General features: G+C 69.1%; 56 protein-coding genes (2 of these 56 running past the window's edge). 32 read left to right on the plus strand and 24 right to left on the minus strand.

Going from position 1 to position 57308, the window contains the following annotated elements:
- Nucleotides 1–246: the beginning of a GGDEF domain-containing protein gene (locus tag AOM45_RS01685; RefSeq protein ID WP_030465670.1), read on the minus strand. The gene continues 951 nt to the left of window position 1, outside the view; only the first 246 of its 1197 coding nucleotides appear in the window; its start codon is at nucleotides 244–246; the stop codon falls past the left edge of the window.
- A gap of 124 nt (nucleotides 247–370) precedes the next feature.
- Between AOM45_RS01685 and macS the strand changes: the two genes are divergently transcribed.
- Genes macS through AOM45_RS01730 form a run of 9 tightly spaced genes read left to right on the plus strand, consistent with a single transcriptional unit; the run spans nucleotide 371 to nucleotide 8857 of the window.
- Nucleotides 371–1531: a MacS family sensor histidine kinase gene (gene macS, locus AOM45_RS01690; protein WP_236703045.1), complete on the plus strand. Its 1161-nt coding sequence runs from the start codon at nucleotides 371–373 to the stop codon at nucleotides 1529–1531.
- Entirely contained in the window at nucleotides 1528–2190 is a 663-nt protein-coding gene (locus AOM45_RS01695) for a response regulator (RefSeq protein ID WP_030465668.1), read from the plus strand. The genes macS and AOM45_RS01695 overlap by 4 nt, the downstream gene beginning before the upstream one ends.
- A gap of 20 nt (nucleotides 2191–2210) precedes the next feature.
- The gene (locus AOM45_RS01700; protein WP_236703046.1) at nucleotides 2211–2720 is read left to right on the plus strand and encodes a DUF1707 SHOCT-like domain-containing protein; all 510 of its coding nucleotides are present in this window, start codon (nucleotides 2211–2213) and stop codon (nucleotides 2718–2720) included.
- A gap of 36 nt (nucleotides 2721–2756) precedes the next feature.
- Nucleotides 2757–4208, plus strand: a complete 1452-nt coding sequence (locus tag AOM45_RS01705) for an SDR family oxidoreductase (RefSeq protein WP_030465666.1) — start codon at nucleotides 2757–2759, stop codon at nucleotides 4206–4208.
- 36 nt (nucleotides 4209–4244) lie between these two features.
- Nucleotides 4245–5276, plus strand: a complete 1032-nt coding sequence (gene tdh, locus AOM45_RS01710; protein WP_030465665.1) for an L-threonine 3-dehydrogenase — start codon at nucleotides 4245–4247, stop codon at nucleotides 5274–5276.
- Entirely contained in the window at nucleotides 5276–6454 is a 1179-nt protein-coding gene (locus AOM45_RS01715; protein ID WP_030465664.1) for a glycine C-acetyltransferase, read from the plus strand. Before tdh ends, AOM45_RS01715 begins: the two co-directional genes overlap by 1 nt.
- 47 nt (nucleotides 6455–6501) lie before the next feature.
- Nucleotides 6502–6996, plus strand: coding sequence for an RNA polymerase sigma factor (locus AOM45_RS01720; RefSeq protein WP_051782828.1), 495 nt, complete (start codon nucleotides 6502–6504; stop codon nucleotides 6994–6996).
- Nucleotides 6981–7979, plus strand: coding sequence for a hypothetical protein (locus AOM45_RS01725; protein ID WP_059362159.1), 999 nt, complete (start codon nucleotides 6981–6983; stop codon nucleotides 7977–7979). The genes AOM45_RS01720 and AOM45_RS01725 overlap by 16 nt, the downstream gene beginning before the upstream one ends.
- Entirely contained in the window at nucleotides 7976–8857 is an 882-nt protein-coding gene (locus AOM45_RS01730) for a LysR family transcriptional regulator (protein ID WP_030465661.1), read from the plus strand. Before AOM45_RS01725 ends, AOM45_RS01730 begins: the two co-directional genes overlap by 4 nt.
- A gap of 18 nt (nucleotides 8858–8875) precedes the next feature.
- Here the strand turns inward: AOM45_RS01730 and AOM45_RS01735 are convergent, their stop codons facing one another.
- From AOM45_RS01735 to AOM45_RS01745, 3 genes are read right to left on the minus strand one after another with little or no spacing between them, the layout of a single operon-like run.
- The gene (locus AOM45_RS01735; protein WP_030465660.1) at nucleotides 8876–9619 is read right to left on the minus strand and encodes a class I SAM-dependent methyltransferase; all 744 of its coding nucleotides are present in this window, start codon (nucleotides 9617–9619) and stop codon (nucleotides 8876–8878) included.
- A gap of 59 nt (nucleotides 9620–9678) precedes the next feature.
- Nucleotides 9679–11310: a phosphoenolpyruvate--protein phosphotransferase gene (gene ptsP, locus AOM45_RS01740; protein ID WP_030465659.1), complete on the minus strand. Its 1632-nt coding sequence runs from the start codon at nucleotides 11308–11310 to the stop codon at nucleotides 9679–9681.
- 48 nt (nucleotides 11311–11358) lie between these two features.
- Entirely contained in the window at nucleotides 11359–12204 is an 846-nt protein-coding gene (locus tag AOM45_RS01745; protein ID WP_063756971.1) for a Dyp-type peroxidase, read from the minus strand.
- A gap of 47 nt (nucleotides 12205–12251) precedes the next feature.
- On the opposite strand from AOM45_RS01745, the gene AOM45_RS01750 reads away from it, so the two are divergent.
- Together AOM45_RS01750 and AOM45_RS01755 are read left to right on the plus strand one after the other, a co-directional pair.
- Nucleotides 12252–13463: a right-handed parallel beta-helix repeat-containing protein gene (locus AOM45_RS01750; protein WP_030465657.1), complete on the plus strand. Its 1212-nt coding sequence runs from the start codon at nucleotides 12252–12254 to the stop codon at nucleotides 13461–13463.
- Nucleotides 13460–14104, plus strand: a complete 645-nt coding sequence (locus AOM45_RS01755; protein ID WP_030465656.1) for a hypothetical protein — start codon at nucleotides 13460–13462, stop codon at nucleotides 14102–14104. Before AOM45_RS01750 ends, AOM45_RS01755 begins: the two co-directional genes overlap by 4 nt.
- Here the strand turns inward: AOM45_RS01755 and AOM45_RS01760 are convergent.
- The 5 genes from AOM45_RS01760 to AOM45_RS01780 are packed head-to-tail and all read right to left on the minus strand — an operon-like array spanning nucleotide 14082 to nucleotide 19176.
- Nucleotides 14082–14960: a ribokinase gene (locus AOM45_RS01760; RefSeq protein ID WP_030465655.1), complete on the minus strand. Its 879-nt coding sequence runs from the start codon at nucleotides 14958–14960 to the stop codon at nucleotides 14082–14084. The two genes, AOM45_RS01755 and AOM45_RS01760, sit on opposite strands and share 23 nt — an antisense overlap.
- The gene (locus AOM45_RS50480) at nucleotides 14957–15874 is read right to left on the minus strand and encodes a substrate-binding domain-containing protein (RefSeq protein ID WP_030465654.1); all 918 of its coding nucleotides are present in this window, start codon (nucleotides 15872–15874) and stop codon (nucleotides 14957–14959) included. The genes AOM45_RS01760 and AOM45_RS50480 overlap by 4 nt, the downstream gene beginning before the upstream one ends.
- Before the next feature lie 28 nt (nucleotides 15875–15902).
- The gene (locus tag AOM45_RS50485; RefSeq protein WP_030465653.1) at nucleotides 15903–16808 is read right to left on the minus strand and encodes an ABC transporter permease; all 906 of its coding nucleotides are present in this window, start codon (nucleotides 16806–16808) and stop codon (nucleotides 15903–15905) included.
- On the minus strand, nucleotides 16805–18214 hold the full coding sequence (locus AOM45_RS01775) for a sugar ABC transporter ATP-binding protein (protein ID WP_035909143.1): 1410 nt from the start codon (nucleotides 18212–18214) through the stop codon (nucleotides 16805–16807). Before AOM45_RS01775 ends, AOM45_RS50485 begins: the two co-directional genes overlap by 4 nt.
- Entirely contained in the window at nucleotides 18211–19176 is a 966-nt protein-coding gene (locus tag AOM45_RS01780) for a LacI family DNA-binding transcriptional regulator (protein WP_035909252.1), read from the minus strand. The genes AOM45_RS01775 and AOM45_RS01780 overlap by 4 nt, the downstream gene beginning before the upstream one ends.
- Before the next feature lie 103 nt (nucleotides 19177–19279).
- Between AOM45_RS01780 and AOM45_RS01785 the strand changes: the two genes are divergently transcribed.
- Both AOM45_RS01785 and AOM45_RS01790 read left to right on the plus strand, forming a co-directional pair.
- A complete protein-coding gene (locus AOM45_RS01785; RefSeq protein WP_030465650.1) occupies nucleotides 19280–21241 on the plus strand; it encodes a DUF2339 domain-containing protein in 1962 nt (653 codons plus the stop codon).
- Nucleotides 21242–21321: 80 nt separating this feature from the next.
- Nucleotides 21322–22401: a YncE family protein gene (locus AOM45_RS01790; RefSeq protein ID WP_081901856.1), complete on the plus strand. Its 1080-nt coding sequence runs from the start codon at nucleotides 21322–21324 to the stop codon at nucleotides 22399–22401.
- Here the strand turns inward: AOM45_RS01790 and AOM45_RS01795 are convergent.
- Nucleotides 22332–24410: an MMPL family transporter gene (locus AOM45_RS01795; RefSeq protein ID WP_236703047.1), complete on the minus strand. Its 2079-nt coding sequence runs from the start codon at nucleotides 24408–24410 to the stop codon at nucleotides 22332–22334. The two genes, AOM45_RS01790 and AOM45_RS01795, sit on opposite strands and share 70 nt — an antisense overlap.
- Before the next feature lie 157 nt (nucleotides 24411–24567).
- Between AOM45_RS01795 and AOM45_RS01800 the strand changes: the two genes are divergently transcribed.
- Entirely contained in the window at nucleotides 24568–25296 is a 729-nt protein-coding gene (locus AOM45_RS01800) for a TetR/AcrR family transcriptional regulator (protein WP_030465647.1), read from the plus strand.
- Between the two features lie 53 nt (nucleotides 25297–25349).
- Nucleotides 25350–25499, plus strand: coding sequence for a hypothetical protein (locus AOM45_RS01805; RefSeq protein WP_201779874.1), 150 nt, complete (start codon nucleotides 25350–25352; stop codon nucleotides 25497–25499).
- Nucleotides 25500–25520: 21 nt separating this feature from the next.
- Here AOM45_RS01805 and leuS read toward each other — a convergent pair whose 3' ends face one another.
- Nucleotides 25521–28298: a leucine--tRNA ligase gene (gene leuS, locus AOM45_RS01810; protein ID WP_030465646.1), complete on the minus strand. Its 2778-nt coding sequence runs from the start codon at nucleotides 28296–28298 to the stop codon at nucleotides 25521–25523.
- Between the two features lie 135 nt (nucleotides 28299–28433).
- Nucleotides 28434–29036 carry an esterase-like activity of phytase family protein gene (locus tag AOM45_RS01815; RefSeq protein WP_156093593.1) on the minus strand — a complete coding sequence of 201 codons (603 nt, stop codon included), beginning with the start codon at nucleotides 29034–29036 and terminating at the stop codon, nucleotides 28434–28436.
- A 65-nt stretch (nucleotides 29037–29101) separates the two neighbouring features.
- On the opposite strand from AOM45_RS01815, the gene AOM45_RS01820 reads away from it, so the two are divergent.
- Entirely contained in the window at nucleotides 29102–29506 is a 405-nt protein-coding gene (locus AOM45_RS01820; protein ID WP_236703049.1) for an SdpI family protein, read from the plus strand.
- Between the two features lie 18 nt (nucleotides 29507–29524).
- Here AOM45_RS01820 and AOM45_RS01825 read toward each other — a convergent pair whose 3' ends face one another.
- A complete protein-coding gene (locus tag AOM45_RS01825) occupies nucleotides 29525–30097 on the minus strand; it encodes a YqgE/AlgH family protein (protein WP_030465643.1) in 573 nt (190 codons plus the stop codon).
- Between the two features lie 237 nt (nucleotides 30098–30334).
- Between AOM45_RS01825 and AOM45_RS01830 the strand changes: the two genes are divergently transcribed.
- Complete coding sequence (locus tag AOM45_RS01830) at nucleotides 30335–31675, plus strand: MFS transporter (protein ID WP_081901855.1); 1341 nt, start codon at nucleotides 30335–30337, stop codon at nucleotides 31673–31675.
- Here AOM45_RS01830 and AOM45_RS49080 read toward each other — a convergent pair.
- On the minus strand, nucleotides 31604–31858 hold the full coding sequence (locus AOM45_RS49080; protein WP_162185610.1) for a LuxR C-terminal-related transcriptional regulator: 255 nt from the start codon (nucleotides 31856–31858) through the stop codon (nucleotides 31604–31606). The two genes, AOM45_RS01830 and AOM45_RS49080, sit on opposite strands and share 72 nt — an antisense overlap.
- 85 nt (nucleotides 31859–31943) lie before the next feature.
- Nucleotides 31944–33380: a CCA tRNA nucleotidyltransferase gene (locus AOM45_RS01835; protein WP_030465640.1), complete on the minus strand. Its 1437-nt coding sequence runs from the start codon at nucleotides 33378–33380 to the stop codon at nucleotides 31944–31946.
- Nucleotides 33381–33422: 42 nt separating this feature from the next.
- Here AOM45_RS01835 and AOM45_RS01840 point away from each other — a divergent pair, with 42 nt between their 5' ends.
- The 9 genes from AOM45_RS01840 to AOM45_RS01880 all read left to right on the plus strand — a co-directional run bounded on the left by AOM45_RS01840 (nucleotide 33423) and on the right by AOM45_RS01880 (nucleotide 43728).
- The gene (locus AOM45_RS01840) at nucleotides 33423–33938 is read left to right on the plus strand and encodes an NUDIX hydrolase (protein WP_030465639.1); all 516 of its coding nucleotides are present in this window, start codon (nucleotides 33423–33425) and stop codon (nucleotides 33936–33938) included.
- Nucleotides 33939–33940: 2 nt separating this feature from the next.
- Nucleotides 33941–36235 (plus strand): DUF6049 family protein, encoded by a 2295-nt coding sequence (locus AOM45_RS01845; RefSeq protein ID WP_030465638.1) that lies wholly within the window; start codon nucleotides 33941–33943, stop codon nucleotides 36233–36235.
- Complete coding sequence (gene murJ / locus AOM45_RS01850) at nucleotides 36232–37872, plus strand: murein biosynthesis integral membrane protein MurJ (protein ID WP_030465637.1); 1641 nt, start codon at nucleotides 36232–36234, stop codon at nucleotides 37870–37872. The genes AOM45_RS01845 and murJ overlap by 4 nt, the downstream gene beginning before the upstream one ends.
- Before the next feature lie 37 nt (nucleotides 37873–37909).
- Entirely contained in the window at nucleotides 37910–39427 is a 1518-nt protein-coding gene (locus tag AOM45_RS01855; RefSeq protein WP_030465636.1) for a protein kinase family protein, read from the plus strand.
- 172 nt (nucleotides 39428–39599) lie between these two features.
- Nucleotides 39600–40217 (plus strand): RNA polymerase sigma factor SigM, encoded by a 618-nt coding sequence (sigM, locus tag AOM45_RS01860; protein WP_030465635.1) that lies wholly within the window; start codon nucleotides 39600–39602, stop codon nucleotides 40215–40217.
- Nucleotides 40214–40963 (plus strand): RsmA family anti-sigma factor, encoded by a 750-nt coding sequence (locus AOM45_RS01865; protein WP_030465634.1) that lies wholly within the window; start codon nucleotides 40214–40216, stop codon nucleotides 40961–40963. The genes sigM and AOM45_RS01865 overlap by 4 nt, the downstream gene beginning before the upstream one ends.
- Nucleotides 40964–41041: 78 nt before the next feature.
- Complete coding sequence (gene trxB, locus AOM45_RS01870) at nucleotides 41042–42022, plus strand: thioredoxin-disulfide reductase (protein ID WP_030465633.1); 981 nt, start codon at nucleotides 41042–41044, stop codon at nucleotides 42020–42022.
- A gap of 25 nt (nucleotides 42023–42047) precedes the next feature.
- On the plus strand, nucleotides 42048–42377 hold the full coding sequence (gene trxA, locus AOM45_RS01875; protein ID WP_030465632.1) for a thioredoxin: 330 nt from the start codon (nucleotides 42048–42050) through the stop codon (nucleotides 42375–42377).
- Between the two features lie 211 nt (nucleotides 42378–42588).
- Nucleotides 42589–43728, plus strand: coding sequence for an N-acetylmuramoyl-L-alanine amidase (locus AOM45_RS01880; RefSeq protein WP_030465631.1), 1140 nt, complete (start codon nucleotides 42589–42591; stop codon nucleotides 43726–43728).
- Nucleotides 43729–43776: 48 nt separating this feature from the next.
- On the opposite strand, the gene AOM45_RS01885 is transcribed toward AOM45_RS01880, so the two are convergent.
- Nucleotides 43777–44409 carry a GNAT family N-acetyltransferase gene (locus tag AOM45_RS01885; RefSeq protein WP_030465630.1) on the minus strand — a complete coding sequence of 211 codons (633 nt, stop codon included), beginning with the start codon at nucleotides 44407–44409 and terminating at the stop codon, nucleotides 43777–43779.
- A gap of 135 nt (nucleotides 44410–44544) precedes the next feature.
- Between AOM45_RS01885 and AOM45_RS01890 the strand changes: the two genes are divergently transcribed.
- From AOM45_RS01890 to AOM45_RS01900, 3 genes are all read left to right on the plus strand, one after another.
- On the plus strand, nucleotides 44545–45861 hold the full coding sequence (locus AOM45_RS01890; protein ID WP_030465629.1) for an aminotransferase-like domain-containing protein: 1317 nt from the start codon (nucleotides 44545–44547) through the stop codon (nucleotides 45859–45861).
- A gap of 16 nt (nucleotides 45862–45877) precedes the next feature.
- Entirely contained in the window at nucleotides 45878–46822 is a 945-nt protein-coding gene (locus tag AOM45_RS01895) for a D-alanine--D-alanine ligase family protein (RefSeq protein ID WP_030465628.1), read from the plus strand.
- Nucleotides 46823–46901: 79 nt separating this feature from the next.
- Nucleotides 46902–47282, plus strand: a complete 381-nt coding sequence (locus tag AOM45_RS01900; RefSeq protein WP_156093591.1) for a hypothetical protein — start codon at nucleotides 46902–46904, stop codon at nucleotides 47280–47282.
- An 83-nt stretch (nucleotides 47283–47365) separates the two neighbouring features.
- On the opposite strand, the gene AOM45_RS01905 is transcribed toward AOM45_RS01900, so the two are convergent.
- The 8 genes from AOM45_RS01905 to rpmH form a co-directional block, all read right to left on the minus strand.
- On the minus strand, nucleotides 47366–48337 hold the full coding sequence (locus AOM45_RS01905; RefSeq protein WP_030465626.1) for a ParB/RepB/Spo0J family partition protein: 972 nt from the start codon (nucleotides 48335–48337) through the stop codon (nucleotides 47366–47368).
- Entirely contained in the window at nucleotides 48334–49209 is an 876-nt protein-coding gene (locus AOM45_RS01910) for a ParA family protein (protein WP_035909244.1), read from the minus strand. Before AOM45_RS01910 ends, AOM45_RS01905 begins: the two co-directional genes overlap by 4 nt.
- 98 nt (nucleotides 49210–49307) lie before the next feature.
- Nucleotides 49308–49955, minus strand: coding sequence for a 16S rRNA (guanine(527)-N(7))-methyltransferase RsmG (rsmG, locus tag AOM45_RS01915; RefSeq protein WP_030465624.1), 648 nt, complete (start codon nucleotides 49953–49955; stop codon nucleotides 49308–49310).
- Between the two features lie 777 nt (nucleotides 49956–50732).
- Complete coding sequence (locus AOM45_RS01920; protein ID WP_030465623.1) at nucleotides 50733–51284, minus strand: Jag family protein; 552 nt, start codon at nucleotides 51282–51284, stop codon at nucleotides 50733–50735.
- 30 nt (nucleotides 51285–51314) lie between these two features.
- Complete coding sequence (gene yidC, locus AOM45_RS01925) at nucleotides 51315–52334, minus strand: membrane protein insertase YidC (RefSeq protein ID WP_030465622.1); 1020 nt, start codon at nucleotides 52332–52334, stop codon at nucleotides 51315–51317.
- Between the two features lie 4 nt (nucleotides 52335–52338).
- Complete coding sequence (yidD, locus tag AOM45_RS01930) at nucleotides 52339–52596, minus strand: membrane protein insertion efficiency factor YidD (protein ID WP_030465621.1); 258 nt, start codon at nucleotides 52594–52596, stop codon at nucleotides 52339–52341.
- The gene (gene rnpA / locus AOM45_RS01935; RefSeq protein ID WP_030465620.1) at nucleotides 52593–52934 is read right to left on the minus strand and encodes a ribonuclease P protein component; all 342 of its coding nucleotides are present in this window, start codon (nucleotides 52932–52934) and stop codon (nucleotides 52593–52595) included. Before rnpA ends, yidD begins: the two co-directional genes overlap by 4 nt.
- A gap of 26 nt (nucleotides 52935–52960) precedes the next feature.
- The gene (gene rpmH, locus AOM45_RS01940; protein WP_030465619.1) at nucleotides 52961–53104 is read right to left on the minus strand and encodes a 50S ribosomal protein L34; all 144 of its coding nucleotides are present in this window, start codon (nucleotides 53102–53104) and stop codon (nucleotides 52961–52963) included.
- Nucleotides 53105–53453: 349 nt separating this feature from the next.
- Here rpmH and dnaA point away from each other — a divergent pair, with 349 nt between their 5' ends.
- The 3 genes from dnaA to gnd form a co-directional block, all read left to right on the plus strand.
- A complete protein-coding gene (gene dnaA, locus AOM45_RS01945; protein ID WP_030465618.1) occupies nucleotides 53454–55019 on the plus strand; it encodes a chromosomal replication initiator protein DnaA in 1566 nt (521 codons plus the stop codon).
- Between the two features lie 744 nt (nucleotides 55020–55763).
- The gene (dnaN, locus tag AOM45_RS01950; protein WP_030465617.1) at nucleotides 55764–56888 is read left to right on the plus strand and encodes a DNA polymerase III subunit beta; all 1125 of its coding nucleotides are present in this window, start codon (nucleotides 55764–55766) and stop codon (nucleotides 56886–56888) included.
- Between the two features lie 41 nt (nucleotides 56889–56929).
- Nucleotides 56930–57308, plus strand: the 5' end (the start) of a protein-coding gene (gene gnd / locus AOM45_RS01955; RefSeq protein ID WP_081901853.1) for a phosphogluconate dehydrogenase (NAD(+)-dependent, decarboxylating). It continues 536 nt past the right edge of the window; only the first 379 of its 915 coding nucleotides appear in the window; it begins with the start codon at nucleotides 56930–56932; its stop codon lies off the right edge, out of view.

The following is a 57308-nucleotide window of genomic DNA, read 5'->3' on the forward strand; positions in this document are numbered from 1 at the left end:
CAGGTAGGAGAGGTGCGCCGCCCACGGGTTGCGTTCGGTCTCGCCCAGACGATGGCTGTAGATGGAGCTGCCGATGATCACGGCGCCCGCCGTGCCCGCGATGGCGGCGAACCTGCCGATCTCGGAGGGTGACGGCGTGTCGGTCGAGACGATCACGTAGGTGACGGTGGCCAGCGCGGCGAAGTCGATGAACAGCCAGTAGCAGAGCGCGGGCCGCCGCAATGTCCACACCGGCCAGTCGCGCACCTGTATGCCCTCCCCACCTGAACCCGGAGAGCGTCGCACATTCCTCCGTTCGGCAGAAGACGGCCACCTGGGGGTTAGCCAGCACACGTTCACGCGGCAGGATGGTGGCCGAAAGGAGCACAGCGTGCCCAAAGAGCCTGCCGAACGTGTGACGAAGGTGATCGACGACCCGGTCACGCCGCTGTGGCGCGGGACGATTGCTCTACGGATAGTCACATTCCTGTTCGCGGCGGCGAACGTGATCGCGAACCAGTCCGGTTACATCCAGCCGGATCTCGCGTGGACCACGCTCGGGGTGATGGCGCTGTGGTCCGTGTTCACCAGCCGCGCGTACAGCTCGACGTGGGGCAGGCGCTGGCCGATCGTGCTGGTCGACCTCGCGGTGACGTGCGGCCTCATGTCGCTGTCGCCGCTGATCATGTCCGACCACCAGCTGCTGACCCTGAACGTCCCGTTGATCACCACGATCTGGGCGTGCGTGCCCGCGGTCGCACTGGGTGCCCTGGGCGGTCCGGCGGCGGGGTTCGCCGGTGGCCTGACGGTCGGCCTGTCCACCTACCTGTCGAAGGGCGTGCCGAGCCTCGACCTGCTGCGCGACGTGGTGCTGCTGGCGGGCGCCGGCATGGTCGTCGGCATGGCTTCGGCCACCGCACGACGTTCGGCGGTGCTGCTCGCCCAGGCGTTGCGCGCGGAAGCGGCGACGGCCGAACGCGAACGGCTCGCGCGCTCGATCCACGACAGCGTGCTGCAGGTCCTCGCCCGCGTGCGCAAGCGCGGCCTGGAGGTCGGCGGTGAGGCCGCGGAACTCGCCAAGCTCGCGGGAGAACAAGAGGTCGCGCTGCGGAACCTGGTCGCCGCCGCCCCCACGGACTCCACTGTGGACGGCGAGATCGACCTTCGCCCGGGCCTCCAACTCCTCGCCACGCCGCGGATCCAGGTGTCCACGCCCGCCACGCAGGTGATGTTCGCGGCCAACGCGGCCGGCGAGCTCACGTCGCTGGTGCGCGAAGCACTGTCCAACGTGGACAAGCACGCCGGTGAGGACGCACGGGCGTGGGTGCTGCTCGAAGACCTCGGCGAGGAAATCGTGCTGAGCGTCAGGGACGATGGTCCCGGCATCCCGGAAGGCAGGATCGCCTCCGCCGCCGCGGAAGGCAGGATGGGCATCGAGAAGTCGATCAAGGGCCGGGTGGAATCGCTGGGCGGCACGCTGGAGCTCCAGACCGGGCCGGGGGAGGGCACGGAGTGGGAGGTTCGGGTGTTCAGGAAGGGGGCGGCAAGATGACGGTCTCGGTGATGGTCGTGGACGACCACCCGATGTGGCGCGAAGGCGTCGCACGCGACCTGCAGGAACGTGGTTTCGAGATCGTGGCGACCGCGGGGGACGCCGCATCCGCCGTGCGCATCGCCAAGGCCGTGCGGCCGAACGTGGTGCTGATGGATCTCAACCTCGGTGAGCTCTCCGGCGTCGACGCGACCCTGATGATCACCAGCGAGCTGCCGGACACCCGAGTGCTGGTGCTGTCCGCGTCCGGCGAGCACGACGACGTGCTGCAGGCCGTGAAGGCGGGCGCGTCCGGCTATCTGGTGAAGTCCGCGTCCTCCGAGGAGCTCGTCGAGGCCGTGACCCGCACCGCGGCGGGCGACGCCGTGTTCACCGCCGGCCTCGCGGGCCTGGTGCTGGGCGAGTACCGGCGCATGGCCGCCGCACCCGACGACTCGGAGGACAAGCCTCAGCTCACCGATCGGGAGACCGAGGTGCTGCGACTGGTGGCCAAGGGCCTGACCGCACGCCAGATCGCGAACCGCCTGGTGATCTCCCACCGCACGGTCGAGAACCACGTCCAGTCGACTTTGCGGAAACTTCAACTGCACAACCGGGTGGAGCTGGCGCGTTATGCCATCGAGCACGGTCTCGACGCCGAACCGGAGGCAGAGAAATGACAGACCCCAGAGAGTTACGCGTGTCCGACGCGGAACGTGAGCACGTCGTCAGCCTGCTGAACAAGGCGGTGGGCCGTGGCCTGATCACGCTCGACGAGTTCACGACGCGCACGGACACCGCTCTCGCCGCCGTGACCAGGGCAGACCTGAACGGCGTGCTGATCGACCTGCCCGGCATGGTCAACAACGAGCTGGCGCACGCGCGGACAGAACTGAAGAACACGATGGGCACCACGACCCGCAAGGGCCACTGGGTGGTGCCCCGCGAGCTGGTCATCCGCAACACCCTCGGCACCACCAACCTCGACTTCACCCAGGCCGAGGTGCCGCCGCTCGTCAACGTCGACCTCGACGTGTCGCTGGGCACGGTCAAGCTTCTCCTGCCCGCGGGGTCGTCGGTCAACGTCGACGGCGTGGAGCTCACCGCCGGCGAGCTGAAGGACAAGGTCCACAACGCTGTCGGGTCGCCGCACTTCCAGGTCAAGGGCGCGGTCCGCGGCGGAACCGTGGTGATCAAGCGGAAGCGCTGATCTGCGGGCGCCCGCACGGGCGCGCAGGATCGAGGCATGCGGTGTCTCGTGACCGGCGCGACCGGGTACCTCGGCGGACGGCTCGTGCCCAGACTGCTGGCCGAAGGGCACCAGGTGCGCTGCCTGGTGCGCTCGCCGGAGAAGCTGCGCGACGTCCCGTGGGCCGCTGACGTCGAGATCGTGCGCGGTGACGTGCTCGGCGACCTCGACGAGGCGGTGCGGGACGTCGAGGTCGTGCACTACCTCGTGCACTCGTTGCACTCGAAGGACTTCGCGAACGCCGACCGCGAGGCCGCCGAGAACCTGGCTGCGGCCGCCGAACGTTCCGGCGTGCGCAGGATCGTGTACCTGGGCGGGCTGCACCCGTCGACCGGGGAGCTGTCGCCGCACCTGGCGTCCCGCAAGGAGGTCGGCGAGGTCTTCCTGCGGTCGTCGGTGCCCGCCGTGGTGCTCCAGGCCGCCGTGATCATCGGGTCGGGATCGGCGAGCTTCGAGATGCTGCGGTACCTCACCGAACGGCTGCCGGTCATGGTCACGCCGCGCTGGGTGCACAACCGGATCCAGCCGATCGCGGTCAGGGACGTGCTGCGGTACCTCGTGGACGCGACGACGCTGGACGCGAACAGGACGTTCGACATCGGCGGGCCGGACGTGCTGACGTACCTGGAGATGATGCTGCGGTACGCCGAGGTCGCGGGCCTGCCGAAGCGCCGTGTCCTGCCCGTGCCGCTGCTGACGCCGGGCCTGTCGTCGCACTGGGTCAACGTCGTCACGCCCGTGCCGAGGTCGATCGCGCGGCCGTTGATCGAGTCGCTGGTGCACGAGGTGGTGTGCCGGGAGAACGACATCCGGGAGCTGTTGCCCGGCGAGAACGTCGGCTACGACAAGGCCGTCGAGCTCGCGCTGGCCAAGATCCGCGACGCCGACGTGGAGACCCGCTGGTCGGGGGCCTCCACGCCTGGTGCGCCGAGTGAGCCGCTGCCGACCGACCCCGACTGGTCCGGCGGCTCGGTCTACACCGACGAACGCGAGCGCAGGACCACGGCCGACCCGGACCGGCTCTGGCAGGTGATCGAGGGCATCGGCGGCGAACGCGGCTGGTACTCGTTCCCGCTGGCCTGGGCGGTGCGCGGGTGGCTCGACCGGCTCGTGGGCGGGGTCGGGCTGCGCAGGGGCAGGCGTGATCCACACCGGTTGCACGTGGGTGAGGCGCTCGACTTCTGGCGGGTCGAGGAGGTCGAACGGGGCAGGCTGCTGCGGCTGCGCGCGGAGATGAAGGTGCCGGGCAAGGCGTGGCTGGAGCTTCGAGTGGCGGACGGTGGGCAGGGCGGGTCCACTTACCGCCAACGCGCCGTGTTCGTGCCCAAAGGGCTCGCCGGACACGTCTACTGGGCGGCCGTCTGGCCGTTCCACGGCGTCGTGTTCGGCGGCATGGTGCGCAACATCGCCAATGAAGCTGAGCTGCACAAGAACTTCAGAAAGTCCTGATGGACTGCACAAGCAGCAAAGGGTGAGACTTCCCGCATGAAGGCTCTCGTCAAGGTCGCCGCTGGGCCTGGCCTCGAACTGACCGACGTTCCCGACCCCACGCCGGGTCCGACGGACGTGCTGGTCAGGGTGTTGCGCACCGGCATCTGCGGCACCGATCTGCACATCGACTCGTGGGACGACTGGGCGGCGCAGAACATCAAGGCGCCACTCACGCTCGGGCACGAGTTCGTCGGCGAGGTCGCCGAGGTCGGCGCCTCCGTCACGGGCGTGAAGGTCGGCGACCTGGTCAGCGGCGAGGGCCACCTGGTGTGCGGGACGTGCCGCAACTGCAAGGCGGGCCGCCGCCACCTGTGCGCCAACACCCGCGGTCTCGGCGTGCACTCCAACGGCGCGTTCGCGCAGTACGTCGTGTTGCCCGAGCAGAACGCGTGGGTGCACCGCACGCCCGTCGACCTGGACGTGGCCGCGATCTTCGACCCGTTCGGCAACGCCGTGCACACCGCGTTGAGCTTCCCCGTCATCGGCGAGGACGTGATCATCACCGGGGCCGGCCCGATCGGGATCATGGCCGCCGCCGTCGCCAAGCACGCGGGCGCGCGCAACGTCGTGATCACCGACGTCTCCGAGCACCGGCTGGACCTGGCGCGCAAGGTCGGCGTCGACCTCGCGGTGAACGTCGCCGAGAAGACGATCGAGCAGGCGCAGGCCGAACTCGGCATGGCCGAGGGCTTCGACGTCGGCATGGAGATGTCCGGCAAGCCGTCGGCGCTCCAGAGCATGATCGCGAACATGGCGCACGGCGGTCGCATCGCGATGCTGGGGCTGCCCGCGGAGGAGTTCGGAGTCGACTGGAGCAGCGTCGTGCTGAAGATGCTGCACATCAAGGGGATCTACGGCCGCGAGATGTTCGAGACCTGGTACTCGATGACCGTGCTGCTGCAGCGCGGCCTCGACCTCGCGCCGGTGATCACGCACCGGTACGACCACACGCAGCACGCGGAGGCGTTCGCCACCGCGCGTGAAGGCAAGTGCGGCAAGGTCATCCTCGACTGGACGGGAGCCTGATGTACGGCGAGCTGAAGAACGACCTCCTCAAGACGATCGAGGAGATCAGGGAGGCCGGGCTCTACAAGTCCGAACGCGTCATCGCCACCCCGCAGAACGCCGCCGTCCGGGTCGGCTCCGGTGACGAGGTGCTGAACTTCTGCGCCAACAACTACCTCGGCCTCGCCGACCACCCGCGCCTGATCGAGGCCGCGAAGGACGCGCTCGACAAGTGGGGCTTCGGCATGGCCTCGGTGCGGTTCATCTGCGGCACCCAGGAACCGCACAAGGAGCTGGAGCGCAAGCTCTCCGAGTTCCTCGGCACCGACGACACGATCCTCTACAGCTCGTGCTTCGACGCGAACGGCGGCCTGTTCGAGACGCTGCTCGGCGCCGAGGACGCGATCATCTCCGACGAGCTGAACCACGCGTCGATCATCGACGGCGTGCGGCTGTCGAAGGCGAAGCGCTACCGGTACAAGAACCGCGACATGGACGACCTGGAGCGCCAGCTCAAGGACTCCACCGACGCGCGCTACCGGCTGATCGCCACCGACGGCGTGTTCTCGATGGACGGCTACCTCGCGCCGCTCGACGAGATCTGCGACCTGGCCGAGCGCTACAACGCGCTGGTCATGGTCGACGACTCGCACGCCGTCGGCTTCACCGGCCCTACCGGCCGCGGCACGCCGGAGCTCTTCGGCGTGCAGGACCGCGTCGACATCGTGACCGGCACGCTCGGCAAGGCGCTGGGCGGCGCGTCCGGCGGCTACACGTCCGGTCGCGCGGAGATCATCGAACTGCTCCGCCAGCGCTCGCGCCCGTACCTGTTCTCGAACTCGCTCGCGCCGTCGATCACCGCCGCCGCGATCGCGACGCTGGACCTGCTGTCGTCGTCGTCCGAGCTGCTGACCCAGCTGCGGTCGAACACCGAGCTGTTCCGCCGCCGCATGACCGAGGAAGGCTTCGACCTGCTGCCGGGCGAGCACCCGATCATCCCGGTGATGATCGGCGACGCGGCCGAGGCGGCCAGGCTGGCCGACCTGCTGCTGGAGCAGGGCATCTACGTGATCGGCTTCTCGTACCCGGTGGTGCCGCACGGCAAGGCGCGGATCCGCACGCAGATGTCGGCCGCGCACACCACGGAGGACGTGAACCGGGCGGTCGACGCGTTCGTCGCCGCACGCGCCAAGATGTGATGCCAGTCACGCGACTGTAAGAACTCGCGCGGTCCGCGCACTACCTCGTGAAGAGGGAGGGGGCGATCGTGGAGGACTTCTCCGCCGTGTACCGCGAGTGTTACCCGCGGGTGCTCGCCTACGCGGCGGCGCACGCGGGGAGACCGCTCGCGGAGGACATCACCAGCGAGACCTTCACGATCGCCTGGCGCAAGCTCGACCAGATGCCGTCCAACGCCCTGCCGTGGTTGCTCGGCATCGCCCGCAACCTGGTCCGCGCCGCTCGCCGGCAGACGTGGCACGACGAGCTCACCGATGTCGTCGCCGACGACGACTACGCCGTGATCGAGCTGCGGGCGGCCCTCGCGACCTTGTCCGAGGCCGACCAGGAGGTGCTCACGCTCATCGCGTGGCACGGACTGAGCGCGACAGAGGCGGCGCTGGTGCTCGGCTGCACAACGGCGACGTTCTTCGTGCGTCTCCATCGCGCCCGACGGCGGTTGCGCGCCGCTCTCTCGACACCGAACTTCGACCGTGCGAGGGAGTCATGGAAGGCCTCTTGAAGGACCTGACTCAGGCCAAGCCGCCCGCTCCCGAGGTCGACCGCGAGCGGATGGAACGCGACCTGGCGCGCATCATCGCGATGCCACGACCAGCCAAGACCCGGACCTCCGCGCGGCGCTTCGGTCCCGTGCTGGTGGCCGCCGCGGTGATCGCGCTGGCCGTCGTGCTGCTGCCGCGCCCCGCTCCGCCCGTGCAACCGGCCGCGCCTGCTCAGCAGTGGCACGTGCTGACGCAGAAGTGGGAACTGATGATCGTCGGTGAGCCGGCGAACCCGTACACGGTGCTGCTCAGCGCCACGGACGAACGGTGGGCCTCCGCCCAGAGGCAGTTCGACGTCATCCAGAAGAACGGTGCGGTGGAGCCCTTCACCAGGGACGACGAGGCCAAGTGGGAAACGGCGGGCAAACCGTCCACGGCGCCTCAGCTCGGCGGACACGGCTCGGTGCGCATCGGGCCGATGCAGCTCGGCGTGCGCAGGATCGACGCTCCCGAGTCCAACCCGTTCGCCGGTCTGCCCGCGGATTCGGCCGAGCTCAAGAAGACGCTGCAGACCGTCGCGGGGGACAACGGCTCCAAAGACAGCCTCGACTACCGGACCGCGCTGCTCGCCATGGAGATGACGACCGCGAACATCCGCGACGACCAGCGCCGCGCGGCGTTCGAGGTGCTCAAGACCCTCGACGGGGTCCGGCAGCTCGGCGAGGCGAAGCTGCGGGACGGCCGGTCCGGCGTCGGCGTGGCGATCCCCGCGCCGCCGTCGTTCCAGTTCACGTCCTTCGAGACCCAGCTGGTGGTCAACCCGGAGACCGGTCTGCCGATGGTCAGGCGGAACATCCTGACCGCGCCCGAACACGGCCTGCCGGTGAACACGCCGATCTTCGAGGAGGAGTACCTCCTGCTGGAGCGGACCACCATCGACCCGATCTTGCCCGAGGGCGTCACCGTGAACGGCGCAGTGGAATCCCCCATCATTGAGCGGTGATCGACCCACGACGGTTGCGAATCCTGCGCGCGCTGGCCGACCACGGCACGGTGACGGCCGCAGCCGCAGCACTGCACCTCACGCCGTCAGCGGTGTCGCAGCAGCTGGCCGCCCTGGAGTCGGAAGCCGGCCATCCGTTGCTGCTGCGCAAGGGCCGCCGGGTCTCGCTGACCCCGGCCGGCTCGTTGCTGGTCGCGCACGCCCACGTCGTGGCGGCGGAACTGGAACGCGCACAGGCCACTTTGGACGCTCTCGCCGCCGGTTCGTCCGGCCGGGTCGCGGTGGCCGCCTTCGCCTCGGCGATCACGCAGGTGGTGGCACCGGCGCTGGCCGCGTTGAAGGAACGGTCGATCGAACTGTCCGTGCGCGACGCCGAGGGACACGAGAGCGTGCGGCTGCTGCTCGACGGCGAGATCGACGTGGCGATCACAGAGGAACACCGAGCCACCGACCGCTTCACCCGGTTCCCGCTCTACACCGAGCCGTTCGACGTGGTGCTGCCACCGGGACACGCGCTGCCGGACGGCCCCGTCGACCTCGCGGCGCTGGCCGACGAGGACTGGGTGGTGACGCTGCCCGGCAACCCGCTGCGGGACGTCGTGGAGATGGCGTGCGCGCAGGCGGGGTTCACGCCGCGGATCCGGCACACGTCCGACGACTTCCGCGCGATCGAGGCCCTGGTGGCGGCGGGCGGCGGGGTGGCGCTGGCACCGCGCAACGCCGTCGGAGGGGCACGGGCCGGGGCTCCGCAACGGCGGGCGGTGGCGGGGGTGGCACCGTTGCGCCGGGTGGTGGCGGCAGTGCGCACGGGGTCGGAGGACCACCCGTTGATCCGGGCGGTCCTCGACGAGCTGCGACCTGCGGCGGGTAGTTCGTGACCAGTGGCCGATGGCCCCTCAGGGCGCGACGTCGTGCAGGACGAAGGTGGCGAACCCGAGCTCACGCCGCAGGCCGCCGAGCCAGGTGTCACGGTGCTCGCGGGCGGCGGTGAGCGCCTGGTCGCGGTCCTCGACGGTCGGGGCCGACCGCACGGCCCAGTCGACGAGCGAGCCGGTCCAGCTGAACTCGTAGTCGTCCCACTCGGTCAGCGTGCTGACGTGCCCGAAGGACGGCTCGAAGCCGTGCCGCTGGAAGGCCCGCACCAGGCCGGCGAGGTCGGGGACGGAGTCGGCCGGGAGTTCGAGCGCGGCCAGCGCTGCCGCGGACGGGGTCCCTTCCCAGATCATCTCGCCGATCAGCGCCTGACCGCCGGGGCGCAGGTGCTTCCGGACGGCGACCAGCATGTCCTCCAACCCGCCGAAGGCGTGCCGGGCCCCGACGCACAGCACCACGTCGAAGAGCCCGTCGCTCCAGGTGGCGGCGTCGGTCTCGATCCACCGCACCCGGTCCGTCAGCCCGCGCTCGCCGGTGCGCCGGGCAGCCGAGGCCGGCAACAGGTGGTCGATCCCGACGCCTGTCGTCGCGGGGTGGTCCAGCAGCACCTGCTGGAGCCACTCGCCCTCACCGCAGCCGAGGTCGACCACACGAGCGCCGGCGGCGGGGCTCAACCACCCGACCAACTCGCGCAACTTGTCGGGCGCGACCGGCGCCGCGATGGGATGGCGCAGGTGCGCGATGTCGAAGATCTCTGATCGGTCCACCGAGCCAACGCTAGTGCTCCAGCCGTTGCCGTGATCCGCGGTTGACCGCCCCGCTCGAGCTAGTGCGGCGCCCTCGCGGCCAGCTTCGCCGTCGCCGGATCACCCGCCGCCAGCGCACCACGTGCCGCCAGCTGGCAGATGTCCATGCTCGACGTCGCGAGCTTCGCGCCGACGTCGGCGAGCGCGGTGTGGTTCATCGACAGCGACGTCACGCCCATGCCGATCAGCACGCAGGCGAGCAGCGGGTCGGCCGCTGCCTCGCCACAGACGCCGATGGGCTTGCCTGCCGCCGTCGCCGCCTCGCCGACCTGCGCGATCAGGCGCAGCAACGCCGGCTGCCACGGGTCGTTCAACGCCGCCACGCCACCGAGCTGGCGGTCGGCGGCGAAGACGTACTGGGCCAGGTCGTTGGTGCCGATGGAGATGAAGTCGACGACCTGGAGGATCTCCCGTGCCGACAAGGCGGCGGACGGGACCTCGACCATCACGCCGGCCCTGGAAATCCCTGCCTGACGGGCGCGGGCCACGAACCACGAGGCCTCGGCCGCGGTGGCGACCATCGGGGCCATGACCGAGACGTCGGCGCCGGACGACGCAGCGGCGGCGGCGATCGCCTGGAGCTGGCGGTCGAGCACCTCCGGGCGGTCGAAGGCGACGCGCAGGCCGCGGACTCCCAGGGCCGGGTTGGGCTCGGGGTCCGGGTTCAGGAACGCGAGGGGCTTGTCGGCGCCCGCGTCGAGGGTGCGCACCACGACCGGCTTGCCCTTGAACGGCGCCAGCACTGCCTCGTACGCGGCGGTCTGCTCGGCGACGGTCGGTTCCTCGGCGGCGTCGAGGAAGCAGAACTCCGTCCGGAAGAGGCCGACGCCCTCCGCACCCGCGGCGGCAGCGGCTGCCGCGTCGGCGGGAGAACCCACGTTGCCGAGGACCTTCACGCGGTGACCGTCCTTGAGGACGCCGACGCCGTTCCACACCGCCTTCTTGCCGGTGCCGGCCGCGCGGACCTTGCCGTCCGACTCGCGCACCTGACCGGTGTCGCCGTCGACCTCCAGGCCGCGGACGTCCAGAGCCAGCACGCCCCGGCACGCGACGACGGCCGGGATGCCCAGCGACCGCGCGAGGATCGCGGTGTGGGAGGTGGGGCCGCCCTCCTCCGTGACCAGCGCGAGGACCTTCGTCGGGTCGAGGCCGGCGGTGTCGGCGGGCGCGAGGTCACGTGCCACCAGCACGGACGGCGAGGTCAGGTCCGGTACGCCGGGAGCGGGCAGGCCCAGGAGCTCGGCGACCACGCGGTCGCGGACGTCCTGGACGTCGCGGGCGCGTTCGGCCATGTAGCCACCGGCGGCCTGCAGTGCGGCGATGAACTTCTGCGCCGCCTGGTGCACCGCACGGGCGGCGGGCAGCGACTCGTCGACGACGAGCTTCTCGGCGGACTTGATGAGCGACGGGTCGCCGGCCATCGCCGCCGTCGTCTCCAGAACGGCGCGGGCGTCGCCCTCGACGGTCTTCGCGCGCTCCATCAGGCGCTGTGCCACGACCTCGGTCGCGGGACGGATGCGGGAGGCCTCCATCTTGGTTTCCGCGGGTCGCGGACCCAGCGGAGGTTCGGGCAGGGCCTCTGCGACCCTCACCACGGGGCCGGAAGCCCGGCCGCTGCTGACACCGACACCGCTCAGCCGCGCGCTCGACATGGTCTAGACCATACCCTTCCACCGGGAACCGACGACATCACAGTCTGACTAATTCAGCGGCGGAATGCGGAACGCGGCGGAGCTCGTCGTCGTGGCGTAACGCAGAAGTGCGTCTCCATCGACCATGCGATACATCGTGTTCACAAACGTCTTGAGCTCGCGCTGGTACGAGATGAACAGCAGGCCCTCGGCGTAGTTGTAAGAGCGGCGCAGCATCAGACCCGCGCCCACCGTCAACGGATGCGCCCGCCGCACGTGCGCGTCGGCCGGGATGACGTACTCACCGTCGGGGGTCTTCGCCGACAAATCGACCTCCTCACCGCCGGACAACGGCACGGCGTCGTGCTTGCGGCGCCCGAACACCCGTTCCTGATCGGCCACGGGCAACGCCGTGAACGCGGCGACGTCGAGCTTGATCCGGCGCACGACGGCGATGGTCGACCCGTCCGGCAGCCAGACCTCCCGGTCGAACTCCTCGGCGGTCCTGGGCACGACGACGCCGTCCTTGAAACCCAACCCGTTCGTGCGATCCGAGTGGCAGAACCCCTGTTCACGCCATCGCAACCGCCCGTCGGGCCGCAGCCGCGCGGCCGCGTCCCGCACGGCCTCCCGATCGTCCCCGCAGATCTGCAGGAACAGCCGCCCACCCAGCTCCTGCGGCCGGACGGCGTCGCCGGAGAACTCAGGCAACCCGTCGATCCCGTGCCCGAAGGTGACCGTCACCGACGAGCTGACCTGCGCGGACGGCGGGCGAGCCGCGTCCCAGACGGAGATGTCGGCGTGCAGCTGCTGCGGTGTGACGACACCTGGCTGCCGTTCGGGTGAGCCACAGCCGCCGAGCAGCCCGATGGCGGCAGCGCCGTACAGCAGACGGCGGCGTGAGAGCTGGACCACCGGGGCAGTGTGACAGTAGGCCGAACGGAGCAGTACGGTGACCGGCTGTGCGCGCTCCGTACACCCTTGCAGCAGTGCTCCTGGTCGCCGGATGCTCGTCGGCGGCGCAACCGAAGCTCGGTCCCGAGATCAACGTCCCGGCGCAGCTGAACACCATCCAGGCCGCCGTGGACGCGGCGCAGGAGGGCGCGACCATCCTCGTCGCTCCCGGCGTCTACAAGGAGTCGGTGCAGGTCAGGACCAGGGGTCTGACGATCAGGGGAGCCCAGCGCGGCAGCGTGATCATCGACGGGGAGGTCAAGCGCGCCAACGGGATCGTGGTCACCGCGCCGGACGTGTCGGTGCAGAACCTGACCGTCCGCAACCACACGCTCAACGGCGTGCTGGTCACCGGACTGTCCGAGAACGGCGGGATGGGCCGCGGCAGCAACGGCTACACCAAGCTGGACACGCAGAAGTTCCCGCCGTTGCAGGGTTTCCGCGTCTCGTACGTGACGGCCAGCAACAACGCGCTGTACGGCATCTACGCGTTCGACGCCCAGCACGGCGTGATCGAGCAGAGCTACGCGAGCGGCAGCGCCGACTCCGGGTTCTACGTCGGCCAGTGCAAGCCGTGCGACATCGTCGTGCGCGGCAACGTCGCCGAGCGCAACGCCGTCGGCTACGAGGGCACGAACGCGTCCGGCCGGATGTACGTGCTGGGCAACAGGTTCAGCGGCAACCGCGTCGGCATGACCTCGAACTCCGACTACCAGGAGGCGTTCGTCCCGCAGGAGGACGCCACGTTCGTCGGCAACCTCGTCTCCGACAACTCCGAGGCGCTCTCACCCGCGCAGGCCGACGGGGCGTTCGGGCTCGGCGTCGGCATCGCGGGCGGCACGAAGAACCTGGTGTCGCGCAACCTGATCACCGGCAACCCCGGCACCGGCGTCGCGCTCGGGTCGAGCGAGGACCTGCCGCCGCTGGACAACCGGTTCGACGACAACGTGATCGTCCACAACGGCCAGGACGTGCTGTACGCGGCCACGAAACGCGCACCCGGCCGGAACAACTGCTTCGACGACCGCTGCTACGACGGGGTCGGCGAGCCCTTGCGCAAACCCGCGGCACCGCGCGGAATCCCGTTCAACCAGGTCGCGGCGCCGCCGGAGCAGCCGGAGATGCCGAAGGACCCGTTGCCGGACAAGGCACCGAGCGTCGAGAAGTACGGCATGCCGACCGAGGAACTGTTCGAAGACCGCGCGGCGGTGCGGTCGTGAGGAAGACAGTGCTCGTGCTCGCGCTGGCGTTGGTGGCCTGCGGTCCGACGCCGCGCTCGTTGACGGTGGCGGAGGCAGAACGTCTGGCGCTGGTCCGGTTCGCGAACTACACGACCGGCGTCAGGGCGTTCACCGCGTCCGTGCCGTCGCCCGGCGGCAGACTCCTGCTGGACGGCCGGGTCGACTTCGTGAACCACCGCGGCAACGCGGGCATGCGCACCGACGGCCGCGACGACGCGTTCTCCCGGGGCCTGCTGCAGTGGAACCTCGGCAAGGTGGCGTTCGCGATGGCGCCGTCGGCCGACTGGCAGGTGCGCGAGCTGCAGGAACGCGGCTCCGAACTCGACGGCTCGCTGCGGCTGCTGGTGAACCTCGGCGCGGACCGGCCGGAGAACGCCCAGCTGCTGCTGCAGAGCTCGGCGCGCTGGCTGCGTTCGGACAAGGTCGGCGACACGGCCGTCGACGTCTTCGAGGGCCCGAAGCAGCAGAACGCCGCAGAAGCACGAGTGCGCTACTGGCTCGACTCCGACGGCGAGCTCCGCAGACTGGAGGCCAGGCTGGGCAACTCCGAGGAGCTCGCCGTCTTCGACTTCACCGGATCCGGCGGAGCCGTGGAGGTCATCCCGCCGCTGGCGAGCTGACCTCGGCGGCGGTCGGGTAGGACGGCTGCGCGCCCGCCTTCGTGACGGACAGGGCGGCCACCTCCGCGGCGTACTTCGCGGCGTCGACGAGGGTGTCGCCCTCGGCAAGGCGTGCGGACAGCGCGCCCGCGAACGCGTCACCCGCGCCGGTCGTGTCCACCACCTCGGTGACCTCGATCGACGGCACCTCGGTGATGCCTTCCCCGGTCACCACGGCCGCGCCGCGCGCGCCGAGCGTGACGACCGCCGACTTCGGGCCGAGCCGCAGCATACCCTCGAAGCCGGAGGCGAGCTGCGCGGCCTCGTGCTCGTTCACGATCAGCGTGGTGAGCTTCCCGAGCGTCTCGGCGGGGATCTCGGCGACGGGCGACAGGTTGAGCACCGTCCGCACGCCGGCCGCGTGTGCGACGTCGATCGCGTGGATCACGGTCTCCAGCGGCACTTCCAGCGAGCACGTGAGCACCTGCGCGCCGTCGAACGACACGGCGTCCACATCGGACGAAGACACGTCCGCGTTGGCGCCGGGCGAGACGACGATGGAGTTCTCGCCATCAGGAGTCACGGTGATGTACGCGATTCCCGTTGGCCGCTGGGAGGTCTTCACCAGCGAGGTGTCCACACCGGACGACTCCAGCGACTCGCGCAGCAACGAACCGTACCCGTCGCCGCCGAGTGCGCCGATCAACGCGACGGAGGCGCCGACGCGTGCGGCGGCAACGGCGGTGTTCGCGCCCTTGCCGCCGGGCAGCACGACGGTGTCGCCGCCGAGCACGGTCTCACCGCCGGCGGGCCGCCTGCCGACCTCGACCACGAGGTCGGCGTTGGCGGACCCGAGAACAAGCAGAGGCTTCGTCACTTCAGGAACTCTGCCACGTTCTGCTTGGTGATGACCTTGACCTCGACGTCCACGACCTGCTGGACGGGCTCGCCCTTCGCGGCCTTCACCGCCTGCTCGACGGCCTTGGAGCCGAGCAGCTTCGGCTGCTGGGCGACGGTGGCGACGAGCGTGCCGTCCTGGATCGCCTTCAGGCCGTCCGGCGTGCCGTCGAAGCCGACGACCATGACGTCCTTGCCGGCACGGGCACCGAGCGCCTTGATCGCGCCGAGCGCCATCTCGTCGTTCTCGGCGAAGATGCCCTTGATGCCGGGGTGGCCCTGCAACAGGTTCGTGGTCTCGTTGAGGGCCTTGGCGCGGTCGAAGTCCGCGACGGCGGTGGCGACGACCTTGATGTTCCCGCTGTTCAGGCCCTGCTCGAAGCCCTGACCGCGGTCACGCGACGCCGACGCGCCCGAGATGCCCTTGAGGTGCGCGACCTCACCGGAGGTGGAGCGGCCGAGCTCGATGGCCGCGAGGCTGCCGCCCGAGACGTTGTTGGAGGCGACCTCGGCGGCGACCTTGCCCTCGACCGAACGGTCGACCGAGATCAGCGGGATGTTCGCCATCTCGGCGGCCTTGGCGGCGGGCGCGGACTGCTTGGAGTCGACCGGGTTCAGGATGATCGCCTTGACGCCCTGGGTGACGAGCGTCTGCACCTGGTTGACCTGGTTCGTCGCGTCGTTCTGCGCGTCGACCACGGTCAGCTTGGCGCCGAGCTTGTCCGCCATCTCCTGCGCGCCCTGCTGCAGCTCCACGAAGAACGGGTTGTTCAAAGTGGACACCGCGAGGCCGATGGTGATGCCGCTGCCTCCGGACGCCCCTGTACCGCTGCACCCGGTCGCCAGAAGAGCTGCGGCACCGAGCGTCAGCGCGATCCGTCGGGTCACCTTCATTGGTGTCTTCCTTACCTGTTGCGGGATATCAGCGACGGCGAAGTGAGTCGAGCAACGCGGCGAGAGCGATCACCGCGCCGATGACGACCTGCTGCCAGAACGGCGGCACTTGCAGCAGGTTGAGGCCGTTGCGCAGGACGGCGAGCACAAGTGCGCCGACCAACGTCCCGGTGGCGCGGCCAACGCCACCGGACAACGACGCACCGCCGATGACGACCGCGGCGATGGCGTCGAGCTCGTAGCCGACCGCTGCCTGTGGACCGGCGGACCCGAGCCGTCCCGCGAGCACGAGGCCCGCGGCGGCGGCGAACAGGCCGGACAGGGCGTAGATCCACAGCTTCTGCCTGCGGACGTCGATGCCGCTGAGCTTCGCCGCTTCCTCGTTGCCGCCGATCGCGTACATGCGGCGGCCGAGGTTGGTGCGCGTGAGGATCAGGCCGGTGACGCCGAAGAACGCCAGCATCAGCAGCAGCGGCAACGGCAGGCTGGGCGCGAGGTTCGAGCCGAGGAACGTCACCAGGGCGTCGGTCTCGTGCGGCTGGCCCTCGGAGAACACGAGCGTGAGACCGCGGGCGACGCTCAGCATCGCGAGCGTCGCGATGAACGGCGGCAGCTTGCCGTAGCTGATCAACGCGCCGTTCACGAGACCGCACAGCGCGCCGACGACCAGGCCGAGCGGCCCGGCGGTGAGCGCGCCGACCATCGCGGCCAGGGCGGCGATGCTGCCGACGGACAGGTCGATGCCGCCCGCGACGACCACGAACGTCATGCCGAACGCCATGATCGCGATGACCGCGGCCTGAACGCCGACGTTGAGCAGGTTCTGCGCGGTGAGGAACGCCGGCTGCATGACCGCGATCACCACGGCGAGGACGAGCAGCCCCGCCAATGCGCCGTTCTCGCTGGCATAGCGTCGGATGCTGATCGTGCTCATGCTGAGATCTCCTGCACGGCGAGTGCCATCACCTGGTCTTGGGTTGCGCCCTTCGGCAGCTCACCGGCCACACGGCCGTGCGCCATCACGACGACGCGGTCGCTCATCCCGATCACCTCGGGCAGGTCGCTGGACACGAGCAGCACGCCGCGGCCCTGCGCGGTCATGCGGTTGATGAGCTCGTAGATCTCGACCTTGGCGCCGACGTCGACGCCGCGCGTGGGCTCGTCGAGGATCAGCACCTTCGGGTCGGCCAGCAGCCACTTGCCGATGACGACCTTCTGCTGGTTGCCGCCGGAGAGCTCCTTCACCGGTTGCTCGACGCGGCCCTTGATCCGGAGCTTGCCCGCGATGTCGTGCAGGCGCTTCTGGTCGCGGTTGGCCAGCGTCGCCAGCTCGAGGTTCTGGCCGACGGTCGCGGTGAGGACGAGGCCCTGGCCCTTGCGGTCCTCGGGGACGAGCCCGAGCCCCGCCTTGATCGCGGCCTGGACGTCGTTGCGCGGCAGCCTCTTCCCGTCGACCTCGACGGTGCCGTAGTCGTAGTCGTCCACGCCGAACGCCGCTCGTGCGACCTCGGTGCGACCGGCGCCGACCAGGCCGGCGATGCCGACCACCTCGCCCGCGTGGACCTCGATGTTGATGTCGCGGAACACGCCGCGCCTGGTGAAGTTCTCCAGGCGCAGGAGCGGCTGTCCCGGACGCTGCGCTGCGCGCGGGTACTGCTCGTCGATCGGACGGCCGACCATCAGCTCGATCATGTGCTGGGTGGTGGCGCGAGGTCCGAGGACACCGACGCTCCGCCCGTCGCGCAGGACGGTGATGCGGTCGGCGATGCGCTGGATCTCGTCCAGGTGGTGGGTGATGAAGACCAGGCCGACGCCGTTGTCTCGCAGCTGAGCCATGATCTCCAGCAGCCGGTCGGTCTCGGTGTCGGTGAGGACCGCGGTCGGCTCGTCGAGGATCAGCACGCCGGCGTTCTTGTCGAGCGCGCGGGCGATCTCGATCATCTGCTGTTGCGCGATGCCGAGGTCTTTGACCTTGGCGTTCGGGTCGACGCCGAGGCCGACGCGCTCGAGCAGCTCAGGTGCGCGGCGGCGCATCTCGGCGCGGTCGACGAAGCCGAACCTGCGCGGCAACCGGTTGAGGAACAGGTTCTCCGCGACGCTCAGCTCGGGGACGAGCGCGAGCTCCTGGTGGATCACGGCGAGGCTGGCTTTGCCTTCGATGGTGCCCGCGTCGTGGCCGTGGATGCCCGCGAGGACCTTGACCAGCGTGGACTTGCCCGCGCCGTTCTCGCCGAGCAGGACGTGGACCTCGCCCGTGTTGATGTCGAGGTCGACACCGTCCAGCGCCTTGGTCGTGCCGAAGTGCTTGGTGATGCCGCGGGCGGTGATCAGGGTCGTCACAGCTCTGCCTCCCCGCACGAGCCGCGCAGCACGAGCTTCGCGGTGAGACGGACGTCGTCGGGTTGCCGGCCGTCGATCAGCGCGAGCAGGCTGCGGGCGGCGGCACGGCCCATCTCGACGGTCGGTTGCGCGATGACCGTGATCGGCGGGTCGAGCAGCGGGAACCACGGTTGGTCGTCGAACACCGCGAGCGCGATGTCGTGCGGGATCTGCAGGCCGCGGGCCCTGATCTCGCCCAGCGCGCCGAGGCCCATCAGGTTGTCCATCGCGACCAGCGCGGTGGCGCCGTCGTCGATGAGCTTGGCGGCGGCCTGGCTGCCGCTCTCCTGCCGGAAGTCACCGTGCACGACCTGCGCGGCGCCGCCGAGGGCACCGATGAACACGTCGCTGCGTTCTCTCCCGGTGGAGGTGTCCGGCGGACCCGCTATCACTCCGACGCGGGTGTGGCCGGCGCCGACGAGCCGCCGGGCGAGCGCGGTCAATGCCTCGCTGCCGTCGGCGCGGACGACGGGGCATGTGGCGCCCCTGACCGTCCGGTCGAGCAGGACGAGCGGAACGCCACCTGCGCTCACTTCGCGAACCAACTCAGGGTCGTCGGTCGCGGGGCACAGCAGGAGGCCGTCCACCCGGCGGTCGAGCAGGGTGCGCACGTACGTCGCTTCCTGCTCGGCGCTCTCGTCGGCGTTCCCGATCACGACGCAGTAGCCGTGTGACCGGGCTTCGTCCTCGACCGCACGAGCGATCTCGGCGAAGAACGGGTTCAGCAGATCGCTGATGACCAGACCGAGGGTCTGGGTGCTCGTGGTCCTGAGGGATCGCGCCAGGGCGTTGGGCCGGTAACCGAGTTCCTCGATCGCCGCGAGCACCCGCTCACGGGTCTCGGGAGTCGGCGCGGCATGGCCGTTGAGCACGCGCGACACGGTGGCCGTGGAGACGCCGGCGTGCTGCGCGACGTCCTTCATGGTCGTCACGAGGCCGTAGTTAATCGATTACACATGTATGTAGTCAAGCCGGATGAGTAGGTGTACGGATGTCACCGGGCGTGTCCTGCCTCACCCTGATCACATGGACGGACAGGACCGCCTCGGGTACGAGCAGCGCCTCGCGCTGGAGCTCGCGGCCATCGGGCAACGGCTGGTGACGATCAGCTCGGAGATGCGGGAGCACTCGGGCTCGGTGGCGACCGCGGCGGCCGCGGTGGCGGAGGCCGTCGTGCCGCCTCCGGCTCCTCAGGCGCCGGTGTCAGTGCCGGTGCCGGCTCCTCCTGTAGCGGTGCCCACACCACCGCCGAGCCCCTGGGCTCAGCCGCACGCGGGGCCCCCGCGTCCTCCAGGAGAGTACGAAAGCTCCCCGCGTACTTTCGAGCAGCAGTCTTGGCCACAGCCTCCGCCTCAGCAGCCGTGGCCGCAGGGTTACGCGGGAGCCCCGCGTAACCCTCTGGAGCACGAGGGAGCCCTGCGTCCCTTCCCGCAACAGCGCGAGACGTTGTTCGAGAAGCTCGGCAAGGACGGCGCCGGGTCGAAGCTGTTGGCCTGGGTCGGTGGCGCGATCACCGTGCTCGGTTTCGTGCTGCTGCTGATCCTCGCCATCCAGCGCGGCTGGCTCGGCCCGATGCCGCGCGTGATCGGCGGTGCCGTGTTCAGCGGCGCGCTGGTCGGCATCGGCATGTGGCTGCACCGCAACCCGGCCGGCCGCACCGGGGCGTTCGCACTGGCCGCCACCGGTTTCGCCGGTCTCTACCTCGACGTCATCGCCGCCACCAGCCTGTACGGGTACCTGCCTCCCGGCATCGGTCTCGTCGTCGGGCTCGGTGTCGCGGCGGCGGGTGTCGTGCTCGCGCTGCGCTGGGACTCGCAAACGCTCGCGGTCGGCGTCGTCGCAGCGTGCGCCATCTGTTCGCCGATCTTGACCGAAGGCTTCACGGCCCTTCTCGTCGGCTTCCTGCTGGTGCTGAAGATGGCCAGCACGCCGGTCCAGATCCGGCGCGACTGGCCGGGTCTCGCGGTCGCCGGTGGCTTCCCGCCGATCTTCGCCTCGCTGGTCATGACCGCGATGACGATCCCGGCCGAGTTCGACAGGACCGTGGTGGTGCTCGCCGGGGTGACGACCCTCGTCGGCATCGCCGTGGCGTTGCTGACGATCCGCAAGCGCCCGGACGACGTCGTCGCGGTCGCGCTGATCGCCGGCTCGGCACTGCCTGCCATGTTCGCGACGACGTTGCTGGAGAAGACTTCCGCCTCGCTGCTCGCCGGGGCGGTCGCGGCGGTGCTGCTGGCGATCTGGATGGTGCCGGACCTGCCGAAGGCGTTCACCACGGCGGCCGGCGCGACGGGCATGCTCGCGTTGTTCCAGACGACCGTGATCGCGCTCGACGGCAACGTGCGCTCGGCGATCGTGCTGGCGGAGGCGGTGCTGCTCGCGTTCCTCGCGGCGCAGCTCAACAAGCGCAGCGCCCTGGTCGGCTCGATCGCGTTCGGTGTCGTCGGGTTCCTGATGGCGATCGGGTTCGCCGTGCCGCTCACGTGGCTGGTGGAGGAACCCCGGTACGTCACCGTCACCACCGGCGACTACGCCGCCGGTCTGATCACCGCCGTGGTGCTGGGCGTGTTCGCCGCGACCGTGCCGTGGGCCGCGCTGAAGATGCGGGTGCTGCGCGAACCGGCCAGGCACCCGTTCCCGTGGATCCTTTCCGGACTCGTGCTCCTCTACGGTGCGGCGGGTGCGGTGCTGTGCGCGGCGCTGCTCGTGTCGCCGGACGAGAGCGGATTCCTCTTCGGACACTCGGTGGTCACCGTGTCGTGGACGATCGCCGCGTTGTTCTTGCTCGTCAAGGGAATCAACAACAAGGCGTTGCGGATCTCCGGGCTGATCCTCGTCGGCGCGGCGGTCGTGAAGCTGGTGACGTTCGACCTGGCCGCTTTGGACGGTGTCGCCCGTGTGCTGGCGTTCCTCGGCGCCGGCCTGGTCCTGCTGACCGCCGGCACGAGGTACGCAAAGTTGGTCGCCAGCGCGAAGACTCCGGACTAGTACTACGACAAGGCAAAGATTTCGCTCGACCGAGTGACGGAAGTAGATCGAAAGCACCCGGAAGTGGTCCCATCGGGCGTATGGCAAAGCCACGCCTCGTGGCCGCGGTTCTAGCGCTCTCAGCGGCCATCGCGGCGATGGGTGTCGGACAACGGCACGACTTCACGACCACCTCGGCAGCGGCGGCTCCGCGCGCGTACGTGGTGGGCAAGAGCGGGCTCGTCCAGGTCGTCGACACCAGAACCGGCACGGTCCTCGCGCACGCCGACACGGCGGGCCGCGCGACGGGCCTCGCCGTGTCGCCGGACGGGCGGCGGGTCTACGTGGTCAACGGCTGGACGGGTGCGGTGACCGAGGTCGACCCGGACACCGGTGCCGTCGTCGACAGGCTGTTCACGCAGGTCCAGCTCTCGCAGGCGGCGATGCGCCCGGACGGCCGGCGCCTCTACGTCTCGGCGAGCGGCAGCATCGCGGTGATCGACCCGGAGCACTTCCGGGTCGTCGCCGCGGTCAAGGTGCCCGGCCAGCCGCAGGGCCTCGCCGTCCACCCGAACAACCAGGTGCTCTACGTCGCCAACGCCCAGGACGGCACGGTCGGCATCATCGACACGGCGACGGCGTTCCAGACCTCGACGGTGCAGGTCGGCGGTCTGCCGCAGCACCTCGCGATCTCGCCGGACGGCAAACGCCTCTACGTGAGCGGCATGAGCCTCGGCGAGAAGACGCCAGGCACCCTGTCGGTGATCGACACGACCACGAACCAGGTCGTCGGCACGCTGGCCGTCGGCAGGGGAGCGGGCAGCATCGCCGTGACGCCGGACGGCTCGACGGTCTACCTGACGCTGCCGAAGGAGAGCTCGGTCGCCGTCGTCGACACGGCGACCATGACCGTGCGCGAACGTTTGCCGTTCAACACGCCGAGCGTCGCCATCGCGCCGGGCGACCCGAGGGTTTTCCTCGCCACCGGGACGACGACGACCGTGCTGGACAGTTCGAACACCGTGCTCGCCACGTACCGGATGCGTTCGGGCGAGCTGGAAGACGCGAGGCCGCGCCAGTTCGACGCGGCCGTGATCGCCTTCCCGCCCGGTCAGCCGACCGCGACCGGCTTGCGCAGCTCGTCGTCGAAGTCGTCCCAGTCGTCGACCGGCTCGTCGTGAAGCGCGAGCCGCTCCTGGATCCGCTTGAGCGGACCGGGTGACCACCACGCGGCGTTGCCCAGCAGCTTGAGCACGGCCGGCACGAGCAGCATCCGGACGACGGTGGCGTCGAGCGCCAGCGCGAGGATCATGCCGACACCGACGAACCGCATCATCGCGACCTGCGAGAACGCGAACGCACCGGTCACCAGGATCAGCAGCAGCGCGGCCGAGGTGATCACCCGGCCGGTCTTCGCCAGACCGGTCGTGACGGCCTCCTCGGTGGTCGCGCCCTGACCGCGGGCCTCGACCATCCTGCTGAGGAGGAAGACCTCGTAGTCCGTCGACAGGCCGAACACGATGGCCGCCATCAGCACGACGATGCCGGACTCGAGCGGCCCCGGCGTGACGCCGAGCAGGTCGGCTCCGTGGCCCTCCTGGAAGATCCACACCAGCACGCCGAACGTCGCGGACAGCGACAGCGCGCTCATGATCACGGCCTTGATCGGCAGCACGACCGAGCCGAACGCCAGGAACATCAGGATCAGCGTCGCGCCGACCAGCAGCGCGATCATCAGCGGCAGCTTGTCCGCGATGGCGTCGAGCGAGTCCGTGACGATGGCCGTGTTGCCGCCGACGAGGACTTCGGAGTTCGGCGGAGGCGTGAGTGCCCGGACGTCCTTGAGCGCCTGCTTCGACTCCGCGCTCAACGCGTCGTGCTCCAGCCCCGCGGACGCGGACGTGACGCCCTTGCCGGAGCCCGTCGGCTGGACGTCGCCGACGCCCGCGACGTCCTTGACCTTGCCCAGGTACTCCTGGACCGCTGCCTGGTCGCCGCCCTTGACGACGATCTTGAGGCCGGTGTTGGAGAGCGCGGAGAAGTTCTGGTTGATGTTCTCGGTGGCCACGCGCACGGCGTTGCCCTCGGGCAACACCTTCTCGGTGACCTGGCCGAACTGCACGTTCAGGAACGGCGCGCCGAGAGCCGCGAGCACCGCGATCAGGGGGATGGCGAACAGCAGCGGCCGCTTCATGACCTTGCCGCTCAAGGCGCGCCAGCCGCGCTCGCTCGGCTCCTTCTTCCGCCACGGCATCGCGAGCTTGTCGACCCGGTGCCCGAGCACGCCGAGCAACGCGGGCAGCAGCGTGAGCGACACCAGCGCCGCGATCGCGACGGATGACATGCCGCCGTACGCGAGGGACTTCAGGAAGCCGTGCGGGAAGAGCAACAACCCGGCCAGCGCGATGACCAGCAACGTCGCGCTGAACACCACCGTGCGACCGGCGGACGCGACGGTCCGGCCCACCGCCTGTTCGGTGGTGCGTCCCTGGGCGAGCTCCTCGCGGAACCGGCCGACCATGAACAGGCCGTAGTCGATCGCCATGCCCAGACCCAGCAGCGACGCGACGTTGACCGCGAACGAGTTGACCTCGGTGAAGATCGCGATGCCGTGCAGCACACCCAGCGCGCCCATGATCGCGAGCCCGCCGACCACCACGGGCAGGCTGGCGGCGACGAGTCCACCGAAGATGATCACGAGCAGCAGCAGGACCAGCGGCAGCGAGAACATCTCGGCCCGCGTCAGGTCTTCCTGCGACATGTCGTTGATGGCCTTCTGGGTGGGCACGAGCCCACCGACCTGCTGGGTGAAGCCGTCGACGGCGAGCTGCTTCTGGATCTCCTCGAACTGCTTGATCTGCTCGTTCGAGTCACCGCTGCTCAGCGTGATGGCGACGAGCGCCTGCTGCTTGTCGTCCGACGGCACCGGCCCGACGGCCTTGAGCACGTCGTCCTTGGGGAATCCGCTGATGTGATCGGCGATCTTCTTGAGCTCGAGCGGGTTCGCGAAATCGCCGCGATAAATGACGATCACGTCACCGTTCTGCCGCCCGAACGCCTCCTCGGCTACCTTGTCGGCCCGCGCCGCCTCGCTGGAAGGAGCCTCGTAACCACCCTGGCTGAGCTTGTCGAACACGCCCAAGCCCCACACACCGCCGAGCACGGCGAGCAGTACGGTCGCGATCAACACCACCCACCGGCGGCGATATGCGATTGATCCCCACTTCGCGAACATCGACGACGGCCTCCTGGGTTACCGTGCTGTGAATCCCGTGAACTCTTGTAAACACCGTTCACTGAAACCGTACGGGGCGGTGGACGAGGTCTACAACCCGATGGAGTGACATATGACCGAGGCCACTCGCCGAGAACGGCTTCGCGCTGAGACCGAGCGTGAGATTCGGCAGGCGGCCCGCGCCCTTTTGGTGGAACGCGGCCGCGACGCAGTGACCCTGCGTGCGATCGCACGCGAACTGGGCATCACCGCACCGGCGTTGTACCGCTACTACGACTCGCACGAAGCCCTGCTGCGCCAGCTCTGCGACGACATCTGCGCCGACATGGCAACCGAGCTGTACGCCTCCCTCGCCGCGGACACGTCAGGCCAGGTCGGCTGCCAGGTGCGCGCCGTGTGCCGCAGCTTCCGCCGCTGGGCGCTGGCCCACCCGCAGGAGTTCGCGCTGGTCTTCGCCTCACCCCGAGACCCACTGGGAGCAGACCAGTTCGGCTCGGTGTTCCTGTCACTGGCCGGAAGGCTGATCGCCTCGAACCTGGTCGCCAACCACGCGGACGACGAGGTCCCCGAGGTGCTGCACGAGGACCTGGTGAGGTTCCAGCAGGTGCTGATGGACGCGGTGTCGGTGCACGGCGTGACGATCGAGAACGACGTGCTCAACCTGGGGAAGATCTACCACGTGGTGCAGTCGTGGGTGCGGCTGTACGGGCACGTGGCGCTGGAGGTGTTCGGGAGGTTCCCGTTCGCGGTGAGCAACCCGGAGCCGATGTTCGACAGCATGCTGGACCAGATGCTGACGGACATCGGGTTCCAGGAGACGCCGGACTCGAGCGGGGGCTGAGCGCTGTACTGGGCTCGTCGCCGCGCAGGTGATGGACAAGGCAGGGGATCATCGTGCTCGGCCGGGCTGTCCCGTTCGGCATCGGTGCCCTGATCGGGGGCGCCGCCAACGCCACCGTCGCCACGCTGGCCGTCCGAGCCGCGCGGCGCGTGTTCGGCCCGGCGCCCGAGTCGTGGCCGGCGGAAGAGCCGGCGCAGCCGTAGCCACGCCGGCCCTGCGAGCAACTACAGGACCACGTTCACCAGGCGGCCCGGCACCACGATCACCTTGCGCGGCTCGCCACCGGCGACCAGCTCGGCGATCTTCTCCTCGGCCAGCGCCGCGGCCTTGATCTCGTCCTGCGAGGCAGAGGCGGAGACCACGACGCGCGAGCGGACTTTGCCGTTGACCTGGATCGGGTACTCAACGGTGTCCTCGACCAGGTACTGCTCGTCGGCGGCCGGGAACGGGCCGTGCGCCAGCGAGTCGGTGCGGCCCAGCCGGGACCACAGCTCCTCGGCCACGTGCGGGGCCTGCGGGGCCAGCATCAGCACCAGGGGCTCGGCCAGCGCGCGGGGGGTGCCGGACGCGTAGTGCTTGGTGACGTAGTTGTTCAGCTCGATCAGCTTCGCGCCCGCCGTGTTGTAGCGCAGGTTCGCGTAGTCGTCGTGGACGCCGGCGATGGTCTTGTGCAGCAACCGCAGCGCCTCGACCGAAGGCTCCTCGTCCGTGACGCGCAGCGAGCCGTCGGTCTCGTCGACCAGGTTGCGCCACAGACGCTGCAGGAACCGTTGCGCGCCAACGACGTCCTTGGTCGCCCACGGCCGTGACACGTCCATCGGGCCCATGGACATCTCGTAGAACCGGAAGGTGTCGGCGCCGTACCGTTCGCACATCTCGTCCGGCGTGACGACGTTCTTCAGGCTCTTGCCCATCTTCCCGTACTCACGGCGGACTTCTTCGCCGTTGTAGAAGTACCTGCCGTCTTCCTCGACGACCTCGTCCGCCGGCACGTACACACCGCGCGGGTCGACGTAGGCGTACGCCTGGATGTAGCCCTGGTTGAACAGGCGGCGGTACGGCTCGTCGCCGGTCAGGTGGCCCAGGTCGAACAGGACCTTCTGCCAGAAGCGCGAGTACAGCAGGTGCAGCACCGCGTGCTCGACGCCGCCGATGTACAGGTCGACGCCGCCGGGGTCGGTCGGGCCGTGCTCGGCCGTGCGCGGGCCCAGCCAGTACTTCTCGTTCTCCGGGTTGACGAACCGCTCGGTCTCGACCGGGTCGACGTAGCGCAGCTGGTACCAGCACGAACCCGCCCAGTTCGGCATGGTGTTCGTGTCACGGCGGTAGGTCTTGACCCCGTCGCCCAGGTCCAGCTCGATCGTCGTCCACTCCGTCGCGCGCGACAGCGGCGGCGACGGTTCGGTGTTCGCGTCCTCCGGGTCGAACGTGCGGGGGGAGTAGTCGTCGACGTCCGGCAGCTCGATCGGCAGCATCGACTCCGGCAGCGCGATGGCGGTGCCGTTCTCGTCGTAGACGACCGGGAAGGGCTCGCCCCAGTAGCGCTGGCGGCTGAACAGCCAGTCACGCAGCTTGAACTGGACGGTGCCGTGGCCGTGGCCGTTCTCCTCCAGCCACCCGATGATCGTCTTCTTGGCCTCGTCGATCTGCATTCCGTCCAAGAACCCGGAGTTGATCGCGGGACCCTCGCCGGTGAACGCCTCGCCCTCGAAGCCCTCCGACGGCTGGACCGTGCGGATGATCGGCAGGTCGAACTTCTTCGCGAAGTCCCAGTCGCGCTGGTCCTGGCCGGGGACGGCCATGATCGCGCCGGTGCCGTAGCCCATCAGCACGTAGTCGGCGATGTAGACGGGGATCTGCTGACCGTTCACCGGGTTCGTGGCGTACGCCCCGATGAAGACGCCGGTCTTCTCCTTGTTCTCCTGACGGTCCAGTTCGGACTTCAGGGACGCCGCGCGCCGGTACGCGGCGATGTCTGCCACGCGATCGGGCGTCGCAATCTGGTCCACCAGCTCGTGTTCCGGTGCCAGGACCATGTAGGTCGCGCCGAACAACGTGTCCGGACGGGTCGTGAAGACCTCAATGTTCTCGTCTCCCACCGCGAATCGGACACGGGCACCATGCGAGCGCCCGATCCAGTTGCGCTGCATGGCCTTGACCTTGTCCGGCCAGTCCAGCCGGTCCAGGTCGTCGATCAGCCGATCCGAGTACGCGGTGATGCGCATCATCCACTGGCGCAGGTTCTTCCTGAACACCGGGAAGTTGCCACGCTCACTGCGACCGTCTGCGGTGACCTCTTCGTTCGCCAGCACAGTACCCAGTCCGGGACACCAGTTGACGGGCGCCTCCGACAAGTAGGCCAGCCGGAAATCGCCCAAGATCCTTTGCTGGTCGGCAAAAGACAGCTCAGACCACTTGCGACCGTCCGGAACGTCCCGCTCGCCAGACTCGAACTGCGAGATCAACTCGGCGATCGGACGAGCCTTGCCCGCATCGGCGTCGTACCAGGAGTTGAAGATCTGCAAGAAGATCCACTGGGTCCACTTGTAGTACTCGGGGTCGATCGTCGAGATGCGGCGACGCTCGTCGTGGCCCAGCCCCAGCCTGCGGATCTGGCGCAGGTACGTGTTGATGTTGTCTTCGGTGGTCTTGCGCGGGTGCTGACCGGTCTGCACCGCGTACTGCTCGGCGGGCAGGCCGAACGCGTCGAAGCCCATCGTGTGCAGCACGTTGCGGCCGTTCATGCGGTGGTACCGCGCGAAGACGTCCGTGCCGATGAAGCCCAGCGGGTGGCCGACGTGCAGGCCGGCACCGCTCGGGTACGGGAACATGTCCTGCACGAACAGCTTGTCCGCGGGCACGTCACCCTCGAGCGCGCCGACCGGGTTCGGCGCGTGGTAGGTGCCGTGCTCTTCCCAGTACTGCTGCCACCGCCGCTCGATGACGTTCGCCAGCTCGGCGGTGTAGCGGTAGGCGGGAATCTCCGCCGCGTCCGTGCTCATGGTGATGAGTCCCTCTCCATCGATCCTGCCCCTGACATGACGAAACCCCCCAGCCCAGATGGGCATGGAGGGCTGCCGCGCCGACCGTCTTCCGATCAGGTCGTCGCGGCTAACTAAGGAGCAGGCGGGCCGTGCTCATGTCGTCAACGGTATCAGCGCACCGCAAGCGCGATGAACTGGGTGACCTGGGTCGCGTTGAAGTTGTCGTCCGAGACCAGCCACAACGTGCCGTCGGGGCCCCAGGCCATGCCCTCCAGGTTGTCGACCCGGCTTCATCTCGAGGTCGTCAGGTGTGGGCAGGCCGCGCTCGAACGAGCCGTCCGGCCGGCTGAACTGCACCGACGGGTCGATGAGCGTGGTGGACGTGCGCTCGCCCTCCTGGCTCCACAGCAGGTCACCTGTCCACTTGTCGACACGGATGTCTTCCGGATCGACGGTGCCGGGCGGGTACGGGCCGTTGGGTCCCACGAGAGAGTGGACATCGGTGAACTCGATGCCCTCGCGTGAGAGCTTGCCCTCGTAGAACCGGGCCGCCGCGCGGTCGTCGCTGATCAGGATCCACTTCCTCGAGCGGCGGTCGTAGTCGAGGCCCGAGATGCCGCCGACGGTGGTACCGCCCACGACCAGGCCCTTCGGCACGACGTGTTCGGCGAGGAAGCGAACTTCGGGGTTGTGCGCCTGTGCGGGAGTCGCACACAGACCGAGCAGCACGGGGACGAGCAGGAGTCGTCTGAGCATGGCGCTCAGCACACCTGGCCGGGGTGACTGGCAGGTGAACTGAGGATCCGGCTTACCCTCATGGGGTGAACATCGTGCTGTCGGTCGTCCTGGGTCTGCTCGGCGTCGCTCTCGGCGCGGTCGGTCTGCTGGGTCTGCAGGGCAAGCTGCGGCGCAACCGCTTCGTCGGCGTGCGCACGGCGGCGGCTCTGCGCGACGAGGAGACGTTCGCCCTGGCCAACCGCGTCGCCGGGGTGCCGAACGTCGCGGCCGGTGCCGTGGCGATCGTGTCCGGCGCGATGTCGTTCGTGATGGCCGACCTGGCCGTCACCGCTGGGATCATCGGACTGGTCGGCGCGCTCGGCATCGCCTTCGCGGGCGGGATCGCGGGAAGCCGGGCGGCGGCGCTGGTGCCGGAGCCGGTCAAGCCCAAGGGCTGCGGTGGCTGCGCCTGCGGTGGTGGCGGCTGCTCCCCGCTCGCCGGGCTGTAGCCCGACGTTTCACGTGAATCAGTTCTCTCGAACGTCCTTGGGGTAGGTCGACAGCAGCGCCAGCGGCATGCCCTGCCGGCGCAGCACCCGGCCCCACAGGTCGACGTTCGCGCCGACCAGCACGTCGTCGGCCAGTCCTGTCACGACGATCCAGTCGCCGCGGTCGATCTCGTTCGCGAGCTGGCCCTCGCCCCACCCCGCGTAGCCCGCGAACACCCGCAGGCCGCGGACCAGCGGCATCAGGTCGTCCGGCTCGGCGTCCAGGTCGATCAACGCGACCGGGCCCTGCACTCCGACCAGGCCCTCCACCTTGGACGGGTCGGTGCCCGCCTTCAGGGCCGCCAGGCACAGCGCCGTCTTCTGTTCGACCGGACCGCCGATGTAGATGCACTGCGGCTTCGTCACGTGCGAGCCCCACGGCGGCAGCACGTCGAGGACCGCCACCTCGGAGGGGCGGTTCAGGACGACGCCGAGGGTTCCCTCGGGGCGTTGGTCGATGATGTAGACGACGGTGCGCGTGAAGTTCGGGTCGTTCAGGCTCGGGGCGGCAACCAACAGGGAGCCTGGCTCGACCTCGGCATCGGGACGCACGTCACCATGAAATCATCCGTGATCGTCGGAACAACTCAGGGCCGCGCCCCGTTAGACTTAACTGTCGGATGTCTTTGTGTCCCCCGGGCTCAACAGACAACCGCCTTCGCGGAATACCGTACGGCTGGAGCCGCGTAGTGCACCGCGCCGTGAGGCGACCTGGCATCCGATCCAGGGGAGCCGGACCGTGAGGTCCGGCTTTCGTGGTTTTCACGGCAGCACGCATAGAGTGCAACGGTGACAACGGTTGCGGTGGAGAAGCACCACTGGGGATCACGCCGGTTCCTCGGCATCCCCGAGTACCGCAGACTCCTCGCGACCCGCCTCGCCTCGCAGTGGGGCGACGGACTCTTCCAGGCCGGGCTCGCCGGCGCTGTGCTCTTCAACCCCGAACGACAGGCCGATCCGCTGGCCATCGCGGCCGGGTTCGCGGTGCTCCTGCTGCCGTACTCGCTCGTCGGACCGTTCACGGGCGCGCTGCTCGACCGGTGGGACCGCAAGAAGGTCATCGTCGTCGCGAACGTCGCGCGCGCCACGTTCGTCCTGCTCACGGCCGCGGCGGTCGGGTCGGGGCTGAGCGGGCTGCCGCTGTACGTCTCCGCGCTGATCGTCATGGGCATCGGGCGGTTCGTCGGGTCCGGGCTCAGCGCGTCGCTGCCGCACGTCGTTCCCGAGAACCACCTGGTCGAGGCGAACGCGCTGGCCACGACGGCCGGGGCGATCATGGCCGTCGTCGGTGCCGCCTGCGCGATCGGGTTCCGCACGATCCTCGGCGCCGGGGACGGCGGGTCGGGGTGGACCACGAGCATCGCCGTGGTCGGGCTGTTGCTCGGGGCGTTCATCGCCAGCCGGTTCAGGGCGGGCGTGCTCGGGCCGGACGAGGTCGACGAGCCGCACAACGCGTTCAAGGCCGTCGCGCGCGGTCTGCTGGACGGCGGCAAGGCCACCCTGCACACGCCGAGCGTCACGGCCGGGCTCGCGGCACTGCTCGCGCACCGCGCCGGGTTCGCCATCAGCCTGATGATCACGCTGCTGCTGATGCGCTACAGCCTGGAGGACGTCGGCATCCTCAAGGCCGGCATCGGCGGGCTCGGTGAGGTCGCCGTCGCGGGCGGCGCGGGCATTCTGCTCGCGGGTGTCCTGACCGACCGCATCGTCGACAGGTTCGGCACCTCCCGCACGATCTGCGGCGCGTTGATCCTCACCGCCGTCGCGCAGGTCGGGCTCGGGTTGCCCATGACGCTGCCGACCATCCTGATGGCCGGTTTCGTGGTCATCTTCGCCGGTCAGGTCGTCAAGCTCTGCGTGGACACCGCGGTGCAGCACGACGTCGGCGACGAGGTGCGCGGACGCGTCTTCGCGCTCTACGACACCCTCTTCAACGTCACGCAGGTCACCGCGGTGACCATCACCGCGACGGTGGTCCCCCTGCACGGGCGCTCGCCCGGCCTCATCATCACCGCCGCCGTCCTCTACCTGATCGGCGTGGGCGCCTACCTGCTGCTCCTAGCGCGGAAACGGCAGGTGCAGCATTCCGGCCTCGTGCGCGAAGACGACAGCGGCCACCCGATCGGTTAGATCCAGGCGCCGCAGGATCTCCTCCACCTCGTCGGCCACCCGTTGCTGCGCGAAGCCGAGCACGCGCGCGATCTCGTGGTCGGCGTGACCTCGCGCGAGACACCTCAGCACGGCCCGTTGGTCGTCGGTCAGCACGCCCAGGTCGTTTGTGGCAGGACCAGCGGAAAGTCCCCAAGTGAACATCTGCATCACCCCCATGAGCAGTACCCATGGTGCCTCCCCGCGCTGACGCTTCGCTAACGCGGGGATTCCATTCGCTCACGATGAGTCACGGAGCGGGTGGTGTGATGCCCTGCTCGCGCGCCCAGCCGAGCAACGCGGCCTCGGCCTCGTCGCGGTCCAGCGGCCCCTTGTCGAGCCTGAGCTCCTTGAGGAACTTCCACGCGGCACCGACCTGAGGACCAGGCGGAAGGCCGAGCAACTTCATGATCTCGTTGCCGTCGAGGTCCGGCCGTACGCGCGCGAGGTCCTCTTCGGCCGCGATGCGCGCGATGCGCTCCTCAAGAGAGTCGTACGTCCGGCGCAGCAGGTTCGCCTTGCGCTTGTTCCTGGTCGTGCAGTCAGCACGGACGAGCTTGTGCAACCGCGTCAGCAGGTCACCCGCGTCGGTCACGTACCGCCGCACGGCCGAGTCGGTCCACTCGCCGTTGCCGTAGCCGTGGAAGCGCAGGTGGAGGTAGACGAGCTTGGCGACGTCCTCGGTGATCTCCTTCGAGTACCGCAACGCCCGCAAGCGCTTGCGGACCATCTTCGCGCCCACGACCTCGTGGTGGTGGAACGAGACGCCGCCGCCGGGCTCGAACTTCCTGGTCGCCGGTTTGCCGATGTCGTGCAGGAGGGCCGCGATCCGCAGCACCAGATCGGGTGAATGATCAACATCTTCAAGATCAATTGCCTGCTCGAGCACAACCAGCGAGTGGTCGAAGACGTCCTTGTGCTGATGGTGTTCGTCGATTTCCAGCTTCATGGCCGTGAGCTCTGGCAACACGATGTCTGCCAGGCCGGTCTCGACCATGAGCTCGATGCCGCGGCGCGGGTGCGCGCCGCACAGGAGCTTCGAGAGCTCGACCTGCACGCGCTCCGGCGTGATGCGGGTGAGTTCGCCTGCCATCGACCGCATCGCCTCGACCACCCGCGGCGCCGCGGTGAAGCCGAGCTGGGAGACGAACCGCGCGGCGCGCAGCATGCGCAACGGGTCGTCGCCGAACGACTCCTGCGGGGTCGCCGGCGTGTCCAGCACGCCGTCACGGGCGGCCTGAAGGCCTCCGGTCGGGTCCACGAACTCGCGGGCCGCGACGTCGAACGCCATCGCGTTGACCGTGAAGTCGCGGCGGACGAGGTCGCCGTCGATGGTGTCGCCGAACGTCACCTCGGGGTTGCGGGTGACGCCGTCGTAGACGTCCGCGCGGAAGGTCGTGATCTCGATGATCTCGCCCTTCTTGGACGCACCGACCGTGCCGAACGCGATGCCGGTGTCCCACTGCGCGTCGGCCCAGCCGCTCAGCAGCTGCTGGATCTCGGCGGGCCGGGCGTCCGTGGTGAAGTCGAAGTCGTTCGTCGGGCGGCCCAGCACGGCGTCGCGCACACTGCCACCTACGAGGTAGAGGCGCTTGCCCTCGGCGGTGAACCGAGCGGCGAGCTCAGCTACGACTGGTGTGATGGTGGGCTGTTCCACCACCGCATTCTGCTGGAGCGATCGAGACACGAGAAACCAGCGTACTTAAGGTTCGTAAGTACGATCGGCCGTATGCCCCCGTCAGCCGCACGTTCCCCAGCTCCCAAGCCGGGGCGCAGGAAGAGGCGCCGGGGCCGGAGGCTCAAGACCGTCGACGAGACGTCGGCGGGTGGCCTGGTGCTCGACGGTGAGCAACGGGCGGCGGTGATCGGAAGACTTGACCGGCGAGGCCGGTTGCTGTGGTCTTTGCCCAAGGGTCACATCGAGGCCGGCGAGACCGCGGAACAGACCGCGGTGCGCGAGGTCGCCGAGGAGACCGGTATTCATAGCAGGGTGCTGCGCCCGTTGGGGTCGATCGACTACTGGTTCGTCGCTGACGACCGCCGGGTGCACAAGACGGTTCACCACTTCCTCCTCGAAGCGCTGGGGGGAGAGCTTTCCGACGAAGACGTGGAGGTCACCGAGGTGGCGTGGGTGCCACTCGGCGAGCTGGACGAGCGACTCGCGTATGCCGATGAGCGCCGTCTGGTCCGCCGAGCAGCCGAACTGCTCGCCGACCGCTGCCGGAACGGGGCGGAGTCGGCGTGACCATGAGGAAGCTCGTCTGCACAGCCGCTGTCGCCGCGTTCATGCTGACCGCCGCGGCACCCGCACTCGCAGTTGAGCAGGATCAGCCGGACCAGGTCGACGCGCTGCCGTTCATGCCGGCGCCGGCCACCCAGGTGTGGGCGACCAGAACGCTCGCGGCCCAGCCGGGCCAGCAGCAGCAGACGTTCCTGCGGCTCGACATCGCCCAGCTCACCCCCCGGTTCGTGACGACGGACTCCCCGGCCACCGTCAAGATCACCGGCAAGATCGTCAACATCGGCGACCGCAAGGTGTCCGACATCGTGCTGCGACTGGAGCGCGGCGAGCCGCTCGACACCGAGGACGACCTGCGCAAGGCGCTCAAGGAGCCCGCGGCCGCCGAGGCGGTGCAGCCCAGGTTCACCAAGGTCTCCGACGCGCTCGAGCCCGGCCAGCAGACCGACTTCACCCTCGAGGTCCCGCTGCGCGGCGACCAGATGACCTCTCTCGCGGTCGAGAAGCCGGGCATCTACCCGATCCTCGCCAACGTCAACGGCAAGCCGGACTACGGCGGCCAGGCGCGGCTCGCGGCGCTGTCGACGCTGCTGCCCGTGCTCGGCGTGCCCGGCGGCGAGACCAAGGGCAAGGCGGGCGCGCCGGCGAAGCTCACCGTGCTGTGGCCGATCTCGGACCGGCCGAGGCTCGTCAGGTTCGTCGAGGACGGCAAGTCGGAGCTGACCGACGACGAGCTCGCCACGTCGCTCTCGGTCAACGGCAGGCTGTACGGCCTGCTCCAGGCCTACGAGCAGGCGATTCCGTCGATGAGCACGGCCATGTGCCTGGCGATCGACCCCGACCTGCTGCGCACCGTCCAGGCCATGAGCAAGGGCTACGAGGTCCGCGGCGGTGGCGAGGGCAAGGGCCAGGTCGAGGCCAAGCTCTGGCTGGACCGGCTCAACTTCGCCGTCAAGGGTCGTTGTGTCGTCGCGCTGCCGTACGCCGACGCCGACCTCGTGGCGTTGAACAGGGCGAAGCTCGCCAACATGCGCGCGCTCGCGGTGACCGACGGCCCGAAGCTCATCCAGGACGTGCTGTCCGTGCGGCCGCTGCCCGACCTGGTGTGGCCGGAGGACGGCGTGCTGGACCAGCCGACGTTCAACGAGCTGGTCACGCCGCTGCCGGACAAGAAGTACACCGGCGTGAAGTCGGTGCTGCTCGATCCGACCGGCCTCGCCGACGCGCCGGGCACCGCACCTGTCGGCATCGCCGGGGAGCACCCGGTGACCGCCGTGAAGATCGACTCGATGGTCTCCGACGCGCTGCAGGGCAGTGACTCCCGCCCGCGGACGTTGTCGGGTGTGACCGCGCCGTTCGAGAACCAGCCGGTGTCCGTGCAGAACGCACTGGCCGTGCTGGTGTTCCGCGCCGGGTGGCAGGGCGACGGCCGCAACGTGGTGGTCGCGCCGCCGCGCCGGTGGAACGCGCCGCTGCCGGAGATGACCGAGTTCCTGACCGCGGCCCAGAAGCTGCTGGCCGGCGGCTACGCGGCGCAGACCGGGCTCGAGGAGCTGACCTCCGCCACGCCGACGGTGACCAACGCCAAGATCACCTACCCGCCGGAGGCCGGTGCGCGGGAGATCTCGCCGGTCATCGCCGACTCCGTGACCACCCAGAGCGTGGAGCTCAACGGTCTGGTCGCGGCCATGCAGCAGGAGGACAGCGAGCACGCCTCGCCGTCTGACCTGGCCGACCCGCTGTGGCTCGGCCTGCTGCGCGCGATATCCGGCGCGTGGCGGTCGAACGAGCAGGGCGCCCGGTCCGCGGCCGAGATCAGTCAGGGCGAGCTGAACCAGCTCACCGGCATGATCGGCGTGACGCAGCCGAACAGCCCGATCTTGCTCGGCTCCGGCGACAGCCCGATCCCGGTCACGATCACGAACAAGCTCGACGTCCGGGTGACCGTGCGGATCGAGCTGGCCGACACGCCGGGCATCCGCAAGCTCGACCTCGCTGACCAGGTGCTTCCCGCCCGCGGCGAACGCGTCGTGCGGGTGCCGGTCGAGGTGCTGCGCTCGGGCCGCTTCCCCGTGAACGTCCGGCTGACCACTCCCGAGGGCGTCGCTCTCGGTGACGCTGTCAAGCTGGAGGTGTCGTCTTCCGCCTACGGCACCATCACGGTGATCATCACCGTGATCGCCGGGATCGCGCTCGTCCTGCTTTCGGGACGGCGCATCTACAAGCGGGTCCGCGCCCGCAACGGCGAGGGCGGCGACGCACCGACCATCGAGAACGTGACACCGGAGAAGTCGAGCGCGTGAGCGAGACAGCCACGACCACCGAGCCAGAGCAGCAGAAGCAGGCACCGTCAGTCGCGAAGGCCAGCGGCTCGATGGCGATCGCGACGATCGTCAGCCGTGCCACCGGCCTGCTGTCGAAAGTGCTGCTGATCGCCGCGCTCGGTGCGGAGCAGCTCAACACGTCGTACCAGGCGGCGACCACGCTGCCGACGATGATCAACGAGCTCCTCCTCGGCGGCGTGCTGACCAGCGTGGCGATCCCGCTGCTGGTCCGCGCCGAGAAGGAGGACGGCGACGGCGGTGAGTCGTACGCCCAGTGGCTGATCAGCATGGGCACGCTGATCCTCGGCATCGGCACGATCGCCGCGGTGGCCTGTGCGCCGCTGCTGACCGACCTCTTCATCGCGGACTCGCCGAAGGCCAACCCCGCGCTGGTGACCGCGTTCGCGTACCTGGTGCTGCCCGGCATCGTCTTCTACGGCCTGACGGCGCTGCTCAGCGCGGTGCTCAACGCACGGCACGTGTTCGGCCTACCCACCTGGGCGCCGGTGCTGAACAACGTCGTCATGATCCTCGTGCTGGTCGTCTACTGGCTCATGCCGGGCGAGATCACCCTCAACCCGGTGCACATGACCGAGCCGAAGCTGCTGGTGCTCGGCATCGGCACCGCGCTCGGCGTGGCGATCCAGGCGCTCGTGCTGATCCCGGCGCTCATGCGGACCGGCTTCCGGTTCAAGTGGCGGTTCGGCTGGGACTCCCGGCTGTCGGAGTTCGGCGGCCTGGCGTTCTGGGTGCTGCTGTACGTCGGCCTCGGCTTCGGCAGCATGACCGTGCTGACGAACGTGGCGACCCACTCCGAGACGGCGCTGGTGGCGTTCAACTACCAGTGGCTGATCGCCCAGGTGCCGTACGGCGTGCTCGGCGTCTCGCTGCTCACGGCGCTGATGCCGAAGATGAGCCGCTCGGCCGCGAACAACGACAACGACCAGATCGTGCGCGACCTGCTGTTCGGCAACCGGATGTCGTCGGTGCTGCTGATGCCGTTCAGCGTGCTGATGACGGTGTCCGGTGTCGCCATCGGTGTCGCGGCGTTCGGGTTCGGCAAGTCCGGGGTGACGGGCGGCACGGGCATCGGTCTCGCCCTCGCGCTCTCCGCGTTCGGCCTGGTCCCCTACGCGATCACGCTGCTGCAGCTGCGCGTCTTCTACGCGATGAAGGACGCCCGCACGCCGACGTACATCCAGGCGCTGATGGTGGCGGTGCGGATCGGGCTCCTCTACTTCTTCCTCGCGGTGTCCGAGCCCGAGCAGCTCGCCGTCGGCGTGTCGCTCGCGATGTCGCTCAGCTTCGTCTTCGGCGCGGTCGTCGGTCAGGTGTGGCTGCGGATCCGCCTCGGACGGCTGCGCACGGGCTTCACCATCTGGACCGTGTGCCTCACCGTGGTCGCGTCCGCGCTGGCGTTCGCGGTGGCCAAGGGAGCGAACGCGCTGGTCCAGAACTTGATCGGTTTCGGGAACCCGGTTGTAGCCGCCTGGGCCGAGGTCGTTCTGGTGACTTTGATCGGTTTGCCGCTCTCGTTCGGCCTTTTGGCGGCGTTCCGGGTACCCGAGATGAAGCCGGCGATCGACAAGATCAACCGTTTGGTGCGGCGGCGGTGACTCCGGCCTGTGAGCGTCGTCCCGTACCCTCGTCTCCGTGAGTAGCGGAGTTCACGCCGCCCTGGTCCCCGGCGGCGTCATCGGCAACGGCCGGTACCGGCTGCTCGCGAAATCTGGCGCCGACGCCAGGTCCAACGCCGAGTTGTGGCGCGCGAGGGACGGTCAGCTCAACCGCGACGTGGCGCTCACCGTGCTGCTGGGCGACCTGGCAGACAACGAAGGCGCCGCCAGAGCCCGTCGGACGGTCGAACGCGCGATGCACGCGTCGTCGTTCACGCACCCCGGCGTGTCGAGGGTCATCGACGTCCTCACGCCCGGCACCGGCATCCGCCCGGACGAGGGCATCCTCGGCATGGTCGTCGCCGAGTGGACCCAGGGCACCGACCTGATGGACCTCATCGCGGAGGGCCCGCTGCCGGCGGGCGTCGCGACCCGCCTGCTCGAACCGCTGGGCGCCGCCATCGAGGGCGCACACCACGCCGGTCTCGTGCTCGGCGCCGACCACCCGCAACGCATCAGGGTCACCTCGGACGGCCGCCTGCGCCTCGCGTTCCCCGGTCCTCGGCCGGACGCGATCGCGCGCGACGACGTCAAGGGCCTCGGCGCGATCCTGTACCTGCTGCTCACCGGCCGGTGGGCGCTGCCGGGTGGCCCGCAGGGAGTCCCGGTCGCCCCGACTGGCCCGGACGGGTCCGTGGTCGCACCGAACGCGTTGCACCCGTACCTGCCGCACGAGCTGTCGTCGGTCGCCGTGCGTTCGCTGGAGGACACGTCGGTCGGCGGCATCCGGACGTCCGCGGCGATCCTGCAGGTCCTCGACCAGATCGCGGCCGAGGAGGCCGAGACCTCGCTCATCCCGGCCGTGTCGTCGTCACGCGATGACGACGACCAGGTCGTGTGGACGACACAGCGCCCGAGGCAGGACAAGCAGCAGAAGAAGAAGCTGTGGATCAGCGTCGCGGTGCTCGCCGTCGCCACGCTCACCGTGATCGTGTGGCTGAGCGTGCAGATCGTCGGGTTCTTCAGCGATGAACCGAGCAAGGGCGGCGGCCCGACCGTGGTGATCAACCAGCCGGGGTCGAACGGCCAGACCGCGCCTCCGCCGGTGGCCGCCGGACCGGTGCAGCCGGGTCAGATCGGCGTCTACGACGTCACGAACCAGCCCGACAACGCGAACCAGGCGAGCAGGGCGGTCGACAACAACGCGAGCACGTTCTGGCGCACGGACAACTACTTCCAGCAGTTCCCGGCCATGAAGCCGGGCATCGGGCTGATGGCGTCGTTCGCGGAGCCGGTGAAGCTCGCGTCCGTCACGATCACCTCGCCCAGCAAGGGCACGCACGTCGAGATCCGGGTGGCGTCGTCGCAGGACGCGCCGCTGGAGGAGACCAAGGTCATCGGGGTCGCGGACCTGTCGGACGGGCAGACGCAGATCCAGCTCAACGACCACGAGCCGACCGGTCACGTGCTGATCTGGATCACGCAGCTGACGAACTCGGGTGGCGGCAAGAACCAGTCGGAAATCCGCGAGGTCCTGTACACCCGAGCCCAGTGAGTGCACGCGGGGAGTTTCCGTTCGCTCCGACGACACGCGGGGCCCCCGCGTACCGCAGGAGAGTACGAAAGCTCCCCGCGTACTCCGGCGCTGCGGACTCGGTAGAACTACCGCCTCACCCTGGGTAGACCTGTCCGGTTGATCTGTGATCGCCCTCGCTAAAGTGCGTTCCGTGACCGCCGCAGCCAGCTCGGACGCCGACCTCATCTCGGCCCACGCCGCAGGTGACCCCTACGCGTTCTCGGAGCTGGTGAAACGGCACCGCGACCGGATGTGGGCGGTGGCGTTGCGGACGCTGCGGGACCCGGAGGAGGCCGCGGACGCTCTCCAGGAGGCGTTCATCTCGGCCTTCCGGGCGGCGTCGTCGTTCCGCGCCGAGTCACAGGTCACCACCTGGCTTCACCGGATCGTGGTCAACGCGTGCCTCGACCGGATGAGACGACGACAAACAAGGCCGACAGTGCCGTTGCCCGAGGCCGGTCCCGGCGAACCCGTCGCTCCCCGTGACGCGATGAGTGACCGGGAGACCAGCCTGATCGTGCAGCAGGCGTTGATGGAGCTGCCGGAGGAGCAGCGGGCGCCCATCGTGCTGGTCGACGTCGAGGGCTATTCCGTCGCGGAGACGGCGCAGCTCCTGGGCATCGCGGAAGGCACGGTCAAGAGCCGGTGTGCGCGAGGTCGCGCCAAGCTCGCCAAAGTTCTCGGGCACCTCAGGAACCGAATCGCAGATGCGAACGTCCCAGCTGACGGTGTGAATGTGCAAGAGCAACGTCAGTGGGAGGGCCGATGACCGGCATGGAACGCGTGCCGATGGGTCCGCCGTGGTCGGTTGACCTCATCGCGGATCTGCACGCAGGCGTGCTGCCCCCTGAGGTCGCCGCACAGCTGCGTCCGAGGGTCGAGGCCGACCCCGAGGCCGTGGAGATCCTGCAGGCGCTGGACGCCACGCTGGAGGACCTGCACGCGCTGCCGCCGATCCCGATGCCCGATCACGTGGCGGCACGGATCGACGCCGCTCTCGCCGCCGAGGCCCGCCCTGCCGCACCCGTCGTGTCGCTGGACGAGGCCCGCAAGCGCCGCAACCGCCGGCTCGGCCTGGGCGGCGCCGGCGTGCTGGTCGCGGCCGCCGCCGCGTTCGGCGTCGTCCTGGCCGTGTCGCCGGGCACGCAGAAGTCCACGGACAACGCCGCTCAGCCCACACCCACGACGTCCTCCGCTCCCGGCAACGCCGCCCCTCCGCTCGCCGTGAAGGGCGACGACCTGGGCTCCGTGTTCGGCGAGGTCCTCAAGGCTCAGAACTACGGCCCGCTGGAGACGCCCGACCGGTTGGCGGGGTGTCTGAAGGGCGGTGGCATCACCAGCACGTCCAAGCCGCTCGGCATCAGCCCGATCACCCTCAAGGGCAAGGAGGCCGTGATGGCGATCCTCCCCGGTGGGGCCGTGGGGCAGTTCCGCCTGGTCGTGCTGGATCCCGACACCTGCGGGCCGGACAAGCCCGAGGGCGTCCTGGCGGACAACACCATCAAGCCGAGGTAGTCGCTCAAGTCACGGAATTAGCTGCACCTACGATCCGTTGAGCCAGTCAGACGACGAGATCGAGGAGTTGCTGGGGCCGTGAGCGTGCGCAACGTGATCATCATCGGATCGGGGCCTGCGGGCTACACCGCGGCGGTCTACGCCGCCCGCGCGCAGCTCGAGCCCCTGGTCTTCGAGGGCTCGCAGTACGGCGGTGCCCTGATGACGACGACCGAGGTCGAGAACTACCCCGGCTTCCGCGACGGCATCATGGGCCCCGAGCTCATGGAGCAGATGCGCGAGCAGGCGCAGCGCTTCGGTGCCGAGCTGCGGGCCGAGGACGTCGAGTCCGTCGAGCTGACCGGCGAGATCAAGAAGGTCGTCGCGAACGGCGTCGAGTACTCCGCCCGCGCGGTCATCCTCGCGATGGGCGCGGCGGCTCGGTACCTGAACATCCCCGGTGAGCAGGAGCTGCTCGGCCGCGGTGTCTCGGCCTGTGCCACGTGTGACGGCTTCTTCTTCCGCGACCACGACATCGCGGTCGTCGGCGGCGGCGACACGGCCATGGAGGAGGCGACGTTCCTGACGCGCTTCGCCAAGTCGGTCACCGTCATCCACCGCCGTGAGGAGTTCCGCGCCTCCAAGGTCATGCTCGAGCGCGCCCGCGCCAACGAGAAGATCAAGTGGCAGCTGAACACCCAGGTCACCGACGTGCTGGGTGACGGCACCGTGTCCTCGATCAAGGTCAAGGACACCCAGACCGGCGCCGAGTCCGAGCTGCCCGTCACCGGCTTCTTCCTGGCGATCGGCCACGACCCGCGCTCGGCGCTGGTCAAGGGCCAGGTCGACCTCGACGAGGAGGGCTACGTCCTGACCAAGGGCAAGACCTCGTACACGAACCTGGACGGCGTGTTCGCCGCCGGCGACCTCGTCGACCACGAGTACCGCCAGGCCATCACGGCCGCCGGCTCCGGGTGCAGCGCCGCGATCGACGCGGAACGGTGGCTCGCCGAGCACGGCGAGGAGCACGCCGAGATCGCGGCAGAGGCCGTCGGTGGCGGCTACGGCAAGAGCAACTGAAGTTTCTGCGATTTAGGGAGAGAACATGGCAGGCGCCACCGTCACGGTGACCGACAAGTCGTTCGCGGACGACGTTCTGACCAGCGAGAAGCCCGTGCTGGTCGACTTCTGGGCGACCTGGTGCGGCCCGTGCAAGATGGTTGCGCCGGTGCTGGAGGAGATCGCCGCCGAGCACGGCGAGAAGCTCACCATCGCCAAGGTCGACATCGACGCCAACCCGTCGATCGCCCGTGACTACCAGATCATGTCCGTGCCGACGCTGATCCTGTTCCAGGGCGGCCGTCCGGTGAAGCAGATCGTCGGCGCGAAGCCCAAGGCTGCGCTGCTGAACGACCTGCAGGACGTCATCGGCTGATCAGCCGGTCAAATATTCGCGTGCAACGCGCAACATGGCCCGCCCGTCTATCGATAAGACGGGCGGGCCATGTTGGTTTTCCGGTACTTCCAACGTGATCCAAAAGCCACTGTCAGTAGCCCTGCATCGATCACTAAGCGCAGCAGGGCACAATGATGGCTTCCCACCTACCGCGCCGACGACGATCGGCGCCCTAGTCGAGCGAGGGTGCATGCAGCTGCTCCGCCGCGGGGACGTCGGAACTGATGTTGCCGAGATCCGGTCGACCCTGACCAGGCTCGGACTGCTTCCGCCGGCCGACCCCCAGGCGCCGCCGGTGTTCGACCAACAGGTCGAGCACGCCGTGCGCGCGTTCCAGCAGCAGCGGGGACTGATCATCGACGGCATCGTCGGCCCGGCTACCTACCGCGCGCTGCGCGACGCGACGTTCTCCCTCGGCGACCGCCCGCTCGCGTACCTGATGTCGCAGCCGACCACCGGCGACGACGTGCTGATGCTGCAGGAACGCCTGCTGGAGCTCGGGTACGACGCCGGCCGCGCGAACGGCGTGTTCGGCCAGCAGACCGAGCAGGCGCTGCGGAACTTCCAGCGCGACTACGGCCTGATCGTGGACGGCATGTGCGGTCCCGACACCGTGCGCGCGTTGCGTCAGCTCCAGCCGAAGGTCCGCGGTGGCCGTCCGGTGCTGCTGCGCGAGCAGGAGCGGGTCCGCAACGCCGGGTCGCGCCTGTCGGGCAAGCGCATCGTCATCGACCCCGGTCACGGCGGCCAGGACCGCGGCGTGGTCGTGGACGGTGTCTCCGAGGCCGACCTGATGCTGGACCTCGCCCGCCGGTTGGAGGGCAAGATGGCCGCCACCGGCATGGAGGCGCTGCTCACCCGCGGGCCGAACAACTGCCCGGACGAGGCCGAGCGCGCCCGGTTCGCGAACGAGGCCGGCGCCGACCTGATCCTGTCGCTGCACAGCGACGGCAACTCGTCGCCGAACGCGCAGGGCGTGGCGACGTTCCACTACGGCACGGGCAACGGCACGTCGTCGACGGTCGGTGAGGCGCTGGCCGGGTTCATCCAGCGCGAGGTCACCGCCCGCACGTCGATGCGGAACTGCGGCTCGCACCCGAAGTCGTGGGACCTGCTGCGGCTCACCCGCTGCACGGCCGTCCGCGTCGAGGTCGGCTACCTGACGAACACCGAGGACCGCGCACGCCTGGCGACTCCCGGTTTCCGCGACATCGTGGCCGAGGGCATCCTCGTGGCCGTGAAGCGCCTGTACCTGCTCGGCAAGGACGACCAGCCGACGGGCACGTTCACGTTCAACGACCTGCTGCGCTACGAGATGTCGAAGAGCTGATCGGACTGACGAAAAAGGGCCCCTGCGAAGGGGCCCTTTTTCGTGTGGTCAGACGGGACGGAAGCTCGGTTCCGCGGTGGAGACGGTGACACTGTTGAGCAGCCTTTCGAGCGCTGCCTCGACGTCTTCCTTCCACGTGATGGCGCTGCGCAGCTCCAGACGCAACCGGGGCCAGCGCGGATGCGGCCGCACGGTCTTGAAACCGACGCTCGTCAGGAAGTCCGCGGGCGTGACGCAACTGCGTTCTTCTTCGTCCGGGCGCATGTCGCCGAACGCCTCGATGGCCTTCACGCCACGACGCGTCAGATCCTTCGCCACGGCCTGAACGAGCACGCGCCCGAGTCCTCCCCCTCGGAACTCCGGAAGGACCTCCAGCGACGTCATGAGGACCGCGTCCGGGCTCACCGGGGACGTGGGGAAGGCGGCGCTGCGCGGAACGGCGGCAGGCGGTGCGTAGAACACCGAACCAGCAGGGATTCCGTCGCAGTAGATGAGGCGACCGCACGAACCCCATTCGAGCAGGACGCTGGAGACCCAGGCTTCCTTCTCGAATTCGGTGTCGCCGTATTCCTCGGCCTGTTCACGCAGGTGAGGGGCCAACTCCCAGAAAACGCACGTCCTGCTGTGCTTGGAGAGATGCTCCAGGTTGTCCAGCGTGACGCCCACAACGCGTCGCGACACCCCGACCTCCACCCCTTGGCACGCACAGTTCAACCCGTACGAGGGTAGGCGAATGTGACGGAACCCGGAAGGTACGTGCCCTGAACGGGACGACGGTTACACTCGCTCGGGACATTTCCCATTCAGGAGTCCCTCATGACGATGCCCGGACAGCCCGCGAAGCAGGGCCCCAGAAGCCTCGACCCCCACCTCCGCCGCTACGCAGCGCGCACGGCAGGGATGACGGCATCGGAGATCCGGGCACTCTTCGCAGTCGCGTCCCGTCCTGAGGTCGTGTCGCTGGCCGGCGGCATGCCGCACCTGGCCGCGCTGCCGATGGACTCGCTGTCGGAGGAGATCGGCCAGCTCGTCGCCACCGAGGGCCTGGTGGCCCTGCAGTACGGCTCGGCGCACGGTGTTCCGTTGCTGCGCGAGCAGATCTGCGACGTCATGGCGATGGAAGGCATCAACGGCCACCCGGACGACGTGGTGGTGACCGTCGGCTCGCAGATGGGCCTCGACATGGTCACCCGGATCTTCTGCGACCCCGGTGACGTGGTGATCGCCGAGGGTCCCTCCTACGTGGGCGCTCTCGGGTCGTTCACCGCGTACCAGGCGAACGTAGTGCACGTCGCGATGGATGCTGACGGGCTCGTGCCGTCGCTGCTGCGAGAGGCGCTGGAAGCCTGTAAACGCGCTGGTCAGCGGGTCAAGTTCCTCTACACGATCCCGAACTTCCACAACCCGGCCGGCGTGACGCTGGCGGTGTCGCGGCGGGCCGAGATCCTGGAGATCTGCCGCTCGTACGGCGTGCTGGTCGTGGAGGACAACCCGTACGGACTGCTCGGGTTCGACGGACAGACCTACCCGGCGCTGCGGTCGATGGACCCGGACAACGTCGTGTACCTGGGGTCGTTCTCGAAGACGTTCGCCGCCGGTCTGCGGGTCGGCTGGGTGCTGGCGCCGCACGCGGTGCGCGAGAAGCTGGTGCTGGCGGCCGAGTCGGCCACGCTGTGCCCGCCGACGCTGAACCAGATGATCGTGTCGCGCTACCTGTCGACCCAGGACTGGAAGGGCCAGATCAAGACCTACCGGGAGGCGTACCGGGAACGCCGGGACGCGGCGGTGTCGGCTCTGGAGCAGCACATGCCGCAAGGTTCCACGTGGAACATTCCGAACGGCGGCTTCTACGTCTGGGTGACGGTGCCCGAGGGCATCGACACGAAGGCGATGCTTCCCCGTGCCGTGACGGCCCGTGTGGCGTACGCGTCCGGCACCGGTTTCTACGCGGACGGGTTCGGATCCCGCCAGTTGCGGATCTCGTACTGCTACCCGACCCCGGAACGCATCCGTGAGGGCGTCCGCCGCCTGGCGAACGTCATCGAGGAAGAGATGCAGCTGCACGCGACGTTCGGGGCGACGCCGGGCCGCCAGCTGTCCGGTCCGCAGACCCCGTCGCCCGACACCGCCTGATCCTTGGAGTTTTGCTGTGGCTGACCGCATGGTCGCTGTGCTGTCCGGTGGGCTCTCCCACGAACGCGAGGTCTCGATCCGCTCCGGCCGCCGCCTGTCGGCTGCTCTGCGGTCGGTGGGCGTGACGGTGGAGGAGTGGGACGCCGACGCCTCGTTGCTGACGCGCCTGCGTGACCACCGGCCGGATGCCGTCGTCGTCGCTCTGCACGGCGGCGAGGGCGAGAACGGTTCGGTGCAGGCGATCCTCGAGATGCTCGGCGTCCCATACGTGGGCACCGACTCGCGGGCGTGCCGCCGGGCGTGGGACAAGCCGACCGCCAAGGCCGAGCTCGCCCGCGCCGGGCTCGCGACGCCGGAGTGGATCGTCCTGCCGCACGCGACGTTCCGGGAGTTGGGCGCCAAGCCGGTGCTCGACGCGATGGTCTCGACGCTGGGGCTGCCGTTGATGCTGAAGCCGGACCAAGGCGGGTCCGCTCTGGGCGCTCAGGTCGTCCGGGACGCCGCGGAGCTGCCGCCCGCGATGGTCGGCTGCCTGGCGTACGGCGACACCGTGCTGGCCGAGCAGTTCATCTCCGGCGTGGAGGTGGCGGTGACGGTGATCGACGGCGAGGACGGCCCGACGGCTCTGCCCGCGGTCGAGATCGTGCCGGAGAGCGGCGTGTACGACTACACCGCTCGGTACACCGCCGGCCTGACCGACTTCCACGCGCCGGCCCGGCTGGACGCCGCGTCGGCCAAGGCGGTCGGGGAGCTCGCGGTGGCGGCACACCGGTTGCTCGGGCTGCGGGACGTGTCGCGGACCGACGCCGTCGTGGCCGAGGACGGCACCGTCTACTTCCTCGAAGTGAACGTGTCGCCGGGGCTGACCGAGACGTCACTTCTGCCGATGGCCGTCGAGGCGGCCGGTCAGTCGCTGGGCGAGATCTACGCCGGGTTGATCGAGCGCGCTGTCGCTCGTTGAGTTCGTCCCGAAGAGCGCGGCACCGAGCGTGATGGTGCCGCGCTTTTTGTTTGGCACGGAAAGCCGATGCGGGGTTCGGGTGAACGGTGCCAAGCTGGTCTTGAAGGGGGACCGATCTAGGGGGAACAACTTGCGCATGCTCACGCTCATCGCCGCTGTCGCGATGACCTTCGGTGTGGCCACGCCGGCGCTCGCGACCGAGCAGGCCGACTGCTCGACCGGGAGTGCCTCGGTGAAGATCCATTGGACCGACGGGTCCGGCGCTGCACGGACCAACTGCTACGGCGGCGTCGGCGCGCTCGAAGTCGGGCTCCCGCGCTCGTCGAGTGTCGAGGCGGGCCGCAACCACGGCTGGGTCGAGACCACGGATTCGGCGGGCATGACCATCCGGCGCTTCTTCAGCGCCGGCGAGGTCATTCCCACTGGTTTCCAGACGCTCACGAAGATCTACGTCGGCTGATCAAATAGGTGACGCCCCGTAGCCTTGCGGCTGCGGGGCGTCATCGTCACCGTGACATAAGGCCCGTGGGTGATCCTATGGGCCTACTCCGATGTCCGAATTGTCGTTTCTGGGCTCATCAGTCCGATGATCCTTTCGAGGTCGTCAACTGACCCGAATTCGACGACGATCCGGCCCTTCCGCTGCCCGAGTTCGACCTTCACGCGGGTGTCGAAGTTGTCCGATAGGCGCTCGGCGAGGTCCTGCAGACCGGGTGCGTGCATCTGCTTGCGCGGAGCGGCCTTCTCCTTCTTGGGCCTCTCGTTCTTGGCGAGCGTCACCGCTTCCTCGGTCGCGCGGACCGACATGCCCTCGGCGACGATCCGTGCCGCGAGGTCTTCCTGCGCGCCGGCGTCGTCGAGACCGAGCAGCGCGCGAGCGTGCCCCGCGCTGAGCACACCCGCCGCCACCCGTCGCTGAACGGGGAGGGGGAGCTTCAGCAGCCGGATGGTGTTCGTGACGACGGGACGGCTGCGGCCGATGCGGTCCGCGAGCTCCTCGTGCGTGACGCCGAACTCCTCCAGCAGCTGCTGGTAGGCCGCCGCCTCTTCGAGCGGGTTGAGCTGGACGCGGTGGATGTTCTCCAGCAACGCGTCGCGCAGCATCACGTCGTCGGCGGTCTGCCGCACGATCGCCGGGATGGTCTTGAGCCCGGCCTGCTGGGTCGCCCGCCACCGGCGCTCGCCCATGACGAGCTCGTAGGAGTCGCCTCCGAGCTCGCGGACCACGATCGGCTGCATGAGCCCGAACTCCTTGATGGAGAACGACAGCTCGTCGATCGCGTCCTGGTCGAACACCTGGCGCGGCTGCTTGGGGTTGGTCTTGATCGCGGTGACCGCGATCTCCCGGTAGACCGCACCGGCGACCTCACCGATCGGCTGAGCCTTGGCCGCGGCAGCCGCCCCGTTGCCGGCCGCCGCGGGGGGCCGGATGGTGCTGGGCGCACCGGGCGGAGGACCCTGGGGAATCAACGCGGCCAGACCGCGCCCGAGTCCGCCCTTGCGCTGCTCCGTCATGCGCCCTCCTCCTTGGCCCCACGCACGGCGATCTCCTTGGCGGCGTCGAGGTAGCTCATCGACCCGCGCGAGCCCGGGTCGTACGTCAACACCGTCTGCCCGAATCCTGGCGCCTCGGAGACCTTCACGCTGCGCGGAATCACCGTCTTGAGGGCGACGTCGCCGAAGTGACCGCGCACCTCGCTCGTCACCTGGTCGGCGAGCTTCGTGCGGCCGTCGTACATCGTGAGCAGGATCGTGGAGATCGCGAGATCCGGGTTGAGGTGCTGCTGCACGAGCTCGATGTTGCGCAGCAGCTGGCTCAGACCCTCCAGTGCGTAGTACTCGCACTGGATCGGGATGAGCACCTCCTGGGCGGCCACCATCGCGTTGACGGTCAGCAGGCCGAGGCTCGGCGGGCAGTCGATGAAGACGTAGTCCGGCTGCAGCTGGTCGAGCGCGTCGGGGGAGAGGGCCTCCTTGAGCCTCGACTCGCGGGCCACCATCGACACGAGCTCGATCTCGGCACCGGCGAGGTCGATCGTCGCCGGCACGCAGTAGAGGTTCGGAGACGTCGGGCTGACCTGAGCCGCCTCGGCGATGGAGATCTCACCGATCAGCACCTCGTAGACGCTCGGCGTGCCGCTGCGGTGCTCGACCGCGAGCGCCGTGCTGGCGTTGCCCTGCGGGTCGAGGTCGATCACGAGCACCTTGAGCCCGTGGATGGCGAGTGCCGCGGCGAGGTTCACCGTGCTCGTCGTCTTGCCGACACCACCCTTCTGGTTGGCGACGGTGATCACCCGGCGGTGAGCCGGGCGGGGGAGCAGTGACTCGTCGGGGTGCAGCACGCTTGCCGCACGAGCCGCCTCTTCTGCAATCGGGGTCCACACCACGGCGCTGTCATCTCCGTTGTTGGTCGGCTTCGGCTTGGGCTTCGACTTGGGCTCGGTTTCACGTGGAACATCGGCTGCTTGGAACTCCGGGTACACGCTCACCGATCCCTCCTCGTCTGGCGCTCGACGATCAGAACCGTCGTCGGCACCTCAAGTACATCCGCTCCTACGACGACGACCTTCCCGTTGACGCCCCCAGCGCGTCCCACGGCGATCCCGTCGCGATCCAACTCTTCCTGCGCGCGCTCGCCCTTGAGCGCCACCATCCGTCCGCCACCCTTGAGGAGCGGAAGGCACCACTTCGCCAACTTCTCCAGCGGCGCCACCGCCCGCGCGGTCACCACATCGCAGTTCTTCAGCTGCGCGCGGATCGGCCCTTCTTCCGCCCGGCCGCGGACGACCGTCACGTTGTCGAGCTCGAGGCGTTCCTTGACCTCCTCGAGCCAGGCGACGCGGCGCGCCATCGGCTCCAGGAGCGTGATCCTCAGATCGGGCCGCGCGATGGCCAGCGGCACACCCGGCAGCCCCGCGCCGGAGCCCACATCGACCACGCGCTCGTTCCGCTGGAACAGTTCTTCGATCACCGCCGAGTTGAGCACGTGGCGATCCCAAATCTTCTCGACCTCGCGGGGACCGATGAGTCCGCGCTCGACGCCGTACTCCTCCAGGAGCCTGACGAACTCGGCGGCACGGTCAACGTGCTCACCGAAGACGAGCTTCGCGTTGTCGGGCAACTCCCCGGCCATGTTCTCCGTCCGTGAGCGTTTCACGTGAAACCACGCGGCGGCGGCGTGCCGGCGGCCGGTGGAAAAGCTGGCGAATGCCAGGGGACCATCATGACGGATCGACGGTGTGCTCCGCCAAATCCTGAGCGCCGTTTCACGTGAAACTTCCAGGAAAGTTGCGTCCAACCGTCTACACGGTCTCGCATCGGGGTCCGGGGGCCCTCTCGGCGATGGCTCGCCCGGAGGGCGGCGTGTTTCTGGAAGCTGAGTTGGGCGGCTCCTGACGGCTCGGCGTCGACGTCTTGGTGTCGGATCAGACCGACGACGAACGGGTGGAGTACGACTGCTCCACGCGATGTGCCGGGCCGGGACCCACGTCGTGTTCCGCTGCTCGGTCGAGATCGTGCGGTCGTCGTAATTGGCCGCCCTCCTGCTGTGATGGACGGCTGACGTCGACGGCTCGTGGGTTCCCTGTGCCGGACACGGGGGGAGTGGCTGGCGAGTGGTGGGCGTATCGGGTTGGTCTGTTTCACGTGGAACAGTGACCGCCGTGTCGACATGTCGGCAGCGGCTCGACGTTCCTGGAACTGCCGCCTGCTGCTCACTCGCGAGGAGCGGCTCGTGCGCCCGCGCCCATCGGAGACCGGAGGCGATCGGCAGGTATTCCCCTGCCCGTGGTCGCGCTGATCGACGCGACCACCGCGCCCCCGCGGTACCTGAAGTCTTCCTCCACTCCGCAAAGCAAACGGCCCCTGGTTCCAACCGGAACCAGGGGCCGTGAGGTGCAGCAGTCAGCCGTCAGGGCTTGGGGAAGATGATGACCCGCCGCTGCGGCTCCTCGCCTTCGCTCTCGCTGTGCACGCCCGCGACCGCCGCGACGGCGTCGTGGACGACCTTGCGCTCGAACGGCGTCATCGGGTGCAGGCGCGCCCGCTCGCCCGACGCGAGCACCTTCTCGGCGGTCGAGCGGCCGAGCTCGGCCAGTTCGGCGCGGCGGCCCGCGCGCCACTGGGCGATGTCCAGCATCAGGCGGGAGCGGACGCCCGTCTCCTGCTGCACGGCCAGGCGGGTGAGCTCCTGGAGCGATTCGAGGACGTTGCCGCGGGGACCCACGAGCTTGGACAGGTCCTCGCCGCCGTCGATGCTGACCACGGCGCGGCCGCTCTCGACGTCGAGGTCGATGTCGCCGTCGTAGTCGAGCAGGTCCAGCAGGCGCTCGAGGTAGTCGCCCGCGATGTCGCCTTCCTGGACGAGCAGGTCTTCGGTCTTGCTCTGCGACTGCGGCTCGGCCTCGGCCTCAGCCGGCGACGACGCCTCCACGTCGTCGGTCGCCTGCAAGGTCTCCGACACGATGTCTCCTCTCCGGGGCAACGCCCGAAATCAGCGGCGCTTCTTGCTGCCCGGCTTCTTGCTGGTGGATCGGCCTTGGATCAGGCCGGGAATCTCGGTGTTGTCGCTGCTGCTCGCGTCGGACGAACCGGAGCCTCCAGGGCCCGCGGTCGGCATGCGCTTGGCGCCGTTGGCGGGCTTCGCGCCCGGTGCGGGCTTCTTCGGGTTCACCGGCTTCGCGCCCGGCTTCGGGGCGAGCGCCTGGCGGGTCTCGACGGCAGCGGTCTTCTTCTCTTCTTCCTCGGCGTCGATGCGCTTGTAGACGACGTGCTGCTGGCCGAGGGTCCACGCGTTGTTGGACAGCCAGTACAGCAGGATCGCGACGGGGAAGAAGAAGCCACCGACCAGGACGCCCAGCGGGAAGATGTAGAGCGTCAGCTTGTTCATGATGGCCGTCTGCGGGTTGTCCAGCGCGGCCTGGTTCTGGCGGGCGACCGAGTGGCGGGCCGTGAAGTGGGTCGCGATGGACGCCACGATCATCAGCGGCACCGACACGAGGATGACGTTCAGGCGCTCGGTGCCGAACTGCGCGAGCTGGTCGGCCGGCATCGTGATGAACGTCGAGAGGTTCGTGCCGAAGAGCTTGGCGTTGACGAACGAGTCGACGCCCTGCTTGTCGAAGAAGTAGACCTCGCCCCAGCCGGGCTTGAACGAGCGCAGCACGTGGAACAGACCGATGAACACCGGGATCTGCACCAGCATCGGCAGGCAGCCGCCGAGCGGGTTGACGCCGTGCTCGGACTGCAGCTTCTGCATCTCCTGCGCCTGGCGCTGGCGGTCGTTCGGGTACTTCTTCTTGATCTTCTGCATCTCCGGGGCGAACTCCTGCATTCGCCGCATGGAGCGCACCTGGCCGACGAACGGCTTGAAGAGGATCGCGCGGAGCGTGAAGACCAGGAAGATGACGGCCAGCGCCCAGGCGAATCCGCTCGCCTCACCGAAGACCTTGCCGAACACCCAGTGCCAACACCACAAGATGAAGGACACCGGGTAGTAGATGAAGTTGAGCACGGAGCTACTCCTCGGTGGATACGTCGGGGACCTGCCGCCTCGGCGGAACGGGGTCCAGGCCTCCAGGGTGCCAGGGTCCGCAGCGCAGCAACCGGCGGATGGTCAGCCAGGTTCCTCGCAACGCACCGTGGACGGTCAGGGCTTCCACCGCGTACGCGCTGCAGCTCGGGTAGAAGCGACAGGTCGGCGGCAGCAACGGAGAGATGAACCGCCGGTAGAAGTGCACCGGCAGCAGCGCGACCTTCGCGGGCAACGTGGTCATCGCAGCACCTTGCGCAGGGCAGAAGAGAAGTCAGCGGCGAGCTCCGAGCTCGACGCTTCGGCTGCTGGGGCCAACGCACGGACCACCACCAGAGTTCCCGGCGGCATCTCGGCCAGGCACGGTCGGACGACGTGACGAAGGCGCCGGTACACCCGGTGGCGAACCACCGAGTTGCCAACTGCCTTGCTCACGACGAAGCCCACCTTGGACGAATCCAAGGTGGGCACGTCGGGCTTCAAGACGTGGACGACCAACCTGGGTCGTCCGGCGCGGCGGCCTCGGCGGACCACCAGGCCGAAGTCCTGGCTGCGGGTGAGCCGGGCGGCCGGTGGGAGCACGACGACGCTGCGCTTACCAGCCGCTGTCAGGCGGACAGAGTGGCACGGCCCTTGCTGCGGCGCGCGGCCAGAATGGCGCGGCCGGCGCGGGTCCGCATGCGCAGCCGGAAGCCGTGCGTCTTCGCGCGGCGGCGGTTGTTGGGCTGGAAGGTGCGCTTACCCTTGCTCACGGTCGGTCTCCCGGTGCTTCACTGCTGACAAAGCCTGTGTGGTCGTCCCCGACGGCAGTGGACGTAGGCGCGCGAAAGGCGCCCGTCGCAAGCGGGAGACTCGTACGAGGGTACGCATGCCCGGGTGCGGCGACCAAATCGGGGTGGCCGATGCCACGTCTTGTGAGGCGTGCCGGGCCTTGTTACCGTTCTTCCCTCGCGCATGCCGGAGCTGGCGAGGGAGCCGCCACCGTACCGGCGCCACAACGCACCGTTTAGTGCACAGTTGTGGATAACTCTGTGGATGCCTCTATTCTCCGTGTCCACATGTGGAGTCTTGGACTCCGGCGGAGGGGAGGGGAGCGCGGAGGTGTCGAACCAGCAGGTCGACCTTGGTCTCGTGTGGGCCGAGGTGGTGCAGGAGCTCGCCACGAGCCACCTGTCCCCTCAGCAACGCGCGTGGATGAGGGTCACCCGTCCGATCGGTCTGCTGGACGGAACGGCCCTGCTCGCGGCCCCCAGCGACTTCGCGAAAGAGGCGATCGAACGCGCACTGCGCGACCCGATCACCGATGCGCTGTCCCGCAGGCTCGGCCGCACGGTCTCCCTCGCGGTGAAGGTCGACTCGCCGGAACCCGTGAGCCCGCCGACCACACCGATCCCGGTGCAGACGGTGCCGCCCGTCCCGAGCATCCCCAACGGCGACACGCCCGTCCTCGTGGATGAGGTCGTCGCCGCGAACGCCGACACCGACGGGTCCGACTCGGACGAGGTCGACGAAGCCGGCGACGCGCTCGCCGCCGTCACCGAGATCTGGCCGACGTTCAACACCGCGGGTGGCGCGACGCCGAACGGGAACCTCCCGTACACCCGGCCCGCGAACCCGTCGCCGTCGCAGACCCGGCTGAACGAGAAGTACAACTTCGACACGTTCGTCATCGGCGCGTCGAACAGGTTCGCGCACGCCGCCGCCGTCGCGGTGGCCGAAGCGCCCGCCCGTGCCTACAACCCGCTCTTCATCTGGGGTGAGAGCGGCCTCGGCAAGACGCACCTGCTGCACGCCGTCGGGCACTACGCCCAGCGCCTGTTCCCCGGCATGCGCGTGCGGTACGTGTCGACCGAGGAGTTCACCAACGACTTCATCAACTCGCTGCGCGACGACCGCAAGGTCGCCTTCCAGCGCCGCTACCGGGACATCGACGTTCTTCTCGTCGACGACATCCAGTTCCTGGAGGGCAAGGAAGGTACGCAGGAGGAGTTCTTCCACACGTTCAACACGCTCCACAACACGAACAAGCAGATCGTGGTGTCGAGCGACCGGCCGCCCAAGCGGCTGGAGACGCTGGAAGACCGCCTGCGCACGCGGTTCGAGTGGGGTCTGATCACGGACATCCAGCCGCCGGAGCTCGAGACCCGGATCGCGATCCTCCGCAAGAAGGCGGCACAGGACCGGCTCGCGGCTCCGGCCGACGTGCTGGAGTTCATCGCTTCCCGGATCGAGCGGAACATCCGCGAGCTCGAGGGCGCGCTCATCCGCGTCACGGCGTTCGCGTCGCTCAACCGCCAGCCGGTCGACATCCAGCTCGCCGAGATCGTGCTGCGCGACCTCATCCCCGACTCGCACGCGCCGGAGATCACCGCGCCGACGATCATGGCGGTCACCGCCGAGTTCTTCGGCGTCTCGATCGACGACCTCTGCGGCCCGGGTAAGACGAAGGCGCTCGCGCAGGCGCGGCAGATCTCCATGTACCTCTGCCGGGAGCTGACGGACCTGTCGCTGCCGAAGATCGGTCAGACGTTCGGCGGCCGCGACCACACGACGGTCATGCACGCCGACAAGAAGATCCGCAAGGAGATGGCCGAGCGCCGGCGGATCTACGACCAGGTGCAGGAACTGACGTCCCGGATCAAGCAGCGCGCCCGCCACGCTCCCTGATCCCACCCGGGTACACACGAGGGGTCCTCCACGACGGAGGGCCCCTTTTCGTTGTGCACGCCGCCTTCCCGCGCACGCGGGGAAAGTACGCGGGGTCCCCGCGTGCGGTACGAGCGCACGGAAGGGCCCCGCGTGAGGGCCAGCGCACCCGGGAAGCACGAGTACATGGAGCCGCACGGGGCGTACGCGCGCGCTCGAACCCGGGTGGGGTCGAGGGGTGCTCGGCCACGCGGCGAGGGTTTCTGTTCACCCCCAGCACTCGAAGGGGTGGGGACAACTGGAAAAGTCTGTGGCCCCGGCCACGATCTGGCCACAGAAGCCTGTTGAACACCCGGGTACAACTGCCCCGCACCCGGGGACGCACCCGGGGACAACTGTGGACGATCTGTGGATCGAGAGGTGTGCACAACTGGCTGTCCCCGGGTGCGCCGATCTGTCCCCGGGTGCCATCCCCCCTTAGTCCACATGGTGGGTGACCTCTTGACCTGGGCGTTCAACGCCTGTCCCCACAATCCACAGCCCTTACTGTTACTGCTGTTGGATCTTTTCCAGGAAGAACTTCAAAGCAAAACAGCGGGGGACAGCTCCCGGGGATCGGTGCCCGAACCCCGAAGTGACGGGAAGGGCGAGGACGCTCTAACGTGGTTGCTCCGCACCTCGGGTCAGCCGAGGGTCGAGGCTCCCTAACCCCCACTGGCACGTTGCTGTGGTTGGGCTTGTCGACTGTCGAGGAAAGGACGCCTCATGAAGATCCGCGTCGAACGCGACGGCCTGGCCGACGCTGTCGCCTGGGTCGCCCGCAGCCTTCCGTCCCGCCCGCCGGTTCCCGTGCTGGGCGGCGTGCTGCTCGATGCGGAGTCGGACGACTCGCTGACGGTCTCCGGCTTCGACTACGAGGTCTCCGCTCAGGTCGGCGTCCCCGCGACGATCGCCGACGGCGGCCGCGCCCTGGTCTCCGGCCGTCTGCTCGCCGACATCACCAAGGCGCTGCCGAACCACCCGGTCGAGATCGCGGTCGACGGCGCTCGCATGATGATCAGCTGTGGCAGCGCGAGGTTCAGCCTCCCGACGATGCCGGTCGAGGACTACCCTGCGCTGCCGTCGATGCCGCAGCTGATCGGTGAGCTCCCCGGCGAGGTCTTCGGTGAGGCCGTCGGCCAGGTCGCCGTCGCGGCCGGCAAGGACGACACGCTCCCGATGCTCACCGGTGTGCGCGTCGAGATCGGCGAGGGCAAGCTGACCCTCGTCGCCACCGACCGGTTCCGTCTCGCGATGCGCGAGTTCCCGTGGGAGCCGGACGCTTCCCTCGGCGAGGTCGCCGTCCTCGTCCCCGCCCGCACGCTCGGCGACGCGGCCAAGACGCTCGGCTCGTCCGGCGGCAAGGTCGAGATGTCCCTCGCGGCGAACGACGGTCTGCTCGGTCTGTCCGGTTCCGGCAAGCGCACGACGACCCGTCTGCTCGACGCCGACTTCCCGAAGTACCGCCAGCTGCTGCCGACCGAGCACTCGGCCGCCGCGATCATCGAGGTCGACACGCTCGTCCAGGCGATCAAGCGCGTCTCGCTCGTCGCCGAGCGCGGCACCCAGGTGCGCCTCGAGTTCGTGGACGGCGGCCTGCGCCTGTCCGCCGGTGGCGACGACGAGGGTTCGGCCGAGGAAGAACTTCCGGTCGAGTACACCGGCGACGCGGTCACGATCGCGTTCAACCCCGGTTACCTCCTCGACGGTCTCGGCGCGGTTCGCACGCCCCGCGTCCACTTGTCCTTCACCACACCCAGCCGACCGGCGCTCCTCAAGCCGGTGGACGAGGATGGAAACGTGGCGCCGGGCTACCTGTACCTCCTGATGCCCGTTCGCCTGCCCGGCTAAAACCCTTACCGGGTAACGAGAAACGTTTAGGGGAGAACACCGTGCAGCTCGGACTCGTCGGCCTCGGCAAGATGGGTTTCAACATGCGCGAGCGGGTGCGTCGTGCCGGTCACGAGGTGATCGGCTACGACCGCAACCCGGAGGTCAGCGACTCGGAATCGTTGGCGGACATGGTTTCCAAGCTCGAAGCACCGCGCGTGGTGTGGGTCATGGTGCCCGCGGGTGACATCACCCGGAACACCGTGAAGGAACTGTCCGAGCTGCTCGAGCCCGGCGACCTCGTGATCGACGGCGGCAACTCCAAGTTCACCGACGACAGGATCCACGCGGACCTGCTGGCGGAGAAGGAGATCGGCTACGTCGACGCCGGTGTCTCCGGTGGCGTGTGGGGACTCGACAACGGCTACGCACTGATGGTCG

The sequence above is a fragment of the Lentzea aerocolonigenes genome, assembly GCF_000974445.1.
Lineage (GTDB): Bacteria > Actinomycetota > Actinomycetes > Mycobacteriales > Pseudonocardiaceae > Lentzea > Lentzea aerocolonigenes.

What these genes read in the sequence shown, in the direction of transcription:
- AOM45_RS01880 (WP_030465631.1), top strand. Translation starts at nt 42,589, where the DNA reads ATGCAGCTGCTCCGCCGCGGGGACGTCGGAACTGATGTTGCCGAGATC.
- leuS (WP_030465646.1), bottom strand. Translation starts at nt 28,298, where the DNA reads ATGAGCACGGACGCGGCGGAGATTCCCGCCTACCGCTACACCGCCGAG.
- AOM45_RS01695 (WP_030465668.1), top strand. Translation starts at nt 1,528, where the DNA reads ATGACGGTCTCGGTGATGGTCGTGGACGACCACCCGATGTGGCGCGAA.
- AOM45_RS01815 (WP_156093593.1), bottom strand. Translation starts at nt 29,036, where the DNA reads ATGCTCAGACGACTCCTGCTCGTCCCCGTGCTGCTCGGTCTGTGTGCG.
- AOM45_RS01845 (WP_030465638.1), top strand. Translation starts at nt 33,941, where the DNA reads ATGAGGAAGCTCGTCTGCACAGCCGCTGTCGCCGCGTTCATGCTGACC.
- tdh (WP_030465665.1), top strand. Translation starts at nt 4,245, where the DNA reads ATGAAGGCTCTCGTCAAGGTCGCCGCTGGGCCTGGCCTCGAACTGACC.
- AOM45_RS01785 (WP_030465650.1), top strand. Translation starts at nt 19,280, where the DNA reads ATGGACGGACAGGACCGCCTCGGGTACGAGCAGCGCCTCGCGCTGGAG.
- AOM45_RS01890 (WP_030465629.1), top strand. Translation starts at nt 44,545, where the DNA reads ATGACGATGCCCGGACAGCCCGCGAAGCAGGGCCCCAGAAGCCTCGAC.
- rsmG (WP_030465624.1), bottom strand. Translation starts at nt 49,955, where the DNA reads ATGGCCGGGGAGTTGCCCGACAACGCGAAGCTCGTCTTCGGTGAGCAC.
- AOM45_RS01780 (WP_035909252.1), bottom strand. Translation starts at nt 19,176, where the DNA reads ATGAAGGACGTCGCGCAGCACGCCGGCGTCTCCACGGCCACCGTGTCG.
- AOM45_RS01715 (WP_030465664.1), top strand. Translation starts at nt 5,276, where the DNA reads ATGTACGGCGAGCTGAAGAACGACCTCCTCAAGACGATCGAGGAGATC.
- AOM45_RS01705 (WP_030465666.1), top strand. Translation starts at nt 2,757, where the DNA reads ATGCGGTGTCTCGTGACCGGCGCGACCGGGTACCTCGGCGGACGGCTC.
- trxA (WP_030465632.1), top strand. Translation starts at nt 42,048, where the DNA reads ATGGCAGGCGCCACCGTCACGGTGACCGACAAGTCGTTCGCGGACGAC.
- AOM45_RS01840 (WP_030465639.1), top strand. Translation starts at nt 33,423, where the DNA reads ATGCCCCCGTCAGCCGCACGTTCCCCAGCTCCCAAGCCGGGGCGCAGG.
- AOM45_RS01865 (WP_030465634.1), top strand. Translation starts at nt 40,214, where the DNA reads ATGACCGGCATGGAACGCGTGCCGATGGGTCCGCCGTGGTCGGTTGAC.
- yidD (WP_030465621.1), bottom strand. Translation starts at nt 52,596, where the DNA reads ATGACCACGTTGCCCGCGAAGGTCGCGCTGCTGCCGGTGCACTTCTAC.
- AOM45_RS01725 (WP_059362159.1), top strand. Translation starts at nt 6,981, where the DNA reads ATGGAAGGCCTCTTGAAGGACCTGACTCAGGCCAAGCCGCCCGCTCCC.
- dnaN (WP_030465617.1), top strand. Translation starts at nt 55,764, where the DNA reads ATGAAGATCCGCGTCGAACGCGACGGCCTGGCCGACGCTGTCGCCTGG.
- AOM45_RS01790 (WP_081901856.1), top strand. Translation starts at nt 21,322, where the DNA reads ATGGCAAAGCCACGCCTCGTGGCCGCGGTTCTAGCGCTCTCAGCGGCC.
- AOM45_RS01905 (WP_030465626.1), bottom strand. Translation starts at nt 48,337, where the DNA reads ATGACGGAGCAGCGCAAGGGCGGACTCGGGCGCGGTCTGGCCGCGTTG.
- AOM45_RS01800 (WP_030465647.1), top strand. Translation starts at nt 24,568, where the DNA reads ATGACCGAGGCCACTCGCCGAGAACGGCTTCGCGCTGAGACCGAGCGT.
- ptsP (WP_030465659.1), bottom strand. Translation starts at nt 11,310, where the DNA reads ATGTCGAGCGCGCGGCTGAGCGGTGTCGGTGTCAGCAGCGGCCGGGCT.
- AOM45_RS49080 (WP_162185610.1), bottom strand. Translation starts at nt 31,858, where the DNA reads ATGTTCACTTGGGGACTTTCCGCTGGTCCTGCCACAAACGACCTGGGC.
- AOM45_RS50485 (WP_030465653.1), bottom strand. Translation starts at nt 16,808, where the DNA reads ATGAGCACGATCAGCATCCGACGCTATGCCAGCGAGAACGGCGCATTG.
- AOM45_RS50480 (WP_030465654.1), bottom strand. Translation starts at nt 15,874, where the DNA reads ATGAAGGTGACCCGACGGATCGCGCTGACGCTCGGTGCCGCAGCTCTT.